A 55112-nucleotide genomic window follows, 5' to 3' on the forward strand; every position below is an offset into this window, starting at 1 on the left:
CGCGGTGCCGGCTGGCACCGCGCCTCCCGTCCGTCCATGGTCACCGACCGATGGTGGAGACCGCACCCGTGTCGTCCGGCTGCTCCGCGTGGGGCGGGGTGAAGACGCCGTCGTACAGGCGGACGGCGCTCCACCCGGCGACGAGCCCGGCCGCCCCGAGCACCGCGGCGACCCACGGCACCACCGCCCACCGGTCCCAGAGCGACGGGACGGCCAGCCACGTCAGGAAGTTCCCCGCGAGGCTGCCCGTCGCCCCGAGCAGGACCGCGGTCCGTCGATCGAGACTGGACAGCGCGAGGGCGATCGTCGTGGCGGCGACCGCGGCCAGGGCGTTGACGAGGTCGAGCACCGCTGTCGCTCCTACTCGCCGGTCCCGACCGCCAGCTGCTCGCGCCCACCGCCCGTGGTGACGGCGATCTTGCGGGGCTTCGCCGACTCCTTGACCGGGATGGTGACGCTCAGCACACCGTTGTCGTACCCGGCCGTGATGCGCTCGGCGTCGAGCCCGTCGCCGAGTGTCAGCTGCCGGACGTACGTGCCGGGCTGACGCTCGCGCGTGAGCCACTGCGAGCCCTCCGGAGCGCCGAGGGTCCGCTCGGCGCGGATGGTCAGGACGGACCCGTCAACGTCGATGTCGACCGAGCCCGGGTCGATGCCCGGCAGGTCGACGTCGAGGACGTAGTGGTCGCCCGTGCGGTACAGGTCCATCGGCATCGAGCGCGGCCCCGTGGTGCCGAGCAGGGAGCCGGCGAGACGGTCCAGCTCGCGGAACGGGTCGAAGTTCATCGTCATCGGAATCAACTCCTTCGTGTCTGCTGTTGAGTCCCCTCGACTCAACTGCGACATGTTCTAGCACTCAACCCTGACGAGTGCCAAAAGAACGCTCGGAGTCCGCTCGGAACTGCGGATCCGCGGGGTCACGCGAGCAGCGGCTCGAGCCGCGCCACCGCACCCCGCAGCAGCGTCAGCGCCTCGCCGGGCGCCTCGATCCGGGACACGGGCGCCGACAGGGTCAGCCCCGCGACGAGCTGCCCGCCCTCCCCGAGCACCGGCAGCGCCAGGCACCCGAACCCCTTCGCGAAGGCCCCGGTCTGGTGCACGGGTCCCCGGCCGCCGACAGCGTGCAGGCGCCCCATCGCGCTCGCGCCCGGCGTCGCTCGGAGCGCGGCCTCGTCCAGCAGGGGGAAGTCCGGGTCGACGTCGAGGTCCCGGATGCCGGAGGCGTCGTAGCGGGCGAGGTGCACCCCGGCACGGACGGCCGAGCGGACGTCGGCGAGCACCGACCGCACGGCGCGGGGCAGCGGAGCGGGTGCCGGCTGGCGGGTCATCCCGGCCAGCTCGGCGACCTTGTGCCCGAGGGCGAAGCCGCGCAGGTCGGGCAGGCGCACGAGGTACTCGTCCTCGACGAGCAGGGTGATGAGCCGGTAGGTCGTCGCCCGCGGCATCCCGAGGACGTCGGAGAGCTGCTGCGCGGTGATGCCCGGGCCGGCGTGCGCGACGGCTTCCAGCACCGCGAGGGCGTTCTGGACCGCCTTCGGCTGCCGTGCGCGCAGACCGGGTTCGCTCACCGCACCCCCGTCCCGTGGTCGGGTCCGTCGGCGGGTCGGGAGGCGCGGAGCAGGTCCGCCTCGACCGGCACGTCGTACACGGCACGGCTCGCGGCCCGTCGCCACGGCCGACGGCGGGTCACCACCAGGAACACGACGACGACCCCGACGACGGTCCCGACCGCGAGGACGACGGCGGGACGGTGCGCGGACGCGGCCTCGACGCCGAGGTAGGTGACCAGGACAGCGGTGAGCAGTACCCCGGTGGCCGTCGCGACGATCGCGACACCCGTGGTCAGCTCACCGATCCGGCGGAGGAACACCGGGGCCGCGAAGCAGGTCAGGGCGTAGGCGGCCAGGTACCCGAGTGCGGCGACGACGAGCTCGGCCTCCATCAGGGACCAGGTCGGGATCCCGCTCGCGAGCCCGGCGACCGGGAGCGCGGTGAGCACCGTGCACGCGAGGACGCCGGCGACGAAGGGCGTCCGGAAGCGCGGGGACGCCCGTCCGAGCACCCGGGGGAGGACCCCCTCGCGGCCCATCGCGAACAGGACGCGCACGAGTGCGGTGGTCGAGGCGATCGCGCAGGCGGCGAACGAGGCGGCGATGCCGAGGTCGAGGACCCAGCCGATCCACTGCGCGCCGGAGGCGTTCGCGAGCTCGTTCACGGGCGAGGCACTGTCGGCGAGGTCGGCGTCCATCGCAGCGAACCCGAGTTGCTGCGCCGCCGCACTCGCGAGGTAGAGGGCGCCGGCGACGAGGACCGTCCACGAGATCGCGCGGGGGATCGTGGCGAAGGGTCGACGCGCCTCCACACCGAGGACCGAGGCGCTCTCGAAGCCGACGAACGCGGTCACGGCGAGGGCGGTCCCCACGGCGAACGGCGCCGGCGCGGTCGGGCCGAGCGCCACCGCCGAGGCGTCCACGGGGTGCAGCCGGGCGACCAGCGCCACGATGAGCACGACGATGACCGCGACCGACAACGTCTCGACGAGCAGGGTCAGCCGTGTCGACACCCGGACGCCGAGGGCGATCACGGCGAACACGGCCGCCCCCGTCACCACGATGACGATGACGGTGACGAGGGCGCTCCCGGCCGCGGACGGGACGAACCGGGACAGCAGGTAGTCGAGGTAGTAGCCGCTCCCCGTCAGGGAGAACATCGCGATGAACCCGTAGCCGAGCAGCAGTCCTGCCCCGGCGACGACGCCCGCGACCGGCCCGAGGCCGAGCGAGACGTACGTGTAGAGCGACCCGGTGCCGGCGACGCGTCGGACGAACTGGTTCACCGTGCGGCCGACGAGGAACGACAGCGCCATCGCGGCGAGCAGCGACCACGTGGCACCCTGTCCGGCGACGGTCGCGACGAGCACCGGGATCGTGGTCGCCGCGGCGGACGGGGCGACCGCGGAGACCGACTGCGCGAGGACGTCGACGGGCCCGACGCTGCGGCGCGAGAGGCCGTCGACGGGGGAACGTGTGCCGACGCCGGGCACCCGTGGCGGGTCGGCGATGGCACGGTCGAGCGCGGTCATGCGGCAACCGTACGGCGATGGCGTTGCCCCGGTGTGCCGACCGTGTTTCGCGGGCGTCTCGTGCAAACGAGACATCGTGCTCAGGGTCGTCCCATTCGGGTGCGAGCGGGTTTCACGCGGGCGGAACGGGGCCGCAACGGTGGCGCGGGACGGTGGTCGCACGCCACCCGGCACCCCCTCCCACCCGAACCGGAAGGTCACGATGTCCAGCATCACGAAGGACCCCGCGTCACTCGGAGCCGTCCCCGCGCCGCAGCGGACGATGCGCGGCTCGCTCGGCGTCACCGCGATCGTGTTCATGGTCGTCGCGGCCGCCGCCCCGCTCACCGTCGTCGGGGGCGCCGCCCCGCTCGGCATGCTCCTCGGCAACGGCGTGGGCTTCCCGTCGCTGTACGCGATCTCGGCCGTCGTCCTGCTGCTGTTCTCGGTCGGCCTCGCCGCGATGACGCGGCACGTGCCACGGCCGGGTGCGTTCTTCACGTTCGTCGGCCACGGCCTCGGACGTCCGGCCGGTGCCGGTGCGGCGACCTTGGCGCTGCTGACGTACACGACGATCCAGGTCAGCGTGCACGGGTACATCGGGTACCTGCTGGGCGTGACGGTCACGGGCCTCGGCGGGCCGGACATCCCCTGGTACGTCTGGTCGCTCGTCGTGGTGGCGCTCGTCGGGGTCCTCGGCTACCGGCACATCGACCTGTCGAGCAAGGTCCTCGGCGTCCTGCTCGTCGGCGAGGTCGGCATCGTGCTCGTCCTCGTCGCCGCCGTGGTGGTCCGCGGTGGTGCGGACGGACTCTCCCTCGCCCCCTTCGAGCCGACGCAGATCGTGTCCGGGTCGCCCGGAGTCGGCCTGATGTTCGCGATCGCGGCCTTCATCGGGTTCGAGGCGACGGCGATCTTCCGCGACGAGGCGAAGGACCCGGAGCGCACGATCCCGCGGGCGACCTACACGGCCGTGATCGGCATCGGGGTGTTCTACACGCTCGCGTCCTGGGGACTCGTGATGGCCTGGGGTCCCGACGGTGTCCTCGCCGAGGCCGCGAAGGACCCGGGATCGCTCATCCTCACCACCGCGGCTCGGTACATCGGCACCGCCGGCGAAGCCGTGCTCAACGTGCTGCTGCTGACGAGCATGTTCGCCTGCGTCCTCTCCTTCCACAACGTCATCACGCGGTACCAGCACTCGATGGCGAACGCGTCGCTGCTCCCGGGCCGCCTCGGCGACGTGCACCGACGGCACGCGTCCCCGCACACCTCGAGCGTCGTGCAGACCGTGACCGCGGCCGTCCTCATGGTCCTGTTCGCGGTGCTCGGACTCGACCCGGTGCTGCAGGTGTTCAGCTGGTTCGCCGGCGTCGCCACCCTCGGTGTCGCGGTCCTGATGGCCGCGACGAGCCTGGCGGTCATCGTGTACTTCCGCCGCAACCGGGCCGACCGACGCATCTGGAACACGGTGGTCGCGCCGAGCCTCGGGTTCGTCGGACTCATCGCCTCGGCCGTCCTCATCTGGGTGAACTTCCCGACGCTCGTCGGTGACGTCGACGCCTCCGGGGCGAGCGTCTTCGGCGTGGTGAGCATCGTCCTCACCGGCCTCGTCGTGGTGGTCCCTGCCATCGGCGTGGTGCAGGCGGTGGTGCTGCGCCGCCGCAGCCGCGTGCGCTACGAGCAGATGCTCGACCGCCTCGCCACCGAGAGCTGACCGGACCGACCCGACCCGCGCCTCCAGGCCCACCGACCCGACCCACGCACGACGCACCGCGCAAGGAGCACGACGCACATGACCATCACCGACCCGACCACCGACACCCGGACCACCGCCCACCCGCTCGGCAGCCTGACGGCCGACGAGTTCACCGCGGTCCGCGACCTCGTCACCGCACAGCCGGACTGGACCGACACCACGCGCTTCGCCTACGTCGGCCTCGAGGAGCCGCACAAGCAGGAGGTCCTGGCGTGGCAGGCCGGGGACGGCCCCCTGCCCGACCGCACGGCACGCGTGATGCTCCTCGACATGGCGACCGGCCGCTCGACCGACCGCGTCGTGTCGATCACCACGGGGGCGGTCCTGCGCACCGACGTGCTGGACGGATCCCGTGGGCAGCTGCCCGTCCTCATCGAGGAGTTCGACGCGGTCGGCGAGATCGCGAACGCGGACGAGCGCTGGGTCGCCGCCCTGGCGAAGCGCGGCCTGTCCGCCGACGAGGTCAAGTGCGTCCCGCTGTCCGCCGGGTACTACGACTACCCGGAGGAGGTGGGGCGCCGCATCCTGCGCGTCCTCGCCTTCAAGCAGGACCACCCGGCCGACCACGTGTGGGCGCACCCCGTCGACGGGCTGTCGGCCTACGTCGACGCGGCCAACCGGACCGTGACGCGGATCGTCGACGTGGCGGACATGCCCGTCCCGACGACCTCCGGCAACTTCGACGACCCGGCGGTGCAGGGCGAACCGCTCGACCTCAAGCCGATCGTCATCACCCAGCCCGAGGGGCCGTCGTTCCGCGTCGACGGCGAGTTCGTCGAGTGGGCGAACTGGCGGTTCCAGGTCGGCTTCGACGCCCGCGAGGGGCTCGTCCTGCGCCAGCTGTCGTGGCAGGACGGCGAGCGGTTGCGGCCCGTCGTCTACCGGGCGTCGATCGACGAGATGCTCGTGCCGTACGGCGACCCGTCGCCCGTGCGGTTCTGGCAGAACTACTTCGACACCGGCGAGTACCTGTTCGGACGGTTCACGAACTCGCTCGAGCTCGGCTGCGACTGCGTCGGCGAGATCAGGTACTTCGACGCCGTGCTGGCCGACGAACTCGGCAACCCGCAGACGATCCGCAACGGCATCTGCATGCACGAGGAGGACTTCGGCACGCTCTGGAAGCACGGTGACATCTACACCGGCTCGCAGGAGGTCCGTCGATCCCGCCGCCTGGTGATCTCCTTCTTCACCACCGTCGGCAACTACGACTACGGCTTCTACTGGTACCTGTACCTCGACGGCACGATCGAGTGCGAGGCGAAGCTCACCGGCGTGCTCTTCACGTCGTCGTACCCGGGTCGCTCCGCCGACGGTGCGGACTACCCGTACGCGTCGGAGGTCGCTCCCGGCCTCGGTGCCCCGTACCACCAGCACCTGTTCTCGGCACGGCTGGACATGATGGTCGACGGGTTGTCGAACGCCGTGGACGAGGTCGACGCGGTCCGCGTGCCGGTCGGGCCGGGCAACGAGCACGGCAACGCGTTCACCAAGTCCGTCACCCGGATCGCGTCGGAGTCGACGTCCGGGCGGCTGGCCGACGCCTCGAAGGCGCGCACGTGGTTCATCTCGAACACCGAGGAGCGCAACCACCTCGACCGCCCCACCGGCTACGTGCTCTACCCGCAGGACGCCCCGGTGCTGCTCGCCGACGACTCGTCCTCGGTCGCGTCCCGTGCGGAGTTCGCCCGCAAGCACCTGTACGTCACGCAGTACGACCCGGCGGAGCGCTTCGCCGCGGGCGACTTCGTGCACCAGAACCCCGGGGGCGACGGTGTCGCCCGGTACGTGCAGGACGACCGGTCGCTCGACGGCGAGGACATCGTGCTCTGGCACACCTTCGGCCCGACGCACTTCCCGCGGCCCGAGGACTGGCCCGTCATGCCGGTCGACTACGCCAAGTTCACGCTCAAGCCCTACGGGTTCTTCCCGCGCAACCCTGCCCTGAACGTGCCGGCCGCCATCGGCTCGACGGCCGCGTCGCACTGCTCGCACCACGCCTCCGGTGGGGTCGAGGCGGCGCACGAGGCAACCGAGCACCAGCACGACCACGCCCACGGGCACGGACACTGACGTGACCGACGTGCTCGGCCTCGCCGCCATCGTGCCGGCGTCGGCCGGAGCCTGCTGCACGGTCGGGGCCTGGCGCCCCGGCCGTGCGGTCGACGTGCTCGCTGCGGTCGCGATGGTCGCGGCGATGCTGGACGGGACCTTCGGGCCCCGGGTCCTCCCCGGCGTGGTCTGGTTCGTGGTGCTCGCGCTGCTCGCGGTCGCGGTGGCCGCCGTGCACCGGTTCCAGTCGGGAGGGGCCGGGAGGCGCGGCTCGACCCCGGCGGACCGGCGCGCGTCGGTGCACGGCAGGTTCGGACGACTGCACGCGGCGCTCGGTCTGCTCGCGATGGGCGCGCTGGGAATGGGCGGGATGGGGGACACCGCGGGGCACGGTGCCGGGACGGTCGGCACGCACCAGCACCTCGGGGCCGTCGCGGCCACCTGGCACCTCGTGCTGGTGGCGCTCGCCGTCGGTCACCTGGTCCTGACGGCCCGGATGCTGCGCGACGGCGTGCGGCACCGGGCTCCCGCGCTCGGACTCGTCGAGACGCTGGCGATGGGGGTCGCCGTCGCCGTGATGGCGGTGGCGATGCTGTGAAGCCCGAGTCCTGCCTGTGAAACGGTGACGCGGACCGCCGAGCAGGAGGGAACCTCGACGGGCAGCACTCACCACGCTCGCCCACCGGATCAGGAACCGAGGTCGCACCGTGCAGCACCTCCGCACCCAGCACCGCGCCCTGGCGCTCGCCGCGTCCCTCGTCGTCGCCCTCGGAGTCGTCGCGCTCGCTCCGACCGGGTCGGCCGGAGCGCAGGACTCCGACGTCTTCCCCGGCGGGATCGCCCGCCCGGCCGACACGACCGCGTCCCGACAGGCGTCGGCGCTCGCCGCTGCCGGCCGCGCATCGGACGCCTCGGTCGCCCGCACCATCGCGGCACGGCCCTCCAGCGTCTGGCTCGGCGACTGGCTCTCGTCCGCCTCGCTCCGGACGACGGTCGACCGCCACCTCGCTGCCGCTCGGGCGCAGGGGGCCACCCCGGTGTTCGTGACCTACGCGATCCCCGAGCGGGACTGCGGGAGCTACTCGGCCGGCGGACTGACACCGAGCGCCTACGGCAGCTGGAACCGCGTGCTCGCCGACACCCTCGCGGGGCACCGGGCCGCGGTGATCGTCGAGCCGGACGCCCTCGCCCAGTCCGTCTCCTGCCCCGGGGCCGATCGGTCCACTCGACTGCGGCTCATCCGGACGGCCGTGCACGACCTGTCCGCCGCGGGTGCCGCCGTGTACATCGACGCCGGGCACGAAGCCTGGATCGCCCCGGCGACGATGGCGGGACTGCTCCGCGACGCCGGGATCGCCGACGCGCGCGGCTTCTCGCTGAACGTCTCGAACCACTACGCGACGTCCGGCGAGCGGGCCTACGCCGAACAGCTGCGCGCGCGTGCCGGCGGCCACTACGTCATCGACGTGTCCCGCAACGGCCGCGGCGCCACGGGGGAGTGGTGCAACGCCACACGCGCCGGGCTCGGGCAGGACCCGACGATCGTGCAGGACGGCACCGGGTTGGACGCGCTGCTCTGGGTCAAGCTTCCGGGCGAGAGCGACGGGACGTGCAACGGCGGCCCGACAGCGGGGACGTGGTTCCCGGCGGGCGCTGCGGCCCTCGTCCGAACCGCCCGTGAATGACAACCATGTAGTTCGACTGGACTGACTGTTCGCTGCGCGAACCGTACAGAAACCGAATTGTTCGTTTGGCACATCGTTCACGTTGTGAAAGACTTTCGGTGTCCGCAGGGGACAGCAAGGACGCAGAAGGGCGGGATCGCAATGCACAGCACGTACACCGGGATGCCGCGACAGGCACGGCTCGGCGGCACCCACACGCGCGTCGGCCTGACCGACCCCGCCGTCATCGACGCCTACGTCGAGCGGCGCATCCAGGACCCGTCGCTCCTGTCGGGTCGCTCCGAACCGTCGTACGCCGACTTCTTCACGGTGCCCGCCGCGTAGCATCCCGCTCAACCGATCCGAACCAGGCAGAGAGAACACCCGACCAGATGCCGTTGACCGTCGTCCGCCGTGAGCACATGCACCTCTACGCACGGGAGCCCCGGTCGCGGGCCGCGAAGGGGGCGGTGGACTCGCTCCTCCGCCTGCAGCACGCCGAGGAGCAGCAGCTCGAGCAGGCACGGTCGGAGAGCGGCCTCACCAAGAACGAGTTCCTCGCGGTCCGGTACATGCTCCAGGCGCACCGCGACGGCCGGACGATGGGGCCCAAGGACCTCGCCGTGATGCTCAACGTGTCGAACGCATCGGTGACGAAGATCGTCGACGGACTCGTCGGGTCGGGCGACCTGCTCCGCGCCCCGCACCCCACCGACCGTCGGGCGCAGGTGCTCGAACCCACGGACCAGGCAGCCGAGAAGATCGACGCGTCCTACGCACGCTTCCACGAGGCCGTGGTCGAGGTGATGGACCACCTGTCCTCCGAGGAGAACGAGGTCCTCGCCCGCTGCCTCGACCAGATCACCGAGGCGCTCGTCGGCGGAGCACCGGCGCCCGTCGACGAGTACACGGTCGACGCGCAACTGCACCGACGCTGAACCGGACGGTTCCCGACGGGGCCGACCCGCGCCTCCCGGAAAAAACCTTCCAGCGGTAAGTTGGGGGCATGACGCACCCCGCCGACGACGACGCGGTCCCGCCGCGACGCGGCTACCGCAAGGGAGCCGAGCGGCGGACGCAGATCCTCGACGAGATGATCCGGATGGTCGCCGACCAGGGGGTCGACGCCTCCTCGTTGCGCTCCGTCGCCGAGGCCCTCGGGATCACCCACGCGGCGCTGCGCCACTACTTCCCGAGCCGCGACGAGCTGCTGCTCGCCGTCTACCGCGAGCACGAGGTCCGCGAGCAGGGCGCGCCGGACCGGATGAAGTCGGCGATCGGGGACATGCGGGAGAGCGCCTCGCGGAACCGGGCGGTGCCCGGGCTGGTGCAGCTCTACACGACCCTGGCCGCCGACGCCGTGCAGGAGGGGCACCCGGCGACGCGGGACTTCATGCGGGAGCGCTTCACCCGACTGCGGGCGGACCTGTCGGCGCTGATCGAGGCGGACCAGGCCACGGGGCGGATCCGTGCGGACCTGGACCCCGTCGACCTGGCGTCGTTGAGCATCGCGGCGTCGGACGGGCTGCAGGTGCAGTGGTTGCTCGACCCGGAGGCGGTCGACGGGGAGCGGGTGTTGCGCCTGCTCGAGCAGATCGTGCCGCCGGCGACCGGGTCCGATCAGCCGTAGCCCTCGTCGGTCAGGCGCCAGCCGGCCGGTGTGTGGACGAAGCAGAACTGCCAGCCGGGGAGCGCTCCGGGTTCGGCACCGGACATGTTCGTCTCGGTGACGTCGACGGGGATGCACTCCTCCGGCGACCTGCCCGTCTCCTTCGCGCTCAGTCGGGAGACCGTCCCGATGTTGCGGTAGCCGAGCAGGTCGGGGTGGTCGTCGAACCACGACGCCGGGCTCCGGCCGCCACACCAGGCGGTGTCCCGTCCTCCGTTCTTGGTGGTGAGCGCTTCCGTGACGCCGCAGTCGTGCGCCTTCGCGGCGCGGAGGTAGACGCGGAGGACCTGCTCGGAGGACGCGCTCGCGGGTGGGAGCCGGGTGGCCACGGCGTGCGCGTGCGTCATCGACACCGCGGTCACTGCGCCGGCGGCCGCGAGGACGGCGGCGAGGACCCCGACGAGCACCGTCCGTCGTCTCCCCACGGGGGTCAGCCTGGCAGGGTTCGGACATGCCCTTCGCGGGGAGCAGCTGCGAGTCGATGAGGGCGCGCTCAGCTGCGGGGGAGCCCGGCGACGTACACGCCCGACCTCACGCGCCGATGGAGCGGCCGGCCCGGGTCAGGCCCCAGACCTGCTTGTCGTGGAAGGTACCGCCGTTGAGCCAGGCGCCACGGAGCGTCCCCTCGAGGCGCATACCGACCCGGCGTGCAACGGCTGCGCTCCGGACGTTGTCGGCACGGCACCGCCACTCGACGCGGTTGAGTCCGCGTTGCCCGAGGGCGTACTCGATGAGCACGTTCGTCGCAGCGGTGACGAGACCGTGCCCCTCACCCGCCGGTTCGAGCCAGCAGCCGATCTCGCACTGGCCAGCCGGTGCGCTGAACGTGACGAACATGACCCCGCCGACGAGGCGCCCACGGAGCCAGATGCCGAACAGCCGGGCGCCGTCGTCGGCCTCGGCCAGGGCGTAGCGGTGGAGCGTCGCCCGGGCGCCCTCGACCGTGTCCGTCACGAAGCTCGGACCCACCCAGGGCCTGATGTGCTCGCGGGCTCGGTCCGGGTGCTCGGCGAACTCGGCGTCGCGCCAGAGCTCCAGCGGCCGGAGTTCGGCGTCGGGTGTGAGCGTTCTCGTGAACACGGCTGGTCCTTCCGTCAGCGGCTGTCGGCGTCGTCCTGACCGTAGTGCCGGTTGCTCCGGACCGGTGGAACACAGCCGACGGTGTGGGTGTTGCGTCCCGCGTGGAGGAGACCCGATCGAACATCGTCGCCGTGTTGGCACGCATCCCGGTGGCGAGCATCGAGGCGGCGCTGCCGTTCTACCAGCGCTTGGCGGCGACGGACGAGGTGCGAGCGTTCGCGTTCGGGAGCGTCCGGCTGGCATGGGTCGGTCCGTTCCTCCTGCTCGAGAGCACCGACAGTGTCGTTCCGCCGCGCTCCGCGACGATCATCGTCCGGGACGTCACGCTCGTCGTCGCCCTCGTGTTGGCAGACGGCGGGGAGCTGGTGGAAGGACCGATGCCCGGACCGAACGGGCGACGCTTGATCGCCCGCCACCCGGACGGGAACGTCCTCGAGTACATCGAGCAGGATCGCCAGGCCGGGTGAACGCCTCGGGGAGTGGTGGTTCAGTCGAGGGCCGCCGCACCGGCTGACGATGCTTCGACCTCGCCCATGTGCTCCTCCGCCCACCGCTTGAGCTCCGCCAGCGTCGGGACCAGGGTGGAGCCCAGCGGCGTGAGTGCGTAGTACACGGCGGGGGGACTGGCGACCGCGTCCACGCGGCGGACGACCAGGCCGTCGTGTTCGAGGTGCCTGAGTGTCTGGGAGAGCATCTTCTGCGACACCCCGGGCATCCCTCGGCGGAGGACCGAGAACCGGACCTCGTCCGCTTCCGCGAGGAGGAGCACGACCATCACCGTCCACTTCGACCCCACCCGGTCGAGGAGGTGCCGAGTCGGGCACGCCGCGTCGAACAGGTCTCCCTGGCGTCGGGGCCCCACCAGAGGGTGACCAGGTTTCGTCGAAGTGCCTTCTTGTCCCGCCATCACTGGTCTCCTACCGTTGCCTGGTCACCGATGGTAACCCGAGGAGGAGCCATGACGACCACAGTGCAGCGCGACGAGACCGTGCACCTGGCGGAGCTCGACGTCAGCGTCCGGCGAGCGGGCACCGGTCGACCGATCCTGCTCCTGCACGGCTTCCCGCACACCAAGGACGTCTGGCAGGCCGTCACTCCCGTGCTGGTCGCGGCGGGCTACCAGGTGCTCGCCCCGGACCTCCGCGGCGTCGGGGCCACCGGGGTCACTGCCGGCGGGTACGACGCAGCCACCCTCGCCGAGGACCAGACACAGCTGCTCGACGCACTCGGGCTGCCCGCCGCGCACGTCGTCGGGTTCGACTTCGGAGCTGCGCCGGCGTTCGCCATGGCCACGGGACACCCCGACCGCGTCCTGAGCCTCACGATCGTCGAAGCGGTGGTCAACGGCCTCGCCGGTGCCGAGGCGTTCCTGGCGAGCGGCGGTCCCTGGTGGTTCGGGTTCCACCAGGCGCCCGGCGGCCTCGCCGAGGACGTCGTGGCGGCGAGCGCGGAGCGGTACGTCCGGTTCTTCCTCGACATCGGATCACGAGCCGGCGTCCCCGAGGACCTCGCCGCACGGATCGTCGCTGCCTACACCGGGCGTGACCGTCTCCGAGCGGCGTTCGAGCACTACCGGGCGATGCCGACGAACGCCGCGGCGAACCGCGCGTGGGCCGAGCACGGATCCTTCCACATGCCGGTCACGGCGGTGGGGGCAGGGGTCGTCGGCGACGCCGTGGCCCGTCAGCTCGAACGGGTCGCGGCGGACTTCGACTCGGTTCTCCTGCCGGACGCCGGGCACATCGTCCCCGTCGATGCACCGGGGCTCCTGGCGGACGCGATCATCGCGACCGTCGCACGCTGATCGGGTCGGGAGGAGCTCGAGAACGTCAGTCGACCGTCGGCTGCGCCTGTCGCAACCCGGTGACGAGCAGCGTCACGCTCGTCCTCACGTCGTAGTCCGGATCCTGCGGGCTCCACGCGACCAGGTCCCCGACGGCACGGAGCAGCTGGTACGCCGACACCGACGCAGCCACCTCGCCCGACGCGCGAGCATCGTCGAGCATCCGGCTCAGGACCGGCACGAGCTCGTCGACGAACAGCGCGTGCAGCGCGGTGAAACCGTCGGCGTCGCCCTCCCACACCCGCGCCAGGCCGTGCTTCGTGCCGAGGAAGTCGACGAACTGGTGCACCCAGCGCAGGATCGCGTCGAACGCGGTCGGCGCCGAGGTGAGCAGCACGGGGCCGGCCTCTGCGAGGGCCTCGATCTGGGATCGGTACACGGCGACCACCAGGTCCGAGCGGGTCGGGAAGTGCCGGTAGAGCGTGCCCACCCCCACTCCAGCGGCCGCAGCGACCTCGCGCACCGGCGCGCCGACGCCCGACACGGCGAAGACACCGGCGGCCGCATCGAGGATCGTCCGCTCGTTCCGTTCGACGTCGCGTCGGCGCCGGGGTGCGTCGGTTCCGTTCGTCGGCGTGCGCATCCTCCGATCTTCGCACGGGCTGGCCTGGATCGGAACGCTGATCCGTTTCGCTTGCGATCCGGATCAACGTTCCGTATCGTTCCGGAACAGTGCTCCGTTTCGAGCCGCCATCTCTCCCGGAAGGACTCCCGTGCCAGCAACGCCAGCACGCGCGCAGGTCATCAGCGTGCGCCCCGCCACCCTCCCTGCACCGTCGCGCGGTCACGACCTCGAAGTCCGGGTCACCGCGCCGATCACGGGCACGGAGCTGCCCGTGATCGTCTTCGCCCACGGCTTCGGGCAGTCGATGACCGGCGGTGACCCGCTCGTCGACCACTGGACCGCCAACGGGTTCGTCGTCGTCCAGCCCACGTTCCTCGACTCGACGCAGTACGGCCTGACGCTCGACGACCCGCGCTACTCGACGATCTGGCAGACGCGGGTCGACGATCTCGAGCGGGTCATCGACGACCTCGACGTCCTCGTCGCCGCCGTCCCCGGGCTCGTCGGACGTGTCGACCCGGCGAAGCTCGCGGTCGCCGGGCACTCGTGGGGCGGCCAGTCCGTCGGCATGCTCCTCGGCGCCCGGGTGATCGGGCCGAACGGGCAACCGGGCGAGGACCGCACCGACCACCGCGTGCAAGCCGGAGTCCTCCTCTCGACGACCGGCATCGCCCGCGGGGACCTGACGCCCTTCGCCCAGGAGCACTTCGCGTTCATGAGCCCGGACTTCAGCGAGCTGCGCACCCCGTCCCTCGTCGTCGCCGGTGACCACGACCAGTCCCAGCTCTCCACGCGGGGCCCGGACTGGTTCACCGACGTCTACCACCACAGTCCCGGAGCCCGGCACCTGGTGACCGTGCACGGGGGCGAGCACCTGCTCGGCGGCATCCAGGACTACGCGTCCACCGCCACGACGGACGAGAGCCCGGAACGCGTGGACCTGGTCCGGCGCACCACGACCGCGTTCCTCCGGACGGCGCTCGGTCTCGACGTCGATGCGTGGTCGGCAGTGGCCGAGAGCATCGCCCGACCCGCTGCCCCCGCCGGCGCCATCGGCCACATCGACTCGAAGGAGGACCACTCGTGATCACCGACCAGCATCCGCTCCCGACCCCCTTCACCGCGGCGTCCACCGCCGCCGACGTGCTCCACGGCGTCGACCTGAGCGGCCGGAACATCGTCATCACCGGCGGACACGGCCGCCTCGGCCGCGAGGCCAGCCGCGCGCTCGCCGCCGCAGGCGCCGCCGTCACGGTCGCCTCCCGCGACACCGACCGCGCGAACGCAGCCGTCGCCGGTGTCCCGGGCGCCCGGGTCGAGCAGCTCGACCTGACCGATCCGGCGTCGATCGACGCCTTCGCGGCACGCTGGACCGCCTCGGGCCGTCCCCTCCATTCCCTGGTGAACAACGCTGCGATGCTCTTCACCCCGGATCGACGGCTCGACGCCCGCGGCAACGAGCTGTCGTTCTCGACGGCCCACCTCGGGCACTTCCGGCTCACGCGCGCACTCCTCCCGGCCCTCCTGGAGGCCCGTGGTGCGCGGGTCCTCACCGTCACGTCCGGTGCGGCACGGGTCGGGCAGATCCGGTGGGACGACCTGGCGTTCGCCGACGGCTACGATGCCGGTGCCGCCTACGGGCAGTCCAAGCGGGCGAACGTGCTGTTCACGGTCGAACTCGACCGCCGCTCCGCCGACCAGGGCATCCGCGCGTTCGCCGCGCACCCCGGCGTCGTCATCGGCCCCGGCCCCCACGACGAGTCGCGGATCGCCGCCTACCGCGAGCAGGGACTGGTCGACGAGTACGGATCCACCGTGATCGACCCGGCGACGGGCAAGAAGACCATCGAGCAGGGGGCGGCGACGATCGTGTTCGGAGCCGCGAGCCCGCTGCTGGACGGCGTCGGCGGTGTCTACCTGAAGGACAGCGACGTCGCGGTGGTCGACGACGAGGTCCGCCCACTCACCGCGGACAGCATCCCCTCGGACGCGAACTCGGCGATGCTCGACGTCGATGACGCCCGGCGACTGTGGGAGGTCAGCGAGCAGCTCGCCTGACGAGGAGCCCGGAGAACGCAGGACGGCCGGCCCCTGTCGGAGCCGGCCGTCCTGCGGGGGGCAGGTGCGACGCGGTGGGCACCGCAGCCGACGGATCGAAGTCCTCCGGCAGCGGCGGGACCCGGTCCACCGTCGACGTGATGTCGACGGCCGAGCCCGAGGCCGCCGCGTCGCGGATGCCGAGCAGCACGTCGAGGACGTGCAGCGCGACCGCACCCGAGGCGCGCTCCGGGCGGTCCTCGGCGATCGCGCGGGCGAGCTCGACGACCCCGGTGCCACGGCCCCAGGTGGAGCCGATCGCATCGAGGGTCTCGGGCTCTTCCTGGCCGTAGCGCCAGAGCTGCGACGACCCCTCGAACGTGTTCGGGTCGGGCAGCGAGATCGTGCCGAGCGTGCCGTTGATCTCGACGAAGCCCATGCGCGGCAGCGCGTGCTGGAACGAGAACGTCGACTGGGCGGACTGCCCACCGGCGAACTCGATCAGGGCGGCGTGGTGCGTGGGGACCTCGACCGGGAACGTCTCGCCGGCGCGCGGGCCGGACGCGATCGTGCGACGGTCGAGGGACTTCGAGGACACGGCCTGCACGCGGCTGGCGGTGCCGAACGCGTGCACGAGGGTCGTCACGTAGTACGGGCCCATGTCGAACAGGGGGCCGGCGCCCTCGGCGAACAGGAAGTCCGGGTTCGGGTGCCACGCCTCGGGTCCGGGGACGTGGAACAGCGTCGTCGCGGTCAGCGGCTCGCCGATGTCACCGCGGGCGATGGCACGCAGCGCCGTCTGGATTCCCGCGCCGAGGACGGTGTCCGGGGCGGTCGCGACGCGCAGCCCCTTCTCCTTCGCGGACGCGAGGACCTCGGCGGCCGACTCGTGGTCGGTCGCGATCGGCTTCTCGCTCCAGACGTGCTTGCCGGCGTCGATGATCTGCTGGTCGACCTCGGCGTGGGCGGCCGGGATCGTCAGGTTGATCACGATGCTGATGTCGTCGCGGGCGAGGAGCTCCTCGACCGATCCCGACGCGCCGACCCCGTACTCCGCTGCCTGTGCCGCTGCGCGGTCGAGCAGCACGTCGGCGACGAAGCGGACCTCGACGTCGGCGAACTTCGTCAGGTTCTCCAGGTACTGCGTGGAGATGTTGCCGGCACCGATGATGCCGATCCCGACACGGGTCACTTGTCGTTGTCCTTCAGCCAGGCGAGGGACTCGGTGATGCCCTCGAAGACGTCGCCGGAGTACGCGTCGAACTCGACGACGCGGATGGCCTGCGGCGCGGCGGCGAGGATGCCCGCCACGTCGACGTCGCCCTGCCCGGCGGGGGTCTGGTTCTCGAAGGCGCGCTGCAGCGCCTCGGGGACGATGAGGGCGCTCTCGGACGAGGGCAGGGCGGTGAGGATGTCGCCGTCGACCTTGCCGTCCTTGACGTGGATCGCGACGACGCGGTCGCCGAGCGACCTCAGGACGGCGGCGGCGTCGGCGCCACCGACGGTCGCCCAGAACGTGTCGAGCTCGAGCACCGTCTCCGGGCTGATCTGCGAGACGAAGAGGTCGTAGACCGTGCGGCCGTCGACCTTGTTCGTGAACTCCCACTGGTGGTTGTGGTAGCCGAACTGCAGGCCGCGCGAGGCTGCCTCGGCCGTGAGGACGTTGACGCGCTCGGCGATCTTCGCGACGTCGTCGGCGGTCTGCCAGCGGTCGGTCGGGATGAACGGGTCGATGACGGTCCGGATGCCGAGACGTTCCGCGGCGTCCCAGATCGGGGCGGTGTCCTCGGCGTCGATCACGGCGACGTGACCGGACGGAGCCGTGAGGCCGGTGGCGGCGAAGGCCTTCTCGAGGTCGGCGGCGCGCTCGACGAACGCGTACGGCTCGACGTTCTCGTACCCGATCTCGGCGACACGGGCGATCGCCTTGTCGAGGTCTTCCGCGATGGCGTCGCGCAGCGAGTACAGCTGCACAGAGGTGGTGGGCATTGCAGAGGGCTCCTTCGGTCCTGACTGGGTGTCGCGGCACCCAGGTGACGCAGCACCGGGTGTCGCCGTCCGTCGAGGAGCGATGCTCCACGGCGAGATCGATGACGACGCTACCCGAAAAACCACCCGGTGTGTAGTTTTTGCCTCGCCACACTCCCGCGCACCGCGCTGCGCGGCGCCACCGGCGTCTGGCGGAACGACCGAGCCCGTGACGTCGACATCGACGTCACGGGCTCGGTCACCGCGTCACTTGCCGGTGCAGGTGTAGCTCGTCGACCCGGCCGAGATCCACTGCTGCCGGCCCACGTCCAGCGTGTACATCTCGCCGCGGTAGCTCCAGCGGTACTTGCCGGACGAGATCTTCTTCCGGTCGTTCTTGTAGAACCAGGTGTTCATGGTCAGGCCGGTGGTCTTGATCTGGACCGCATTGCGGTTGCTGCAGTCGGGCATGAGGCCGATCGGCCCGGCGTGCGCCGGTGTCGCGGTTGCCGACATGCCGATCCCCGCGAGCAGTGCGGCACCGAGCACCAGTGCGATCCGTCGAGTGGACCCCATCCCTCGACGCTTGGTGGTCATCGTTCCTTCGTTGGACACGAGACGTCCCCCTTCAGTTGTGAATTGATACAGCATCACTTTTTCGCACTCGACGACACGTGTCAACCGGGCGCCCTTGCGCCCGTCCGGTCGGAACGATTCGATTGCGGGATGCACCAGCACGGGGTCGTCGAGGACCGCAGACAGCTCGCCGGGTGGCGGAACGCCGTCGTCATCGCCTTCGCGATCGGCGGCGTGAGTCTCGCTGCGTGGGGTCCGCGGCTCCCCGAGCTCCGGCTCGAGCTCGGCGTGGACATCGGCACGATCGGGCTCATGCTCGGCGGCGTCACGATCGGTTCGATCGGCGGGCTGCTCGGCGCGGCACCGCTGCTCCGTCGGCTCGGCGGGCTCACCGCGGTGGTCGTGCTGGTGCCCGCGGCGATCGCCGTGATCGGGACGGCAGCCGCGGTGCACTCCGTCCCGCTGGCAGCGGTCGGGTTCGTGGTCGCCGGCGCGGGCATCGGCTCACTGGACGTGATGGCCAACGTCGAGGGCACGGCGATCGAGGCGCTCGCCGGCCGCACGCTGCTCCCGCTGATGCACGCGGCCTGGTCGGGAGGCGCGGCCCTCGGCGCCGGGATCGCCCGCCCTCTGCGCGTGGCTCGGCATCACCCCGTCGGCGCAGCTCCTCGGTGAGGCCGTCGTCATCCTCGTGGTCGGTGTGCTCGCGTTGCGGGGCATCCCGGACGGGACCCGTGCGGAGGAACACGACACCACGCTCACACCCTGGCAGCGACTCCGGCAGTGGGCACGAGGGTGGGCGGACGTCCGGTTGCTCCTCATCGGGCTCGTCATGCTCGGCGTCGAACTCGGCGAGGGATCGGCGAACAACTGGCTCGCCCTGGCCACGACCGACGGCCACGGGCAGACCGCGGCCGTCGGTGCGCTGTTCTTCACCGTGTTCGCGGTGTCGGAAGCCGCCACCCGCGTGTTCGCCGGGCCGGTCGTGGATCGGCTCGGCCGCGTCCGGACGGTGCGGTGGACGACGGCGCTCGGCATCGTCGGCGCCGTGCTCTTCATCGTCGGCGGGAGCTGGTGGCTCACCCTGATCGGCGTCGTGCTCTGGGCGGTCGGGGTGTCGATGGGCTTCCCGCTCGGGATGTCGGCGGCGGCGCAGAGCGGCCCGAACCCGGCAGCGCGCGTCAGCGTCGTCGCCTCGATCGGGTACTTCGCGAACTTCGCGGGGCCGCCCGTCATCGGTGCGATCGCCGAACACGTGGGCGCGCTCAGCGCGCTCTGGCTCGTGGCCTTGCTCTTCATCGCCGCGTTCGCCGCGTCGGGATCCCTGCGTCCGGTGGTCGGCCGCGACTGACGGTGGCCTGGAGGCGCGGGTCGGGCCCGCACCGTCCCTCCAGTCACGGCCGTCACCCCGCTGGCGCGGTGCGCCGGAACCGGCTGGTGGGGCCCACCTCCAGTCACGGCCGTCACCCCGCTGGCGCGGTGCGCCGGAACCGGCTGGTGGGGCCCACCTCCAGGCCGTCCCCTGGTCACGCTGGATAGCGTGGCCGGATGTTCGACGCAGCCTCGCCGACCTGGGACCCGCCCGCCGGACGCATCACCGGCTCGGTGGACGGGAGCGTCGCCCGGGCCCTCGGCATCCCGTACGCACGCGCCGAGCGCTTCGCCGTCCCCGAGCCGATGCCGCCCTTCGGCGAGCCGTTCTCGGCGACCACTCCGTCGCCGGTCGCCCCGCAACCGCAGGCGACCTTCGTCGACCAGCTGCTGCACCCGGTGGAGGGGCTCGAGGCCGACGAGCACTGCCAGCGGCTGTCGATCACGGCGCCGGCCGACGTGGAGCCGGGCGAGCAGCTGCCCGTGATCGTCTGGATCCACGGCGGGTCCTACGTCATCGGCGGCGGTGACCTGCCGATCTACGATGCGCGCGACCTCGTCACGGAGCAGCGGGTCGTCTTCGTCTCCGTGACGTTCCGGCTCGGCGTGCTCGGGTTCCTCGGTGACGGGGAGACGGTGCCGGCGAACCTCGGGCTGCTCGACCTCGTCGAGGCGCTGCGATGGGTGCAGGCGAACATCGCGGCGTTCGGCGGGGACCCGGACCTCGTCACCGTGGCAGGCCAGTCCGCCGGGGGTGATGCGGCCGCACACCTCATGATCAGCGACGGAGCGGCCGGCCTCTTCCGGCGGGTGATCGTCCAGAGCGCCCCGCTCGGGCTGTCCCGCGGCCGGGCACGGATGAACCGGGCGATGGTCCGGGCCGTCGGGACCGTTCTCCCGGACACCCCGCTCGACGAGGTGCTCGAACGGCAGCTCCTCGGCAGCCGCGCCGCCGCGCCCTTCGGGTTGGCCGGGGGCATGCCCTACGGCACGCAGTACGGGTTCGCACCGCTGCCCGCCGAGCGTGACACCGGGCGGGCGTGGAGCGACGTGGCTCCGGACGTCGACGTCCTGATCGGCTCCGGCGCGGACGAGACCGCGATGTACGTGCCGCTGGTCCCCGGACTGCGATCACTCGCTCGCCTCCGGGCCGCGCGCCCGCTGCTGCGCTGGCTGCTCGTGCGTCCGCTCTCCGAGGTCATCTACGGGCGGGACGTCCGGCGGTTCGCCGCGCGGCACCGGGCGGCCGGCGGCCGGGCGACCTCGTACCGGCTGCACCGTGGTGTCACCGTGCAGCCGACCGGGGCCGTGCACATGAGCGACCTGCCGCTCCTGCTCGGCGGTCGGGAAGCCTGGGCCGGCTCACGCTTCGTGCCGGAGCGGGACTGGCCCGAGGTCGAGCGTCGCGGGCAGGCCTTCCGGGCGATCTGGGCGGAGTTCGCGCGGACCGGCAGGGTCACCGCGGCCGACGACGAGACGCTGACGTTCGACCGCGGGTGACGCCCGCCGGGTGCCAGCGCGCCGGGCGTGATCGCGCGTCATAGGGCAGGGTCGGGCGGTTCGGCCACGCACCGGGTACCACCCCTGAACTGGCGACTCGCGGGGGCGCCGGGTGGCCCGGAGAATCGACGGCATGCCCGAGTCCGACGCCGACCTGCGCGCCCGCATCGTCACGGGCGCGATCGAGGCGTACCGCGCGTCCGACTTCCACACCGTCGGTCCCGCGGAGGTCGCCGCCCACGCCGAGGTCCCCGAAGCCGAGGTCCGACGGGTGTACCCGCTGTGGGAGCTCCTCGTCGTCGCCGTCATGGACCGGTGGAACAACGGAAGCCGCCGTGCACTGTGGGTCGTGGCGGAGCGATCCGGCGCGGTCGCGTACCTCCGCGCGCGACTCGAGGTCGGCCGGGACGACCCCGCGCTGGTCCGTCTCCGGGTCGCCCTGCTCAGCGCTGCCTCGAGCCCCGACCATCCTGCGGCCGGGTGGTTCCGCGGGCAGTACACGCGTTCGTTCGAGGACGTGACGCTCGCGCTCGTGCGGGACGTCGTCGCCGGACGGGAGCCGCGCGGCACCTCGCCCCGGCACGCCGCCGAGCAGCTCGTCGCCCTCTACGAGGGGCTGCAGCTCCAGTCGCTCCTGCGCGACGACGCCGATCCCCTCGGCGGGTTCGACCGTGCGGTGGCGCGGATGCGGGTCGGCTGGGCGTCCGCCGCCGCGACCGTCTGAGCGGTCGCCGGTCCGTTACGGGCTGCTCCGGCCCGACGCGGGTCCGGCCCGGTCGTCAGGAGTCCTTCCGGTAGACCCAGCGGCGCGGCTGGGCGAGGTCGCCGCGTGCACCTGGCATGGTCGGCTGATGGAGTACACGGACTACGACACGCGGCTCGCCGCCTACGGCGTGATCACCGACGGTGACCGGGTGCTCCTCGCGAAGCTCCGAATCCCCGAGGCCGGGACGTGGACGCTCCCCGGCGGCGGTGTGGAGTTCGACGAGAGCGTCGAGCAGGCCGTCGTGCGGGAGATCCACGAGGAGACCGGGTACGACGCGTCCGTCGGGGAACTGCTCGGGGTCCGCCACCACATCGTCCCCGCCGAGCGCCGCATCCACGCGAACGGCCGGGCGATGAAGGCCGTGCAGGTCGTCTTCCGGGCGTCGATCACCGGCGGTACGCTCCGTTCCGAGGAGGACGGATCGACCGACGAGGCCGCGTGGATCCCCATCGCGGACCTGCCGCACCGTCGGCACGGGCTCGTCGTGCCGATCGCCCTCGGCTGGGCCGGCATCCTGCCCCGCTGACCCGTCCTCGCCCGGGAACGGATCGGTCCGTCAGCCGGCCACCAGGCTCACGAACGGAGCTGGCACGTCGTCGCGGACCGGAGACCGGACCTGCCACCCGAGCCCGCGGAGGGCGGTTGCCGTCTCGGCGGAGAACCGGCGGGCGGTGGCGGCGGCTTCGTCTCGTCGCCAGTGCTTCCGGTACTCGTGGACGGCGTGTTCCCAGTGTGGGAGAGCGTCGACGCCGCACTCCGTCACCACGAACTCGACGATGTCCGCGAGGCTCGGCCGGAAGTGGGTGTCGCCGAGCGGGAAGTGCAGCGACGAGAGGCGTGCCGGATCACGACGCCCGGCCCCGTGGTCGCGGGTTCGGGACAGGAGCGCGCTGAGCGAGCCGCGCTCCGCGTGGAGGTGCCAGTGTGACGGGGCGTGTTGGTGCGGGCGTCCTGGAACTCGAAACGGACGAGCGGCTGCCGATCTGTCGTGAGGAAGAGCGTGAAGCGACTCTCCTCGACTGCCAGCGCAGCGTGGTGCGCCTGCCAGCGGTACCTGACGGATACTCGGAGCCGCGCAACGTGCTCGCCGCCTGCGTACAGCAGTGCCGTAGCGCCGCGCTCGGCGCCGGTTCCGAGCATGATCGAATTGCTCGGTTGCTCGTGGATGACGCTCAGCACGGCGCCGTGATGCGGCAGGGCCGCATCCAGCAGTACCTGAGCGCGATCGATCTGCAGCGTCGCCGCATCGACGAACTCGTGGTTCATCGGTCGCCCAACACGAACGAGATGTCAGCAAGGGCCTCTCGGGCGCAGTACTCGTCTTCGTCGAGGTCGCGCCAGGCCTCGATCGGTGCGAACTCACGCTCGTCCAGTTCCCACTTCCGGTACAGCTCCTCGCGCTCGGCGCGCAGTTCGTCACGGTCGATGATCCAGATCTCCACGGCTCTCTCCTTCGTCGGGAGAGCGAGCGTAGGTGGACCGATCTCAAGCGCGCGAGCTTTCTGCATACAGAATGTCGCCCGATTCCCGCTACTGCTCGATGACGCTCATCACGTTGCCCGACGGGTCGGTGAACCAGGCGATGAGCGGACCGCCCTTGCGGTTCACCCCCTTCTCGTCGGTCATCCCCTCGTAGTGCAGGAAGGTCACGCCCTTCGCCGCGAGCTCGTCCACGGCATCGTCGACCGACGAGACCGGGAAGTTCAGCACCGTGAAGGACGCCGGCTCGTGTGCGGGACCCTTGGGGTAGACGAGCACGCCGTGTCCGTCGCCGAGCTGCAGGAAGAGCATGCCGTGGTCCTCGGTGACCTCGACTCCCAGGACGTCCTCGTAGAACGCCTTCGCCTCGGGCACGTCGCGCACCGAGAACCCGCTGAACGCCTTCGTCGCATCGACCATGCGGCAAGTGAACCACCGGGGGCCGGTGTCGGCGCGCTCTGCCAGGATGAAGCCGTGCTCCCGCCCGAGATGTCCGTCGACGACGCGGTCGACCGCGCGGTCCGGCTCGCCGCGGACGGCCCGCGCACCGTGCTCGGCATCGCCGGTGCCCCCGGTGCCGGCAAGTCGACGCTGGCTCGTCGGATCGTGGCCGAGGTGGACGCGGTCCACGGCACCGGGACCGCGGTGCAGGTCCCGATGGACGGGTTCCACCTGGCGAACGCGGCGCTGGACGCTCTCGGACGCCACGACCGCAAGGGCGCGATCGACACGTTCGACGGCGACGGCTACGTCGCGCTCGTCCGACGGCTGGTCGCCGGGGACGACACCGTGGTCTGGGCACCGGACTTCGACCGACGCGTCGACGAGCCCGTCGCGGGCAGCATCGCCGTCCCGCGGCGCACCCGGCTCGTGGTGTCCGAGGGGAACTACCTGCTCGACGACGGTGAGCCCTGGGCGGCGCTCGCGGACCTCTTCACCGAGACGTGGTTCTGCGCCGTGGACGACACGGTGCGTCTCGATCGTCTGGTGGGCCGGCACATGCGACACGGTCGCGACCACGAGGCGGCCCGCACCTGGGCGGTCGAGGTCGACGGCGTGAACGCGGCGAGGGTCGCACCCACGGTGATCCGCGCCTCCAGGACCGTGCGGACCTGACCACGAGACCACGGCGACGACCACGACAGGAGCGACCATGACCATCGCACTCACCGGCGCGACCGGCAAGATCGGCGGCGCCGTGGCGCGCGCCCTGGCGGACGACGGGGTGCCGTTCCGGATGATCGTGCGGGACGCCTCCCGGGCGCCGGAACTCCCCGGAGCCGAGGTCGCGGTCGCGTCGTTCGGTGACGCCGAAGCGAGTCGCGCGGCGCTCGAGGGCGTCGACCTGCTGCTCATGGTCTCCGGCGCCGAGGCGGTGGACCGTCTCGCCCAGCACCGCACGTTCGTCTCCGCTGCCGCGACGGCCGGCGTCCGGCACGTGGTCTACACGTCGTTCGTGGGCGCGGCGGCGGACGCGACCTTCACGCTCGGCCGCGACCACTGGGCGACCGAGGAGGCGATCCGCGCGACCTCGATGGCACACACGTTCCTGCGCGACTCGTTCTACCTGGACTTCGTCGAGGACCTGGTCGGCGAGGACGGCGTGATCCGGGGACCGGCGGGCGACGGTGCCATGGCGGCGGTCGCCCGGGCCGACGTGGCGCGGGTCGCGACCGAGGTCCTGCGGAACCCGGCGGCACACCTCGACCGCACCTACGAGCTGACCGGACCGTCCGCGATCACCCTCGCCGAGGCCGCGGCCACCGTCTCCGAGGTCCGTGGGCGCGAGGTCTCGTACCACCCGGAGACGCTCGCAGAGGCGTACGCCTCACGCGCCAAGTGGGACCCCGAGCCGTGGCAGGCGGACGCGTGGGTGAGCACCTACACGGCGATCGCCGAAGGAGCGCTCGCGCGGGTGTCGGGCGACGTCGAGCGCGTCACGGGGCGCCCACCGATGTCGCTGCGCGAGGTGCTGCTCGTCGGCTGACCCACCCACCGTCGACGAAGCGGTCGCCAGCGCGCTCGTCGGAGCGGTCGCTGAAGCGCTCGTCGGAGCGGTCGCCGAAGCGTGGGCGGCGCGGCACGACCGGCCCGCCCAGCCGGTCCACGGACCGGCCCGGCAGCCCGCACCGCCACACCGTCCACCCGACGTCCGTCACCGCCCACGGATGCGCCGGCACCCTGGCCCCCGGGTCGACGTCGGCGACTGCCCGGCACCCGCCCGCCAGCGCCGCACGCAACACCGGATCGGTCCGGGGCGCGCCGGCCTGCACCACGAGCACGCGGAGCCCGCCGGCGATCCGCTGCCGCACCTGCTGCGCCGTGAACACCGGCACCGTCCCCGAGAAGCCGCCGTCGGTCAGCACCGGCAGCCCCGTCGCGTCGATCAGGGGCGACGAGATGCGCCAGGTGTCGGTGAGGAACAGCGGCACCGAGTCGCGGTACCCGTCGAGGCGCCGTGCCGTCCGTACGAGGTGCCGGAACACGACCGGGTACGGCGCGGAGGAACCGCCCCACGGGTCCGGCCGTGAGACGCGGAAGGCCTCGGCCCGACCGTCCGGACTCCGCCAACGCGGGATCCACGAGCCGACGGAGGCGTCGCTCCCGCTCCCGTCACGAGCGGCGTCGAGCGCCTGCAGCGAGAAGGCCGCGGGACCGGCGACGAGGGCGAGTCCGGCCGCGAGGGCGATCGCGGTCCGGGAGGCGCGGTGCCGGCCCGGCCCGCGCGTCCCCTCCCAGCGCGGTCGCCACAGGAGCGCGACCACCGTCGCGAGCACGGCTGCGGCACCGACGGCGACGGCCAGCGTCGCGAGGACCGCCGGCATCGCAGCACCACGGGCCAGGAACGCCCACCACGCGAGCTGTGCGGCTGCGAGGAGCACGGGCACCGCGCGCAGCCACGCCGACTGTGCCCGGACGAGCCCCACCGCGCCCCGCCATCCCAGCGCTGCGAGGACGGCGAGCTGCACGCCGACCGCCGCGACGTAGGCGGTGTGCGGCACCTTCGCCACCGAGAGGACGACGGCGGCCGTGACGAGCCACACCGTGACGACGAGGAGCGTGGCCGACCCGGCTCGCGTGTCGAACGCCCGACCGGTGACGCTGCCGACGCGTGCACCGGACCGGCGGACGAGGAGCAGGACGATCGCGAGCACGACGGCGAACACCGCTGCGGGGAGGAGCCAGGCGACCTGTGACGCGAGGTGCGGCTCGAGGAGCTTCGTCACGCCCCCCGGGCCACCGAGGCGTGTCGGGCGGCCAGCGGGACCCTCGGTCGTGCTGACGGAGCCGGGTACCGCTCCCGGGAGGAACCGGTCGATGCCGTTGTAGCCGAACACCATCGCGAACGGGCTGTCGTCGGTCGAGCCGTCGATCCACGGACGAGCACCGGACGGGGTGAGTGCCAGCCCGACCACCCACGCGAGCGACGCTGCCACCGACACCGCACCGAGGACGACGACGCGACGGACCCGGACAACGACGCCGAGCCGGGCACCGTCCCGCCCGGCCGTGGCGACGAGGGTGCCGAGCAGCAGCGCCGGCAACACGAACCACGCCTGGAGCATCTTCGCCTGGAACCCGACGCCCACCGCGAGCCCGGCGGCGACGAGTGGCCACCACCGGCCCGTGATCGCCGCGTGCTGCCAGCAGAGCAGGGCGACCGCCAGGGCCGCCGTGACCATGCCGTCCTCCATCGGGTGGGCGAACATCGACACGAAGATCGGCGTCGTGGCTGCTGCACCCGCGGCGACGAGCCCCGTCCCGACCCCGGCCCACCGCAGTCCGACGAGCGAGCAGGCCCACAGCGTGACCAGGCCCTCGACGACCTGGGGGAGGGCGAGTGCCGCGGTGGAGTCGCCGAACAACCGGATGCTGAGCGCCTGGGGGACGGCGAACCCGCTGAGCTTGTCGAGGGTCACGGTCGCGGAGGGGTCGAACGCGCCGGAGAAGAGCGCCGGCCACGACTCGGACATCGACCGGGCGGACGCCTCGTAGAAGCCGGAGTCACCGCCTCGCGCCAGGTTCCACCCGAGCAGCACCGTCATGCCGGCTGCGATCAGGAGCAGGGCGCAGCGTGCGGCGAGGGGCTGGTCCCGCCACCGTGCGGGTCGTCGAGTGTCCACCCTCCGGACCCTGGCCGCCCGGGATGACGGTGGACCGGGACCGTGCCACCAGCTCGCTCGGAAGTCACCAGCGGCGCTGAGACGACGTGCGGGCGCGACCGGGCGTCACCAGGCGTTCCCCGGTCGAACCGGAACGCGGTCTCAGGGCGGTGCCCGGGTTCAGGCGACCCGGCGGGCCGCGAACGTCCCCACGACCCCGAGGGTCAGCACCGCGACGAGCACGACGAGCAACGGAGCCGTCCAGTCGCCGGTGACCCCGTGCAACGAACCGGCGACGAGCGGTCCGGCGGAACCGAGCAGGTACCCGCCGCCCTGCACGAACGCGGACATCCGCCGGGCATCGGCGTCGCTCGACACGATCCGGACGATGACGATGAAGATGACCGTGATGCCGCCGCCCTGCGCTGCTCCGCCGAGGACGGACCAGAGCAGCCAGAGCTGCGGGGCGAACAGCAGCCCGAGCGGCATGGCGAGCCAGAGGAACGCGACGAGGGCGATGATCGCCCGGGGACGCCACCGCGCCGCGAGCACCGGGACACCCAGCGCCCCGACGACCGCGAGGATCTGGAACACCGACGAGCTCGCGCCCGAGGACGCCTTCGAGAAGCCGATCTCGTCGTGCAGCAGGGTCGGGATCCAGGCCGTGAGCGCGTAGTACGAGAACGCCTGCCCGCCGAACGCGAGCGTCAGCCCCCAGGTGATGAGCCGTCGAGCCGGGCGCACGGGAGCGGGTGCCGCACCGCCGTCGACCGTGCGGATCGCACCCGTGCCGAGCACCTGGTCGATCGGTCCCGTCTCGGCGACCGGCTCGGACGCCGCCGGGCGGAGCCACGCCGCACGGGGGCCGACGGCGTACGTCCAGGCCAGACCGGCCACCACGGCGAACACGGCCCAGATCGCGATCGCGACCGGCCAGCCCCAGCTCGCGGCGATCGGCGCCGTGCCGAGCGAGGTGATCATCGACCCGACGTTGAGCGCGGACGTGTACACGCCGGTGACCAGACCGACCCGCTCGGGCGAGGTGTCCCGACGGATCACGACCGGGATCACCACGTTGCCGATCGTGATGCCGATGCCGATCACCGCGGTGCCGACGAGCAGGGCCGTGGACGAGGGCAGCGAGCGAACGACGGTGCCGACGAGGACGACGACGAGCGAGAGCGACACCGCACGCTCGGGGTCGGCCTTCGCGATGACCCAGCTGGCGAACGGCGTCGCGAGCGCGAAGCAGAGGACCGGGATCGTCGTCAGCAGGCCGGCGACCGTGGCGGTCAGGCCGAGGTCGGCGCGGACGTCGCCGATGACCGGCGCCGTGGCGACGATCGGACCGCGGAAGTTCAGTGCGATGAGGACGATGGCCGCCGGCAGCAGCCAGGCGGCACCACGCAGTCCCGCCGCGGTCCGGCCGCCCGCACGGCCGTGCCCGCCCGCCCCGGTCGTCACGAGGACGGCAACAGGATCGGGAGCAGGTCCAGCGGCGTCGCAGCCTGGGCGATGGTGCCATCGGCCTCGGCGGGGGAGCCGTAGCCCCACTCGGCGAAGATCGCCGGCACCCCGTGCACGGCCGCCCCCTGGACGTCGTGCAGGCGGTCCCCGATCAGTACCGGTCGGCTGGTGTCGAACCCGCGGGCGTCGAGGCGGCGCAGCGCTTCCTCGACCACGTCGGCCTTCGAGGAGCGGACCTCGTCGTCGCTCGCGCCCGTGATGACGTCGATGTCGCCGGTGAGGCCGTAGTGCTCGAGGATGTACGTCGCCGGCGTCTCGGGCTTGCTCGTCGCCGTCGAGATCGGCAGCCCGGCGTCGTGCAGGGTGCGCAGGACGACGTCGATCCCGGGGAACATCGCCGAGTCGAGGGCACCGTGCGACAGGTAGTGCTCGCGGTAGACGGCGAGCGTGTGTTCGGCCTGCGCCTCGTCCATGCCCATCGCGTCGCGGAAGGTGTCGAGGATCGGCGGACCGACGAACGACATGAGCGTCGCGTGGTCCGGCACGGGGACGCCGACGACGCGGAACGTGTGCGTCATGCTCTCGAGGATGCCGGGAGCGGAGTCGCTGATGGTGCCGTCGAGGTCGAAGAGGATGGCGGAGAACGGGCGCGTCATGACCGTCCCAGCCTAGTCGGGCGGTCGACGCGACCACCCGGCGGGCGCGAGGTCCCCGCCGGACGCGACCCGCGCCTCCTGGAAGGCCGCTCAGAAGAGGCGGGTGTGCCCGCCCTCGATGCCCCGCATCGCGTCGTAGTCGAGGACGAGGACCCGGATGCCGCGGTCCTCGGCGAGGGTGCGCGCCTGCGGTGCCACCGTCTGCGCCGCGAGCACGCCCTGCACCGGACGGAGCAGCGGATCGCGGTTCATGAGCTCGAGGTACCGGGTGAGCTGCTCGACCGCGTCGATGTTCGCGTTCCGCTTCATCTCGACGGCGACGCTCGCTCCGGCGTCGTCGCGGGCGAGGATGTCCACCGGTCCGATCGCCGTCATGTACTCGCGGCGGACCAGCGTGTGGCCGTCGCCGAGGAGCTCGATCTGCTCCGCGAGGAGCTGTTGCAGGTGCGCCTCGACCCCGTCCTTGACGAGCCCCGGATCGACGCCGAGGTCGTGGGTCTGGTCCGCGATGACCTCGTGGATCGACACGATGAGGCGGTCCTGGGTCTTCTTCTGCGTGACCGTCCAGACCTGGGTGATGCCACCCAGGCTCTGCTCCTCGTCCGGCTCGGTGATCTCGATCGAGCACGGCGGGCTCATCCAGTTGAGCGGCTTGTAGCTGCCGCCGTCGGAGTGGACGAGCAGCGATCCGTCGGCCTTCAGCATGAGCAGACGGGTCGCGAGCGGCAGGTGGGCGGAGAGCCGGCCCGCGTAGTCGACGGAGCAGCGGGCGATGACGAGACGCACCCGGAGAGCCTAACCGGACTGCTGGCCCTGGAGGCGCGGCTCGCCCCCGCCGTCCACGTCACCACCCCGACGGGTCGGCCGGGCGGCGGCGCCGCGCTCACGGGCGGCACCGGACGCCAGCCCCGCCGCGATGATGAACACGAAGACCACCAGGAGCGCGCCGAGCAGCCCCACGTGCTCGCCGAGGAACCCGATGAGCGGCGGTCCCGCGAGGAACGCCACGTACCCGATCGTCGCGACGGCGCTGACCCGGGCGGCGGCGGTCCGGGGGTCGTCCGCCGCGGCGGACATGCCCATCGGGAAGCCGAGGCTCGCTCCGAGACCCCAGAGCACGACGCCGACGATCGCGAGCGGCACGTCGTCGATGAAGATGAGCATGCCGAGGCCGACGACCGCGACGGCCGCGCTGGTGCGGAGGACGGGCACCCGCCCGAACCGGTCGATGAGCGGGCTGCCGGCCACTCGGCCGACCGTCATCGCGGCGAGGAACACCGTGAGGACGGCGGCGCCGGCGGCGTTGTCGAGGCCGTGCCCGTCGATCATCGCCAGCGGCAGCCAGTCGTTCGCCGATCCCTCGGCCAGTGCCATTCCGAGGACGATCACGCCGATGAGCAGGGTGGACGGCTGGGCCCAGACCTGCCAGCGACCCACCGGCGTCGGCACCGGGCTGGTGTCGGTGGCGACGTGCTCCTCGAAGCGGTGCTCGTCCTGGAAGCGCGTCACGGCGACGAGCATCGCGGCGCTCGTGACGACGACGAGGACGACGAAGTGCCACGCGACGGGGATCCCGAGCGCTTCGGCGAGGGCACCGAGCCCGGCGCCGGCGAGGGTGCCGAGGCTGAACGCGGCGTGGAACAGCGGCATGATCGTCCGGCCGCCGGCCTTCTCGGCCGCGGCGCCGGACACGTTCATGGACACGTCGCACAGGCCGTTGCCGAAGCCGAACGCGATGAGCGCGATCCAGATGGCGGCGAAGCCCCACCCGAGGGAGACCGCGACGCCCGCGAACACCATCCCGACGGCGAGGCACGCGGCGGCGACCTGGACACCACGGCGGGCCCCGAGCTTCGCCACGATGTGCCCGGCGAAGGTCAGCCCGCCGATCGAGCCGACCGCCATGCCGAGCACGAGCAGTCCCATCTCGAAGGTGCTCGCTCCGAGGGAGTCGCGGACGCTCGGGATCCGGCCGAGCCAGGTCGCGATGTCGAGGCCGGACAGGGTGAACACGACGAAGACCGCGGTGACCCAGGCCCGTGTCGAGGGGGTGGTGCGGGCGGACGTCGTCGTCATGGTGGTCCCATCGTGCTTCGCTGCGGTGCTGCCGTGCGTGTCGCGGCCCGGTCGAATCGATTCGACCGCCGTTTCCGGCTACGCTAACGGGCGATGGACGAACCGGCAACAGGACCCGGCGCGTCGCGGACGGAGCACCACCGCGAGGACGCCGCCGATGCGGTCGCGGCCGGTCGCACTCCGGTGCGACCCCGTCGCCCCACCCTGTCCGCGGTGGCGCGTGCTGCCGGTGTCGCGCCCTCGACCGCCTCGCTCGCGTTCAGCGGCAGCGGCCCGGTCTCCGAGGAAGCGAAGGCCCGTGTGCTCGCGGCCGCTGCCGAGCTCGGGTACGGCGGCCCCGACCCTCGTGCCCGTTCCCTGCGCCGTGGTCGGTCCGGTGTCATCGGGGTCGTCATGGACGAGCGGCTGAGCGACGCGTTCCGCGACCCGGTCAACGTCCTGACGCTCGACGGCATCGCCGAGGTGGCCGGTGCCGCCGGTGCCTCGCTGCTGCTCGTCCGGAGTCCGCTCGACGACGAACAGGGTGCCGTCCCGCTCGTCGACGCCCCGATGGACGCCGTCGTCCTCGTCGGGTGCAACGTGCGGATCGACCCCGCGGTCGCCGTGCTCCGGCGGCGGCAGATCCCCGTCGTCGCGATCGAGGCGGACGACATCGAGGGTGCGGTGCCGATCCAGCTCGACAACCGCGAGGCCTCGCGTCGCGCGGCCGCCTTCCTGCGCGACCTCGGGCACGAGGCCGTCACGATCGTCTCGCTGCCCCTCGACGGCTCGCGTCGTCGCGGCCCGATCGACGCCGAGCGCGAGGCCGAGGGGATCGCGTTCACGTCCCTCGAGCGGCTGCGCGGGGTCCGGGGGGTCTTCCCGGACGCGGTCGCGCTCGAGGCGGCCGGCAGCTCCGTGGAAGAGGGCCGGATCGCCGGCACCGCGCTCTTCGCGGTCGACGGACCCCGGCCGACCGCGGTCGTCGCGCAGAGCGACGTCCTCGCCGTCGGGGTGATCTCGGCCGCGCTCGACGCCGGGCTCCGCGTGCCCGAGGACGTCAGCGTCGTCGGGTTCGACGGCATCACCGTGGACGACAGCCTCTTCCACCGCACCCGCATCCGGCAGCTGACCACGCTCGTGCAGCCGTTCGTGCAGAAGGGGCAGGCCGCAGCCCGTGCCGCCCTGGCGATGCTCGAGGGCGCCGAGCCCCAGCCGGCGGCGTTCCGCTCGGAGCTCCGCATCGGGGACACGACCGGACCCCCGCGGGCGTAGCGGGCCGGCACCGGGCGGCGTCACCCCAGACGGCGGGTGGGCCACCGCGCGAGGTCGTCCTCCCAGACGGCCGGGTCCCGGGGCGGAGCCACCTCGTCGAGGATCTCGAGCGCCGTGATCCGCTCGATGCGGAAGCCGCGGACAGCGTCGCGGAGCCGACACCACCCGGCCAGCAGCCACGCGTCACCGGCCCGGAGCAGCCCCATCGTCTCGACGTCCCGCACGGTGCTGGTGGTCGGGTCCGGCCGGCCGGCCGCGTCCTCGCCGAGGTACCGCAGCCGCACGACACGGCGGGCGGCGATCGCGTCGGACAGGATGCCGAGCGGCACGGTGTCCGTGTCCGATGGTGCGACGGCGTCGATCACGCGGATCATCCCGAGCGCCTCGAGCACCGGGGTGCGGTGTTCGTCGAGCATCACCGCGTGGATCTTCGACGATGCGCGCAGGGCGGCAGCCTGGTACGGCGAGGACTCGAGCAGGCCGAGCCCGGCCAGCACGGCGAGGGACTCGGCCGCGGTCAGGTTCAGCGGTGGGAGCGAGTACTCGCGGAGGATCGAGTACCCGCCGGCGGCGCCGTGGTCGGCGTAGACCGGCACTCCGGCGGCCTGGAGCGCGGCGACGTCGCGCTCGATCGTCCGTTGCGACACCTCGAAGTGGGCGGCGAGCCGAGCGGCTGACCACGGTCGGCGCGCCCCGCGGAGCAGGTCGACGAGTGCGTAGTGCCGCTCGGCTCGCTTCATGGTCCGATCCTCACAGACGCCGGTGTCGATCGGTCGGCTCAGCTCCGCATGCTCCGCTGTCCGCCCGCCGACCAGACGCGCCGGACACGTCCTGCCTCGTCGAAGTCGAACACGTCGACGCCGCCCACGTGGACGTCCCCGGCGTCCATGTCCCAGATCAGCCGACCGTGGTCGCCGTCGAGCGCGTCACTGACGGCGGTGAAGACCGCGTCAGGGTGCTGCCCGTGCCACCAGTCGAGGTACGCGGCGAAGTCGTCGGCGGTGCGGATGTCGTCCGCCGGGGTCGAACCGTCGGGCTCGGTGACGGCGAACCGGATGCGGAAGTCGTCGGCGCAGAGGTGTCGGGCGAGGTCGCCGTCGGCGTTCCACATCACCAGCCACTGGTCGAGGGCGGTGCGGGCCTGGTCCGTACGGGTGTCGTTGTCGGTCATGCGTCCACCCTCGGACCGCTGCGCGACAACGGTGTGTCGGTGTTCCCCCGCCGGACCGGGACTGACGGCGCGCGAGCCGTCAGTCCTGCGCCGTCGGTCGGATGACGACCTCGCCGACGTCCACCCCCGCCGGCTGCGCGATCGCGTACGCCACGGCTGCGGCGACGGCGTCGGCGGGCATGGCGATCGCGTCGCGACGAGCTTCCAGCGCCGCGCGCTGCTCGGGGTCGTCGGTCTTCGTCACGCCTTCCGTCGCGGTGAAGCCCGGGGAGACGACGGTGACGCGCAGCCCGGGACCGGCCTCCTGCCGCAGCGCCTCGCTGAGCACCCGCACCGCAGTCTTCGTCGCCGCGTAGACGCCCTGGGCGGGGACGATGCGGTGCGCCGACGTCGATGCCGTGTGCACGAAGTGTCCGGACCCCTGCTCGCGGAACACCGGCAGGGCGGCGGCGATCCCGTTGAGGACGCCGACCAGGTTCACGTCGACCATCTGCTGCCAGCCGTCGACGTCGAGGGCGTCGAACGGCGACACGGCCATGCTGCCGGCGTTCTGGTGCAGGACGTCGAGGCGACCGAAGCGTGACCGGGCCGACGCGACCAACGTGTGCAGCGCCTCCCGGCTGCGTACGTCGGTCTCGACCGCGATCGCCTCACCGCCTGCGTCCGTGATCCGTGCGACGATGTCCGCCAGCCGCTCCACGCGTCGCGCCCCCAGGACGACCTTCGCGCCCCGTGCCGCGAGGTGCTGCGCCGTCGCTTCGCCGATGCCGCTCGACGCGCCGGTGATCGCCACGACCTTCCCTGCGATGCCGTCCATCCGCTCGCCTCCTGTACGCTGAAACGGACACTCGTCCGATTCATCGAGGAGGCTAACGGACACATGTCCGTTTCGCAATCGCCCCGCCGCGCGGATGCCGAACGCAACCGCGCGCGTCTGGTCGACGTGGCGCGAGATGCGTTGCGGGCCGACGCCGCGACGACCATGCAGTCGCTGGCCCGACTCGCGGGCGTCGGCCAGGGGACGCTGTACCGGCACTTCCCCACCCGCGGGGCCCTGCTCGCCGAGGTCTACCGAGCCGACTTCCAGGGGCTGGTCGCGTCGGCGCGCGCACTGGCCGACCGGCCGTCGCAGGACGGCGCACTCCGGTCGTGGCTCGACGAGCTCGCCGCCTTCGGCTCCCAGAAGCACGCGCTCGCGGACGTCCTGGACGCCGCGACCCGACAGCAGCTGCACGATGAACAGTACGACGAGATCGCCGATGCGATCGGCGTCCTGCTGCAGGCCGGAGCGCGAGCCGGCGTCCTGCGTCCCGACGTCGGACCGGCGGACCTGCTGGCGCTCGTCGCGTTCCTCTGGCGACTGGGGCCGTCGGCGGCGGACCGGGTGCCGTACCTGCTCGACCTCGTCGTGGACGGACTCCGTCCCCGGACAGCGGACGGCGCCTGACCCCGGACCGCGGTCGTCGTCACCGCGGCTCAGGACCGCCGCGTGTGCCCGAGCGTCTCCGAGGGCAGCTCCCCGAACCGGTCGGCGTACGCGGCGGCGAACCGGCTGACGTGCAGGAACCCCCAGCGGGCCGCGACCTCGGTCACCCGGACGCGCTCGGGCCCGACGGCGAGGAGGTCCTCGCGTGCTCGTTCCAGTCGGAGCCGGCGCAGGTAGGCCGTCGGCGTGGTGTCCAGGCTCCGTCGGAAGCCCTCCTGGAGGCTGCGGACACTCGTGAACACCGCGGACGCCAGGTCGCCGACCGTCCACGGCCGCGCCGGATCCTCGCGGAGCAGCTCGACGGCCCGCGCGACGGCTCGCGAACCCGCTCCGCGGTGCGGCGAGTGCAGCGCCGCCGAGTGGTTGTGCGGCTGTCCGAGCAGCAGGCTGTGCAGGAACACCTGCTCGAGGCTGCGGACCGCGAGCGGGTGGGCGAGCGGGCCGTGCGCCTGCCGTGACCCCTCGTCCACGAGTCGGAGCGCCTGCGACACGGCCCGTCCGCCGGGGGTCTCGAGGTCGAAGGCCGCGTCGAACTCGACCGGCACCGACACGGGCGCGTCCAGCAACCGCTCGAGCTCGGTGTGCACGTCGCGGCGCGGGATCATGACCGAGACCTGCGCGAACCGGTCGCCGCAGTCGAGGTCGACCGTCCGTCCGGGCATGAAGACCCCGGCGGTCCGTGCCGTGCCCCGGACCGTCGTGCTCCCGGCCGCGCGCGCGGTCATCCGGGAGCGCACCGGGATGTCGAGGTGGTAGTCGACGGGCTCTGCCGTGCGGATCCGGACGGGCTCGCGGAAGCGCATGTACCCGAACGTGGTCCGACCGAGCGTGAGGGCGTTGAGGTGCATGTGTGCGTCGGGAGCACCGTCGGCGGTGGAGATCTCCAGCGGGAGGAACACCTCGCTGAGCACCGCGGCCGCTTCGTCGGCGTTCGTGCTGGTGGCGACCGGGTGCGCCCCGAACATCTCCGCAGTGGCCCCGGTCACGGCGCGACTCTACCGGCCTCGCTCGTTCCGGCCGTCGCGCAGATCCGCGTTGCGCGACGGCGCCCCCGCGCCCAGCGGATGGTGGCCGGTGCGCGTGCTGCGTACCGTCGAACCGGCCGGTGTCCTGCGCCGGCGCGGAAGCGGTGGCCTTTCCCTTCGGGTGGGGAAGGCCACCGTGACGCTGGCTCAGCGCGCCAGGGCCTGCTCGACCCACCCACGCCGGTGCGCCCGCACCCCGAGCGTCACGGCGCGCACCCCGATGTAGCCGAGCGCGAAGGCGGCCCAGAGTCCCGCGAGGGTCCCACCCGCCCACCACAGCAGCGGCAGGTACACGACGAGGTTCACCCCGCCCGCGATCGCCAGGTACCGGGCGTCCCCGGCGCCGATCAACACCCCGTCGAGCACGAACACGTACCCCGCGACGGGCATCCCCACCGCGATGAGCACGAGCACGACCGGGAGCGCACCCCGCACGGCGGACGAGTCGGAGAACACCGGCCCGAGCACCCCGCTCGCGGCGAGCGTCAGCACCCCGAGCAGCACTCCGCCCGCGATCCCGAGCACGACGAGCCGCCGCGTCACCAGCCGCACCCGCTCCGGGTCGCGCGCACCCAGTCCGTGTCCGACGAGCGCCTGTCCGGCGATCGCGAGGGCGTCGAGCGCGAACGCCAGGGTCGAGAACACCGTCAGCCCGACCTGGGTGGTCGCGAGCCCGGTCGTCCCGAGCCCCGCGGCGGTGGCGACGGTCGCGAGCATCGCCACGCGCAGCGACGCCGTCCGCAGGAAGAGCCAGGCTCCGGACCGGAGCGCGCGAGCGACCCCCGAGGCGCCCGGACGCAACGGTGCACCCGAGGCGCGGGCGGCGCGCACGGCGATGCGGACGTACACGATCGCCATCGCCCACTGCACGATGACGGTGCCGGCCGCCGACCCCTCGACGCCCCACCCCGCGCCGTAGATGAGGACGGCGTTCAGCAGTCCGTTCGCGACGAACCCGACGGTGGCGACGACGAGCGGCGTCCTCGTGTCCTGCAGTCCGCGGAGCAGCCCGGTCGAGGCGGTCACGACCAGGATCCCGGGCAACCCGATGAGCGACACCGTCAGGTAGGCGGTCGCTGCCGCGGACACCTCGGCCGAGGCCCCGAACAGGTCGACGAGCGGACCCGCGAGCGGCCACCCGACGAGCGCGAGGACCACCCCCAGCACCAGCGCGAGCCACATCCCGTCGATGCCGGCGTGCACGGCACCGCGTCGATCGCCGCCGCCGAGCGCACGGGCCACGGCGGGGGTCGTCGAGTACGCGAGGAAGACGAGTAGCCCGGTGACGGTCTGCAGTACGGCCCCCGCCAGGCCGACGGCGGCGAGCGGCGTCGCACCGAGGTGGCCGACGAGCGCGGTGTCGGTGAGCAGGAACAGCGGCTCGACGACGAGCGCACCGAGCGCGGGGACCGCGAGGCGGACGATGTCACGGTCGACCGCACGCCGCTCGGCGGTCACTGCGGGTCGCGTCGGTCCGGGCACCGGACCATTCTGGCGGCGATGCGGACCACGCGTCGTGCGCGCACGGCCGGATCGGTGACGGGTCGGACGGGAGGCGCGGGTCGGCGTCGACCCGCGCCTCCTGTCAGGAGGTACACGCGTCAGTCGGTGCGCGGTTCGGCGGGGACGCCGCCGGTGGCCGCGTGGGCCGCGTCCGGCACCTCGGGCGTCGCATCGTCGGTCCCGCGGGCACGGCCCACGAGGTCCATCACGTGGTAGACCACGATCGCCGCGACGGTGCCGAGGATGATGCCACCGAAGCTCGCCTGCCCGAACGCGAACGTGAAGTCCGCGATGCCGATGATGAGGGCGATGCCCGCGGTCAACTGGTTCTTCGGCTTCGCGAAGTCCACGCGGTTCTCGACCCAGATGCGGATGCCGATGACGCCGATGAGCCCGTAGAGCGCGGTGGTCGCTCCGCCGAGGACCCCCGGCGGGACGGACGAGATGACGGCACCCACCTTGGGGGAGAGGCCGAGCAGGACGGCCACGATCGCGGCCACCCAGTACGCCGCGGTGGAGAAGACCCGGGTCGCGGCCATCACGCCGATGTTCTCGCCGTAGGTGGTCGTCGCCGAGCCGCCGCCGATGCCCGCGAGGACGGTCGAGACGCCGTCGGCGAAGAGTGCTCGTCCGGTGAGCGGTGTGAGGTCACGACCGGTGAGCTGTCCGACGCCCTTCACGTGGCCGACGTTCTCGGCGACGAGCGCGAGGACGACCGGCACGAACGCGAGGTAGATCGCGAGCTGCGACGGGTCGAAGGCGGGCGCGGTGAACTCCGGCAGCCCGACCCAGGCGGCCTTGCCGACGGCGTCGAACGAGACCTCGCCGGCGACCAGGGCCGCCACGTAGCCGACGACGACCCCGATGACGATCGACAGGCGTCCGATGAGCCCCTTGAAGAGCACGGTGACGAGGATGATGACGGCGAGGGTGACGAGCGCCACGACCGGCGCCTCGGTGAAGTTCTTGCGGGCCGACGGGGCGAGGTTGAACCCGATGAGCGCCACGATCGCGCCGGACACGACGGGTGGCATGAGCCGGTCGATCCAACCGGACCCGGCCAGGTGCACCACGGCGCCGACGACCGCGAGGAGCACCCCGACCACGATGATCCCGGACAGGGCCAGCGGGATGCCGCCGATCTTCGTCGCGGCGCCGATCGGGGCGATGAACGCGAAGGACGACCCGAGGTAGCTCGGCAGCCGGTTGCCCGTGATGAGCAGGAACAGGATCGTGCCGATGCCGCTGAAGAGCAGCGTCGTCGCCGGTGGGAAGCCGGTGAGCAGGGGCACGAGGAAGGTCGCACCGAACATCGCCACCACGTGCTGCACGCCGAGGCCGATCGTCCGACCCCAGGTGAGGCGCTCGTCCGGCGCGACGATCGTCGTCGCGGAGACGGTCGCGCCGTCTCCGTGCAGCTTCCACGGAAGTCCCATGCGACGACCGTACCGGCAGCGGTCCACAGGTGACGGCACCCGTCCTGCTCGATCAGGGTGACGGTGGCTATCGTGGACCGCATGACCGACGTCGCAAGCACCTCCGGGATCCACACCGACGAGCTGGACGCCACGGTCCGCCCGCAGGACGACCTGTACCGCCACGTGAACGGGTCGTGGATCGCATCGACGCCGATCCCCGACGACAAGGCGCGGTACGGCTCGTTCACGGTGCTGGCCGAGGCTGCCGAGATCGCCGTGCGGGACATCATCGAGCGTTCCCAGCAGGCCGCTCCGGGCACCGAGGAGCGCAAGGTCGGCGACCTGTACGCCTCCTTCACCGACGAAGAGCGGCTCGAGGCGCTCGGCACCGCACCGATCGAACCGCTGCTGGCCGAGATCGCCGCACTCGACTCGGTCGACGACGTCATCCGCACGGTCGGCCGCTTCGAGCGCCTCGGGCTGCCGAGCTTCCTGCAGCTGTTCGTCGACAACGACCCGGGGGACCCCGAGTCCTACGTCGTCTTCCTCGAGCAGTCCGGCCTCGGGCTGCCCGACGAGTCCTACTACCGCGAAGACCGCTTCGCCGACATCCGGACGAAGTACCGCGAGTTCGTCGCAGCGATGTTCCCGCTCGCCGGGTTCGAGGACGGCGGCGACCGTACCGAGCACGTCATCGCCCTCGAGACCGCACTGGCGTCGAAGCACTGGGACAACGTCACCACCCGCGACAGCCAGAAGACCTACAACAAGCTGCCCTGGGCCGAGGTCCAGGCGCTCGCGGACGGCATCGACCTCCGCCTCTGGTGGGAAGCGATCGACGCACCGGCCGGCGCCTTCGAGACCGTCGTCGTCCGCGAACCGTCGTACGTGACCGGTCTGGCGGAACTGCTCCGCGGCCAGCCGCTGGACGTCTGGAAGGACTGGCTCCGCTGGCAGGTGATCCGCGCCTCCGCGGCCTACCTGACGAGCGCCTTCTCGGCGACCAACTTCTCGTTCTACGGCACCGCGCTCACCGGTGCGCCGAAGCAGCGCGAGCGCTGGAAGCGCGGCGTCTCGCTGGTCGAGGGCGCCATGGGTGAGGCCGTCGGCCGCATCTACGTGCAGGAGCACTTCGACGAGACCTCGAAGGCGACGATGGACGAGCTCGTCGCCAACCTGGTCGAAGCCTACCGGCAGAGCATCACCGCCCTCGACTGGATGACCGACGAGACCCGTGCGCGGGCGCTCGACAAGCTCGACAAGTTCACGCCGAAGATCGGGTACCCGGTGAAGTGGCGCGACTACTCCGCGCTGCCGGTGTCCGCCGACGACCTCATCGGCAACGTCCGCGCCGTCGCGAGCTTCCAGGTCGACCGCGAGCTCGGCAAGATCGGCAAGCCGATCGACCGCGACGAGTGGTTCATGACGCCGCAGACGATCAACGCCTACTACAACCCGGGCTTCAACGAGATCGTCTTCCCGGCGGCCATCCTGCAGTTCCCGTTCTTCGACGCCGCCCGTGACGCGAGCGCGAACTACGGCGCGATCGGCGCCGTCATCGGGCACGAGATCGGGCACGGTTTCGACGACCAGGGCTCCCAGTACGACGGCGACGGCCGGCTCGAGAACTGGTGGACCGAGGCCGACCGCACCGCGTTCGAGGAGCGCACGAAGGCCCTCATCGCCCAGTACGACGCGCTCGTCCCGACCGAGGTCCCGGACGGCCACGTGAACGGCGCCCTGACGATCGGCGAGAACATCGGCGACCTCGGCGGTCTGTCGATCGCGTGGAAGGCGTACCTGCTCTCCCTCGACGGCCAGGAGCCGCCCGTCATCGACGGCCTCACCGGTGCCGAGCGCTTCTTCCTCAGCTGGGCGCAGGCCTGGCGGATGGCGATCCGTCCGGAGGAAGCAGCTCGTCTGCTGAGCATCGACCCGCACTCGCCGACGGAGTTCCGCTGCAACCAGGTGGTCCGCAACATCGACGTCTACTACGACACCTTCGGCGTGACCGAGCGGGACGCGATGTACCTCGACCCGGCCGAGCGCGTCTCGATCTGGTGATGGCCGAGCCGGACGCGGCTGGGTCGCCGGAGCCCGGAGCGGCTCGTCGGTCGCGTCGACGACAGCACGCCGGCGGACCCGACGGGCGTGCGCGCGGGCGGCACCGTGGTGGTGCCGACGAGCGGTTCGCGGCGACGCTGCAGGCGCTCGGATCCCTCGCCCGCGACGGCGCGTCCGTCAGCGCCTCGGTGATCGACACCTCGACGGGGAAGGCCCTGCTGGCGGTGGACGACACGCTCGTCCAGCCGGTGGCCAGCCTCGGCCGCGTCTTGCTCCTCGTCGAGGTCGCCGCCCGGCTCGAGGACGGCGGGCTGCACGGCGACCGGCTGCAGCGGATGGCGCGCGACACCGCGACCGGGGCCGGGCTCTGGCAGTTCCTGCAGGAGCCGACCATGCAGGTGTCCGACCTGGCGACCCTCGTCGGGGCCGGTGCGGACGCCTGGGCGATGAACGCCCTGCTCTCCACCGTCGGGATCGACGCCGTCCGCGAGCGAGCCGAGTCGCTCGGGATCGAACGCACCGCCCTCATCGACCGGGTCCGGGACCGCCGTGGCCCGGACGACGCACCGGACGCCTCGGTCGCGCCGACCGGCGAGCTCGCCTGGCTCATGCGTGGCCTGGCGCTCGGCGAGGTCGTGGACGAGGCGGTGTCGAACCGGGTGCTCGGGTGGCTGTCCCTCGCGTCCGACCTCAGCCTCGTCGCGGGGTCCTTCGGGCTGGACCCGCTCGCGCACCGGGCGCTGGACCACGGGTTGCAGGTCGTCTCGGTGACCGGGTCGAGCACGGGGGTACGCGCCGAGGCCGGGATCCTGCGCGGGCCCGGGTCGTCGGTGAGCTACGCCGTGACGGTGACCTTCGACGACGCGTCGCTCCAGCGCCGCCTGGCGGTGATCGACGCGCTGCGGACGATGGGGACCGAGGTCCTCGAGGCGGTGCACGAACCCGCGACGCGATGAGCGGACCGACCTGCGGACCGCGGGGAGCGGCCCCGGTCAGCGGAGCAGGACGAACGACCGGAGCGGGGCCGGTCGGACGTCGTGCACCTCGACGAAGCCCCGCGACTCGTAGAACGCGCGCTGCACCGGCTCGGTGTCGGTCGTCAGCACGGTCTGGCGGACGTACGCGTACCGCTCGAGGACGGCGTCGAGCAGCGCGCCGCCGATGCCGGACCGGTGGTGGTCCGGCGCGACGAGCACGTCCTGCACGTACACGATCGTCGCGCCGTCCGACACGGTCCGGACCAGCCCGACGAGCGACCCCTGCGCGTCCCGGGCGGTCAGCACGAGGTGTGAACCGAGGACCGCGGCGACGAGGGTCTCCGGCTCCCGCGTGTACGCGGTCCAGCCGACATCGCGGTACAGCGCGAGGAGTTCGTCCCCGCCGGGTCGTTCCTCCGCGATCACCACCACGGTCCCATCGTGGCAGACTCAGTCGGCGGCCTGCCCCGCGGGGACGAAGGCCTGCACGTCCAGCTCCGTCACCTTCGTCGACCGGCACGCGGCGAACTCGGTGTAGGCGATGAAGAGGGACTGCTTCGACCCGGGCGGGTACACCCGGAAGCCGTCGGGCGAGGTGGGGTCGCACGTCGACTCCGGGTAGTTCTCCGAGTTGGTGACCTCGAGCGGTGCCACGGCCTCCTCGCCGGACGCCAGCGTGACGGTCGGGTGCGGGGCCGCCCGGTCCAGCGTCGCGGCGTTGCCGATCTGCGTGCCGTTCGTGTCGCCGACGAAGGAGACCCCGGGCCAGCCCTGCAGCGTGCAGGTCGACGAGCCGGTGTTGCGCAGGACGAGGTGCACGATCGTGCTCCCGGCGGCGCCGCCGCTGCCGGCCTCGATGCTGCCGGCGAGCGAGGACGTCGCGCAGGCCGAGGACCCGGCGGCCGAGGACCCGCCCGAGGACCCGCCCGTCGATCCGCCCGTCGATCCGCCCGTCGCACCGTCGGACGGGCTCGGCGTCGACGCGGAGCCGGACGGCGCGGACGAGGCCGCCGACGACGGGGTCGCCGTGACGGTCTCCGTCGTCGTGGCCGACGGGGTCGTGGTGCCGCCCGAGGAGCAGCCGGCGAGCAGACCGACGGCGACGATGCCGACGGCGACGAGGAGCGGGGAACCTGCGCGACGTTGCATGAGCCAACGGAACCACCGTCCCGGGGTACACGTCTCGGGTGGCGCTCAGCCACCCCGAGCACACTCCAGGACACGCGCCAGCGCACGAGCAACGGAGGTCGACATGGCAGGGAAGCACGAACAGGCACGCGGCGACGAGGGTCGTTCGGACGGTGTCGAGCCCCGCGCCGGGGCCTTCACCGACAGCGAGATACCGGGCGAGACCCCGGTGGTGTCGAACGAGCCGGCGGGCGAGTTCGTCTCGAGTGACATCCCCGGCGAGACCCGTCCAGAGGGCGGCGACGGCGAGGGCGAGTACGTCGAGTCGGACATCCCCGGCGAGGCCGAGCCCACCCCGGACGGCGAGGTCGGTCACTACGTCGACCGCGACCAGGCCTGACCTAGTCGATCAGACCCGCCGCCACGAGGCGGCGGAGCGTCTCCACGCCCGCCGGCGGGCACCGGTCTGCGTCCGCAGAGGTGACCCACTCGACCTCGTCCACCTCGGCTGAGGCGACCGGCGTGGCGGTGTCGAGCGCGCCTCCTGGACGGACGAGGAACAGTGCCATCGCGACCATCGTGCCGGGGGCCTGGCCGTGCGCTGGCTCGGTGACGGTGCCGAAGGCCTCGACGTCGTCGACGGTCAGCCGCAGGCCGGTCTCCTCGAGGGCCTCACGCAGGACCGCCTCGACGTCGGTCTCGTGCGGTTCCGCCTTGCCGCCGGGGAGGTAGAGGACGTCGCGCATCCGCGCGCGCACCATCAGGAGGCGGCGGTCGCGCACCAGCAGCAGCGCACTGACGCGCAGGGTCGCGGGGTGGCCCTGGAGGCTCAGCTCGCGTCCGCCTCGTCGGTGCGGTCGTGCTCGATCCGCTCGGGCGCGGTGCGCTCCGCGAGCGGCACCACCGGCGAGGGCAGCTCCGCCTCGGGCACGGGACGGACGCCGAAGAGGGCGTCGAGCGCCCCGACGAACTCCTCGCCGCGGCCGGCGCGACCGAGCTCACGGGCACGCACCGAGGGACGGTGGAGCAGGACGCCGACGAGGTGCCGGAGGGCGCGCTCGGTCTGCTCGGCCGAGGCGTCGTCGCCGTCCGCGCGGCGCTTCGCGCGGTCGATCTCGTCGTCGAGGATGTCGAAGACGTGCTTGCGGAAGGCCACGAGCGCCGGCGTCGTCGACTGTTCGAGGGCCTGGGCGCGGAAGCGGGACACGGCGTCGTCGACCATCGCGCGGGCCTCGGACTCGGCGTTCAGCTCGGCGATCGGGGCGTGGATGCTGATCGTCTCGAGGTCGAGCAGCTCGACACCCTCGACACCGGCCGCGTCGGGGTCGACGTTGCGGGGGAGCCCGAGGTCGATGACGATGCGTCGGACGCCGTCGTCGAGGTCGGCCGGCTCGACGACCGGGACCTCGCTCGAGGTGCAGGTGATCACGACGTCGCTCTCGCCGATGGCCTGGCGCAGGTCGCGGGCGGCGACGAGGTCGTGCTTGGCGGCGAACCACGGCGCCCGCCCCGACGGCGAGAACACCTGGATGTTCGTGGCGCCGCGATCGCGCAGGGCGGCGATGGTCGTGGCCGCGTAGCTGCCGGTGCCGACCAGCAGCACGCGGGTCCGGCCCCAGTCGGTGACACGTGACGACGCGAGCTCGAGGCCGAGTCGCACGAGCGAACGACCGGCGGCGCCGATGCGGGTGCGGGTCTTGACGCCGCGGGAGGTGTGCGCGGCTTCCTGGAAGAGGCGCTCGAGGTCCGAGGTGGTGGTGCCGTTCGAGCGGGCGTCCTCGAGCGAGCGGCGGACCTGCCCGGAGATCTCGGTCTCGCCGACCACGACGGACTCGAGGCCGCTCGAGACGGCGAAGAGGTGCTGCACGACGTCCTTGCCACCGAGCACGTTCACGGACTCGAGGACCTCGGCGGGGTCGAGGTCGCTCGCGGTGGCGACGGCGTCGACGGTGGCCGAGACGGCGGAGTCGCGGTCGTCCCCCGCGATGTCGAGGTAGGCCTCGAAGCGGTTGCAGGTGGCGAGGACGACGGCCCCGTCGAGCACGTCGGAGTCCGTCACGAGACGGCTCGCGGCGGTCGGTGCGCCGATGCTCAGTCGCTCCAGGAGATCGAAGCTGGCGTTGCGATGCGACGCCGTGAGACAGATGAGCACGTCATCCATGGTAACTCGCGTTGCGCCCGGCTCCCGTTCGGGTCCTGCGTGCTCGGGATACACCCCGTTCGCCGATGGGAGAATCGTCCGGTGACCGACGCATCCACGACCGCTCTGCCCGCCTCGCACCCGCTCGTCTCCGGGCGGACGGCGGGCTCGTCCCTCGTCCGGGCGCTCCGCGGCGACCGGCCGGAGACCCTGCCGGTGTGGTTCATGCGCCAGGCCGGTCGGTCGCTGCCGGAGTACCGCGAACTGCGGGTCGGCACGGCCATGCTCGACGCCTGCCTCGACCCGGCGATGGCGTCGGAGATCACGCTGCAGCCGGTCCGTCGGCACGGGGTCGGCGCGGGCATCTTCTTCAGCGACATCGTCGTGCCGATCAAGCTCGCGGGTGTGGACGTCGAGATCGTCCCGGGCCGTGGTCCGGTCCTGGCGTCCCCGGTCCGCACGGCGGCCGACGTCGACGCTCTGGGAGCGCTCGAGCCGAGTGCCCTCGCCCCGATCACCGAGGCCGTGGCGCGCACGGTCGAGCAGCTCGGCGACACCCCGCTCATCGGGTTCGCCGGCGCACCCTTCACGCTCGCCGCGTACCTGGTCGAGGGCGGACCGTCGAAGGACCACATCCGCGCCCGGACGCTCATGCACTCCGACCCGGAGACGTGGTCGCGGCTGCTCGCCTGGGCGGCCGGGGTCTCGGGGGCGTTCCTCCGGGCCCAGGTGCTCGCGGGAGCCTCCGCCGCACAGCTCTTCGACTCGTGGGTCGGCTCGCTCTCCCGCGAGGACTACGTCTCCCGCGTGGCACCGCACTCGGCCGCGGCACTCGACCACGTGACCGACCTCGGCGTCCCGCGCATCCACTTCGGTGTCGGCAGCGGCGAGGTCCTGCGCGACATGACGACCTTCGGCACCGACCGGGTCGGCGTCGACGCCGTCGGCGTGGACTGGCGGCTGCCGCTCGACGAGGCCGTGCGCCGGGTCGGCACCGAGGTCACCGTGCAGGGCAACATCGACCCGGCGATGCTCGCGGCCCCGTGGGACGTGCTCGAGGCCCACGTCCGCGACGTCGTCCGCCGTGGTGGTGCCGCTCGGGCGCACGTCGTCAACCTCGGGCACGGTGTCCCGCCGGAGACCGACCCGACCGTGCTCACCCGCATCGTCTCCCTCGTCCACGAGCTCGGGGACGGGACGGACGTGTCGACCGGAGCGCACGCGTGACCGACGTCGTCGTGGTCGGCGGCGGGGTCGCCGGCCTCGTCGCCGCGCGGGACCTGGCGAAGGGCGGTGCCCACGTCGTCCTCGTCGAGGGCTCCGGCGTGCTCGGCGGGATGGTCCGGCGGCACACCGTCGCGGGACTCGACCTCGACATGGCGGCGGACTCGTTCGCGACCCGCAACGACGCCGTCGGCCGGCTGGCGATCGAACTCGGCCTGGGCAACGAGATCACCACGCCGGACCCGCGCGGTGCGTGGCTGATGACCAGGGACGGCCGGACGGCCCCGATCCCGCAGACCGGCCTGCTCGGGATCCCGGGGAGCCCGATGGCGGCCGACGTGCTCGCGGTGGTCGGGCAGAAGGCTGCGCTCCGGGCGCAGATGGACTCGCTGCTGCCGTCCCTGGTCGGGTCGAGGGCACCGTCGCTCGGCGAGCTGGTCCGGAAGCGCATGGGCGAGCAGGTCCTCGACGACCTCGTGGTCCCGATCGTCGCCGGTGTGCACTCGACGCACCCGGACGACCTCGACCCGGAGCGGGTCGCGCCCGGACTGCGGGCGGCGCTCCTGCGTGAGGGCTCCTTGGCCCGGGCGGTCCTCGCCCTCCGCGCCCGTGCGACGGCCGGGTCCGCCGTGCAGGGCATCCGCGGTGGGATCGTGCGGCTCGTGGACGAGCTCGTGGCAGACATGGAGACCTACCGGGTCGACGTGCGACTGCACACCCGGGCCACCGCGATCGAGGAGCACGCGGTGGACGTCCGCACCGACGACGGCGAGACGGAGCGGCTGGTGGCCGAGCACGTGCTCGCGTCGACGGCCGACCCCGCGCGCACGGCCCGACCCGTCCGCACGGGCATCGAGCTCGTGACGCTCGTCGTCGACCAGCACGAGCTCGACGCGGCACCGCGCGGCACCGGGATGCTCGTGCACCCCGACGCACCCGGTGTCCGGGCGAAGGCGATCACGCACGCGACGGTGAAGTGGCCGTGGCTGGCCGAGGCCGCGGGCGGACGACACGTCCTGCGGTTGAGCTACGCGACGTCGGACGCGGCTGCGACGTGGGGTGCCATCGCGACGTCGGACGCGACCGCGACGTCGGACGCGACCGCGGCGGTGGACGCGACCGCCTCGGGGACCGCAGCCGGAGCCGTCGAGACCGGGAGGAGCCTCCCGGTCGACCCGGACGACGCCGTCGGGACCCGCGCCGCCCAGGACGCCGCCGCGCTGCTCGGGGTGCCGGTCCCGGCGTCCGCCGTGGTCGGTGCCGCGCGTGTCCGGTGGCACGGACCGGACACGACCGCGGCCGGCCTCGCCGACGGTGTGGTCGGGATCGGCGAGGCGTCCACCGGCCGGGGACTCGCCGGGATCGTCGGGGCCGCACGGACCGCCGCTGAGCGCATCCTGGGTTCCTGAGCGGACCGCACACGGTCGGAGGGCTACTGTTGCGGTGAACGCCGGATGTATTCCGTTCGGCGCATGACCACGCACACTGACCCAACGGAGGATTCGCACATGCGAGGCAAGCTCCTGTTCGTCGCCGGCGCCGCTCTCGGGTACGTCCTGGGATCGCGAGCCGGACGGGCGCGGTACGAGCAGATCAAGACCGTCAGCGGCAAGATCTGGAACAGCAACGGCGTCCAGAAGGGCGTCCACGTCGCCGAGGACTTCATCGCCGACAAGACCCCGGACGTCGCCGAGTTCGTCGGTGAGCAGACGAAGAAGGTCGTCCGCAAGGTCGGGCAGAAGAAGGACAGCCAGACCTCATGACCGACACCCGCGACCGCAAGCCGCGTTCGCTGTTCGGCCTGGTCGGCGACGTCCCCAAGCTCGTCAAGGAGCTGGTGACGGGTGAGCTGAACCTGCTCAAGGCCGAGATGCTGACGAAGGCGAAGATCTTCGGCCTCGCAGCGGGTCTGCTCGTGGGTGCGCTCGTGATCGTCCTCTACGCGATCGGCGTCCTGCTGACCGCGGCCGTCATGGGTCTCGCGACCGTGATGCCGGCGTGGCTCGCAGCCCTCGTCATCGCCGTCGTGATGCTCATCGTCGCCGGCATCCTCGGCCTGCTCGGCTGGAAGCGCCTGAAGAAGGGGCTCCCGATCACGCCGAAGCGCACCATCGACAGCGTGAAGAACGACGTCAACGCGGTGAAGGGCCTCGGCAAGAAGCCGACCCCGCCGACGCAGTACGGCACCCGCAAGCCCGACGTCGGCGGCCGCTTCTAGCGACGCACCGCCCCGTCCACCACCCCCACACCCCGGAGGACCCACGTGACCGATCAGCACGACGACCTGGCCGACCGCGTCGCGGCGACCCGCGCCCAGCTGTTCGACACCCTCGACGCGATCGAGGACAAGCTCAACGTCCCGAAGCAGATCGGGATCGCCGCGTCGAAGGTCAAGCGCGGGATCGACGAGAAGCCGGTGCCGTACCTGGCCGGGCTCGCAGCGGGCGTGGCAGTGGTCGGGGGTATCGTCGTAGCGGTGCTCCGACGGCGGTAGCGCTCGCCGTCGAAAGGGGAGCGGCGTCACCTTTGTGACCGATAGGACAATGGACACATGAGTTCCACCGTGCCCACGCACGACGCACACGAGACCTCCCCCGACGGCATCGACCCCAACCTGCTGACGGCGTACGCCCTGTGGGCCGTGTTCCGCCGTCCGCTCGGCCCGATCCACACGGTCGGCGACGACGCGGTGGCCGAGCTCGACGCCGTCGTCGCCGCAGCCGCCGAGCGCGGCGTGACGGTCCGTGGCTTCTACGACGTGTCCGGCTTCCGCGCCGACGCCGACGTGATGATCTGGCTGCACGGCGACGACGCGCAGGCGATCCAGGCGGTGCTGCGCGAGATCCGCCGCACGGCGCTCTTCCAGGACGCCGAGCCGGTGTGGCACGCGATGGCGATGCACCGCGAAGCCGAGTTCAACAAGCGCCACACGCCCGCCTTCCTGCGCGGCAAGGAACCCGAGGCCTGGATCACGGTCTACCCGTTCGTCCGGTCCTACGAGTGGTACCTCCTGCCCGAGGAAGAGCGCTCGACGATGCTGCGCGACCACGGCATCGCCGGCGCGAAGTACCGTCGCGTGCTGACGAACACGATCGCCACGTTCGCGCTGAGCGACTACGAGTGGATCCTGCCGCTCGAGAGCCCCGACCTCGTCGACCTGGTCGACCTCATGCGCGACCTGCGCTACACCGAGGCCCGCATGCACGTGCGGGAAGAGGTGCCCTTCTTCACCGGTCGTCGCGTGACGACCACCGAGCTGCCGGAGGTGCTGTCGTGACCGACACCAGCATGATCACCAACGGACAGGCCGTCCTCGCCGCGACCCCCGCGGCGGCCGACGGTCCCGAGCACGTCGAGGTCCCGGTCGCGTACGACGCGATCCTGCTCGCGGGCTTCGGCGGACCCGAGGGCCAGGACGACGTCATCCCGTTCCTGCGCAACGTCACCCGGGGCCGTGGGATCCCGGACGAACGCCTCGAAGAGGTCGCGCACCACTACCGGCACTTCGGTGGCGTCAGCCCGATCAACGCGCAGAACCGCGCGCTCAAGGCCGCGCTCGAGGCCGAGCTGGCCTCGCGCGGCATCGACATGCCGGTGCTCTGGGGCAACCGCAACTGGGAGCCGTACCTCGAAGAGGCCTTCACCGAGGCAGCCGACAACGGCTACACCAAGCTCATCGCGATCGCCACGAGCGCCTACTCATCGTTCTCCAGCTGCCGCCAGTACCGCGAGGACTACGCCCGCGTCCTGACCGAGACCGGACTGATCGACACCATCCAGGTCGACAAGGTCCGCCAGTTCTTCGACCACCCGGGCTTCGTCCGCCCCTTCGTCGACGGCGTCCGTGACGGCATGGCCCGTGCGATCGCCGAGAACGACGGGCTCGACGTCGCGACCGAGCTGCACGTGCTGTTCTCGACGCACTCGATCCCCTCGACCGACGCCGCGAAGTCCGGCCCCGACTACGGCGGCTTCGACGAGCACGGCGCGTACGAGGCCCAGCACCTCGCCGTGGCGCAGGTCGTCCTCGACCAGGCGTGGGCCGAGCTGCTCGAGCAGCCCGAGCACGCCTCGCTCCGCGGCACCAGCACGCCGCCGTGGAAGCTCGTCTACCAGTCGCGCTCGGGCCCCCCGACCCAGCCGTGGCTCGAGCCCGACATCAACGACTACATGAACGAGGAGCTCAAGGGCGGCCCGACCCGCGCCGTGCTCATCGTCCCGCTCGGCTTCGTGAGCGACCACATGGAGGTCATGTGGGACCTCGACGAAGAGGCCACCGAGACCGCCCAGGAGCTCGGATTCTGGTCGGTGCGCACGCAGACCCCGGGCGTCGACCCGGCCTACGTGTCGGGCCTGGTGGACCTCGTGCTCGAGCGTGTCAACGGCACCCCGACGAGCGAGCGGCCCCACCTGACCGACCTCGGCCCCTGGTACGACGTCTGCCGTCCGGGGTGCTGCGAGAACGTGCGCGCCGGGTTCAAGCCGGCCGCGGCCGGGCTCGCCCCGTGACCGACGCGTCCGCCCCCACCGGCAGCCCCGACGGCCCTGCCCCGATCCGGCTCGGCACCCGAGCCAGCCGGCTCGCGGTCGCCCAGTCGCAGGACGTCGCCGACCGGTTGGCGAAGGCGTCCGGCCGACCGGTCGAGCTCGTCACGGTGACGAGCGAGGGCGACACGAACCGCGCCTCCCTGGCGAGCCTCGGCGGTACGGGCGTCTTCGCCAGCGCACTGCGCGAAGCGCTCGTCGCGGGCGAGGTCGATGTCCTCGTGCACTCCCTCAAGGACCTGCCCACGGCGCCGTACCCCGGGCTCACGATCGCGGCGGTGCCGAAGCGCGCCGATGCCCGTGACGTCCTCGTCGCCCGGAACGCCGCGACCGTCGAGACCCTCCCCGAGGGCGCGAAGGTCGGCACGGGTTCGCCCCGCCGCGTCGCGCAGCTCAAGGCCAAGCGGCCGGACCTCGACGTGGTGGACATCCGCGGCAACATCGACACCCGCCTCGGGCGCGTGGACGACGACCTCGACGCGGTGGTCCTCGCGGCCGCCGGCCTGACGCGCATCGATCGGCTCGACGCCGCGACCGAACTGCTCGACCTCGGCTTCTGGCCGAGCGCCCCGGGCCAGGGAGCGCTCGCGATCGAGATCCGTGCGGACGAGACCGACCGGAACCTCCTCGCAGCCCTGCGGAAGATCGAGCACGCGCCGACCCGCCTGACGGTCTCGGCCGAGCGCGAGGTCCTCGCCGAGCTCGAGGCCGGGTGCTCCGCTCCGATCGGTGCCACCGCGATCGTCGACGCCGAGATGCTGCTCGTCTCGGCCACGGTGTACCGGCCCGACGGGTCCGAGTACCGCACGGCGTCGCACGCCGCCGTGCTCGACGGGTCCGCACAGGACCGCCTCACCGAGGCCCTCGAGCTCGGTGGCCGGGTCGCCGCCGAGCTGCTCGAGAACGGCGCGGCCGACCTGGCGGACCTCGCGACCTCGGTCGCCGAGGACACCACGGACGGTCCGCACACCGCTGGCCCGGGCCTCGCGACCCCGGCGGAGTAGGCGGTCGCCACGCACCCCGACGTCGACCCCGCGGGCGCGGCACGACTCCCGGTCGTGCTCGTCCCGCGCGGCGGTGCGTGGGGCGAGCGGGTCTCCGCGGCTGCTCGCGAGCGTGGTCTCGACCCGGTCGTCGTCCCGCTGATCGCGGCTGCGGCACCCGATGACCAGTCAGCCCTCGAGGCTGCGGTCGACCGGTTGGTCGCGTCCGGCGGGTCCAGGAGGCGCGACGCACCTCCGCCGGACGGGTCCCGTCGGCAGTCGTCGCCGTCACCGTCGCCGTCGTCACCGAGCGGGCAGGATCGTGCCCGCTCGGGACCCGCGACGGACAAGGTGGCCGCAACCCACCCGACGGGACCCGTCACCCACCGGACCGACGTGACCGACGCGTCCGGGTACGCCTGGATGGTGGTGACCAGTGCGACGGCCGTGAGCGTGGTCGCGGAACGGGTGGCGTGCCTCCCGTCCGACCTGCGTGTCGCTGCGGTCGGTGAGCCGACCGCCCGTGCCGCGCGTGCTGCGGGCTGGGTCGTCGACCTCGTGCCGTCGGAGTCCTCGGGTGCCGCGCTCGCCCGCGAGCTCCCGGACACCTCCGGGACCGTCCTGTTCCCGCGCTCGGACCTCGCGGCCCCGACCGTCGTCGACGCCCTGCGCGCCCGGGGGATCGACGTGGACGACGTGGTCGCGTACCGTACCGTGGGGACCGGCGACGAGCCGGTCGTCCTCGACTCCCCGCCCGCCGCCGTGCTCGTGACGAGCGGCAGCGTCGCTCGCGAGATCGCCGGGCGCCTGAGCCCGCTCGATCCCCGCACCGCGGTCGTGTGCATCGGCCCCGGGACCGCTGCCGAAGCCCGTGCTGCCGGACTGTCCGTGCACGCGGTCGCACGGAGCCGATCCGCAGAAGCCCTGCTCGACGCCGTCGTCGAGACCCTCACCCCCACCGCCCCCGAACAGGAAGGCACACCGTGACCGGCCGTTTCCCCCAGGTCCGCCCCCGTCGACTCCGCGCCACGCCCGCGATGCGTCGGCTCGTCGCCGAGACCCGGCTCCACCCCGCCGAGCTCGTGCTGCCGATGTTCATCCGCGAGGGGGCGTCCGAGGCGATCGACATCACGAGCATGCCGGGCGTCCAGCAGCACTCGCTCGACTCGTTCCGACGTGCCCTGGTGTCGGCGGCGGAGGTCGGGATCGGGGGCGTGAACCTGTTCGGCGTGCCGACGACGAAGGATGCGCAGGGGTCCGGTGCGACCGACCCGGACGGCATCCTCAACGTCGCGATCCGCGTCGCTCGTGAAGAGGTCGGCGACGCCCTCGTCGTGCAGTCCGACCTGTGCCTCGACGAGTTCACCGACCACGGGCACTGCGGCGTCCTGGCCACCGACGGCTCGGTCGACAACGACGCGACGCTGGAGCGGTACCGGGACATGGCGGTCGTGCAGGCCGAGGCCGGTGCCGAGCTGGTCTGCATGAGCGGAATGATGGACGGCCAGATCGCCGCCGCACGGGACGCGCTCGACACGGCCGGGCACAGCGGCACGGCACTGCTGGCGTACGCGGCGAAGTACGCGAGCGCGTTCTACGGGCCGTTCCGCGAGGCCGTGGACTCCTCGCTCGTCGGTGACCGTCGCACGTACCAGATCGACGCCGCGAACGGTCGGCAGGGCCTCCGCGAGGTCGAGCAGGACATCGCCGAGGGCGCCGACATCGTCATGGTGAAGCCGGCCATGAGCTACCTCGACGTCCTCGCAGAGACCGCGCGTACCTCGCCGGTGCCGGTCTGGGCGTACCAGATCTCCGGGGAGTACGCGATGATCACGGCAGCCGCCCAGAACGGCTGGATCGACCGTGACGCAGCCGCGATGGAGGCACTCGTCGGCATCAAGCGCGCCGGTGCCGACGCGATCCTGACCTACTTCGCCGTCGACGTCGCTCGGAAGCTCAACGAGGAGGCGGGCCTCCGCACCGCCGGCAGCACCGCAGCCGTGGACGGCATCGCCTCGACCGGGAAGGCCCCAGAATGACCACGAACGACCAGCTCTTCGGCCGCGCCAAGAACAGCATCCCCGGCGGGGTCAACTCCCCGGTCCGGGCCTACGGCTCCGTCGGCGGGACACCGCGCTTCCTGACGAGCGCGAAGGGGGCGTACGTCACCGACGCCGAGGGTCGCGAGTACGTCGACCTCGTCGCGTCCTGGGGTCCGGCGATCCTCGGGCACGCCCACCCGGCGACGGTCGAGGCCGTGCAGCAGGCGGCGTCGCGCGGGCTGAGCTTCGGGGCGTCGACCCCGGGGGAGACCGAACTCGCCGAGCTCGTGAAGCAGCGGGTGTCGGTGGACGGCGACGGCCCGATCGAGAAGCTCCGCATGGTGTCCACGGGTACCGAGGCCACCATGACCGCGATCCGGCTCGCCCGCGGGTACACCGGTCGCGACCTGCTCGTGAAGTTCGCCGGCCACTACCACGGGCACTCGGACTCGCTGCTGGC

General features: G+C 72.4%; 64 protein-coding genes (1 of these 64 running past the window's edge). 34 read left to right on the forward strand and 30 right to left on the reverse strand.

The genetic code is table 11. The features are described from left to right. Positions 1–40 precede the first annotated feature (40 nt). The 4 genes from Q7F20_RS03710 to Q7F20_RS03725 form a co-directional block, all read right to left on the reverse strand. Entirely contained in the window at positions 41–349 is a 309-nt protein-coding gene (locus Q7F20_RS03710) for a hypothetical protein (protein WP_305738765.1), read from the reverse strand. Positions 350–360: 11 nt separating this feature from the next. Next, positions 361–792, reverse strand: coding sequence for an Hsp20/alpha crystallin family protein (locus tag Q7F20_RS03715; protein ID WP_305738766.1), 432 nt, complete (start codon positions 790–792; stop codon positions 361–363). 125 nt (positions 793–917) lie between these two features. Next, positions 918–1568: a helix-turn-helix domain-containing protein gene (locus tag Q7F20_RS03720; protein ID WP_305738767.1), complete on the reverse strand. Its 651-nt coding sequence runs from the start codon at positions 1566–1568 to the stop codon at positions 918–920. Beyond that, a complete protein-coding gene (locus Q7F20_RS03725) occupies positions 1565–3082 on the reverse strand; it encodes an APC family permease (protein WP_305738768.1) in 1518 nt (505 codons plus the stop codon). Before Q7F20_RS03725 ends, Q7F20_RS03720 begins: the two co-directional genes overlap by 4 nt. A gap of 202 nt (positions 3083–3284) precedes the next feature. Between Q7F20_RS03725 and Q7F20_RS03730 the strand changes: the two genes are divergently transcribed. The 7 genes from Q7F20_RS03730 (at position 3285) to Q7F20_RS03760 (ending at position 10166) form a co-directional block, all read left to right on the forward strand. Then, a complete protein-coding gene (locus Q7F20_RS03730; RefSeq protein WP_305738769.1) occupies positions 3285–4778 on the forward strand; it encodes an APC family permease in 1494 nt (497 codons plus the stop codon). A 78-nt stretch (positions 4779–4856) separates the two neighbouring features. Then, the gene (locus Q7F20_RS03735; protein ID WP_305738770.1) at positions 4857–6893 is read left to right on the forward strand and encodes a primary-amine oxidase; all 2037 of its coding nucleotides are present in this window, start codon (positions 4857–4859) and stop codon (positions 6891–6893) included. 1 nt (position 6894) lies between these two features. Beyond that, the gene (locus tag Q7F20_RS03740) at positions 6895–7470 is read left to right on the forward strand and encodes a hypothetical protein (protein WP_305738771.1); all 576 of its coding nucleotides are present in this window, start codon (positions 6895–6897) and stop codon (positions 7468–7470) included. A gap of 109 nt (positions 7471–7579) precedes the next feature. Beyond that, complete coding sequence (locus Q7F20_RS03745) at positions 7580–8557, forward strand: glycoside hydrolase family 6 protein (protein ID WP_305738772.1); 978 nt, start codon at positions 7580–7582, stop codon at positions 8555–8557. Between the two features lie 141 nt (positions 8558–8698). Then, a complete protein-coding gene (locus Q7F20_RS03750; protein WP_305738773.1) occupies positions 8699–8881 on the forward strand; it encodes a hypothetical protein in 183 nt (60 codons plus the stop codon). A gap of 47 nt (positions 8882–8928) precedes the next feature. After that, entirely contained in the window at positions 8929–9474 is a 546-nt protein-coding gene (locus Q7F20_RS03755; RefSeq protein WP_305738774.1) for a MarR family winged helix-turn-helix transcriptional regulator, read from the forward strand. A 68-nt stretch (positions 9475–9542) separates the two neighbouring features. Next, complete coding sequence (locus Q7F20_RS03760; RefSeq protein WP_305738775.1) at positions 9543–10166, forward strand: TetR/AcrR family transcriptional regulator; 624 nt, start codon at positions 9543–9545, stop codon at positions 10164–10166. Here Q7F20_RS03760 and Q7F20_RS03765 read toward each other — a convergent pair. Further along, on the reverse strand, positions 10157–10630 hold the full coding sequence (locus tag Q7F20_RS03765) for a hypothetical protein (RefSeq protein WP_305738776.1): 474 nt from the start codon (positions 10628–10630) through the stop codon (positions 10157–10159). The two genes, Q7F20_RS03760 and Q7F20_RS03765, sit on opposite strands and share 10 nt — an antisense overlap. A 106-nt stretch (positions 10631–10736) precedes the next feature. Continuing rightward, positions 10737–11285: a GNAT family N-acetyltransferase gene (locus Q7F20_RS03770; RefSeq protein ID WP_305738777.1), complete on the reverse strand. Its 549-nt coding sequence runs from the start codon at positions 11283–11285 to the stop codon at positions 10737–10739. Positions 11286–11386: 101 nt separating this feature from the next. Between Q7F20_RS03770 and Q7F20_RS03775 the strand changes: the two genes are divergently transcribed. Then, positions 11387–11752: a VOC family protein gene (locus tag Q7F20_RS03775; RefSeq protein ID WP_305738778.1), complete on the forward strand. Its 366-nt coding sequence runs from the start codon at positions 11387–11389 to the stop codon at positions 11750–11752. A gap of 20 nt (positions 11753–11772) precedes the next feature. On the opposite strand, the gene Q7F20_RS03780 is transcribed toward Q7F20_RS03775, so the two are convergent. Then, entirely contained in the window at positions 11773–12081 is a 309-nt protein-coding gene (locus tag Q7F20_RS03780) for a winged helix-turn-helix transcriptional regulator (protein WP_370871611.1), read from the reverse strand. A 162-nt stretch (positions 12082–12243) separates the two neighbouring features. Between Q7F20_RS03780 and Q7F20_RS03785 the strand changes: the two genes are divergently transcribed. Then, a complete protein-coding gene (locus tag Q7F20_RS03785; protein ID WP_305738780.1) occupies positions 12244–13089 on the forward strand; it encodes an alpha/beta fold hydrolase in 846 nt (281 codons plus the stop codon). Between the two features lie 25 nt (positions 13090–13114). On the opposite strand, the gene Q7F20_RS03790 is transcribed toward Q7F20_RS03785, so the two are convergent. Then, positions 13115–13711 carry a TetR/AcrR family transcriptional regulator gene (locus tag Q7F20_RS03790; protein ID WP_305738781.1) on the reverse strand — a complete coding sequence of 199 codons (597 nt, stop codon included), beginning with the start codon at positions 13709–13711 and terminating at the stop codon, positions 13115–13117. 130 nt (positions 13712–13841) lie between these two features. On the opposite strand from Q7F20_RS03790, the gene Q7F20_RS03795 reads away from it, so the two are divergent. Together Q7F20_RS03795 and Q7F20_RS03800 are read left to right on the forward strand one after the other, a co-directional pair. Then, positions 13842–14780, forward strand: a complete 939-nt coding sequence (locus Q7F20_RS03795; protein ID WP_305738782.1) for a chlorophyllase — start codon at positions 13842–13844, stop codon at positions 14778–14780. Then, complete coding sequence (locus Q7F20_RS03800) at positions 14777–15751, forward strand: SDR family NAD(P)-dependent oxidoreductase (protein WP_305738783.1); 975 nt, start codon at positions 14777–14779, stop codon at positions 15749–15751. Before Q7F20_RS03795 ends, Q7F20_RS03800 begins: the two co-directional genes overlap by 4 nt. Here the strand turns inward: Q7F20_RS03800 and Q7F20_RS03805 are convergent. From Q7F20_RS03805 to Q7F20_RS03815, 3 genes are all read right to left on the reverse strand, one after another. Beyond that, positions 15732–16922, reverse strand: a complete 1191-nt coding sequence (locus Q7F20_RS03805; protein ID WP_305738784.1) for a Gfo/Idh/MocA family protein — start codon at positions 16920–16922, stop codon at positions 15732–15734. The genes Q7F20_RS03800 and Q7F20_RS03805 overlap by 20 nt on opposite strands. Continuing rightward, positions 16919–17719 (reverse strand): sugar phosphate isomerase/epimerase, encoded by an 801-nt coding sequence (locus Q7F20_RS03810; RefSeq protein WP_305738785.1) that lies wholly within the window; start codon positions 17717–17719, stop codon positions 16919–16921. The genes Q7F20_RS03805 and Q7F20_RS03810 overlap by 4 nt, the downstream gene beginning before the upstream one ends. Before the next feature lie 246 nt (positions 17720–17965). After that, on the reverse strand, positions 17966–18295 hold the full coding sequence (locus Q7F20_RS03815) for a hypothetical protein (RefSeq protein ID WP_305738786.1): 330 nt from the start codon (positions 18293–18295) through the stop codon (positions 17966–17968). Between the two features lie 129 nt (positions 18296–18424). Here Q7F20_RS03815 and Q7F20_RS03820 point away from each other — a divergent pair, with 129 nt between their 5' ends. The 5 genes from Q7F20_RS03820 (at position 18425) to Q7F20_RS03840 (ending at position 22437) form a co-directional block, all read left to right on the forward strand. Then, complete coding sequence (locus Q7F20_RS03820) at positions 18425–18949, forward strand: hypothetical protein (RefSeq protein ID WP_305738787.1); 525 nt, start codon at positions 18425–18427, stop codon at positions 18947–18949. A 25-nt stretch (positions 18950–18974) separates the two neighbouring features. Then, on the forward strand, positions 18975–19625 hold the full coding sequence (locus tag Q7F20_RS03825) for a sugar MFS transporter (protein ID WP_305738788.1): 651 nt from the start codon (positions 18975–18977) through the stop codon (positions 19623–19625). Positions 19626–19822: 197 nt separating this feature from the next. After that, the gene (locus Q7F20_RS03830) at positions 19823–21145 is read left to right on the forward strand and encodes a carboxylesterase family protein (RefSeq protein WP_305738789.1); all 1323 of its coding nucleotides are present in this window, start codon (positions 19823–19825) and stop codon (positions 21143–21145) included. Positions 21146–21278: 133 nt separating this feature from the next. Next, positions 21279–21869: a TetR/AcrR family transcriptional regulator gene (locus Q7F20_RS03835; protein ID WP_305738790.1), complete on the forward strand. Its 591-nt coding sequence runs from the start codon at positions 21279–21281 to the stop codon at positions 21867–21869. 127 nt (positions 21870–21996) lie between these two features. Continuing rightward, complete coding sequence (locus Q7F20_RS03840) at positions 21997–22437, forward strand: NUDIX hydrolase (RefSeq protein ID WP_305738791.1); 441 nt, start codon at positions 21997–21999, stop codon at positions 22435–22437. A 30-nt stretch (positions 22438–22467) separates the two neighbouring features. Here the strand turns inward: Q7F20_RS03840 and Q7F20_RS03845 are convergent, their stop codons facing one another. The 4 genes from Q7F20_RS03845 to Q7F20_RS03860 form a co-directional block, all read right to left on the reverse strand. Then, positions 22468–22677: a hypothetical protein gene (locus Q7F20_RS03845; RefSeq protein ID WP_305738792.1), complete on the reverse strand. Its 210-nt coding sequence runs from the start codon at positions 22675–22677 to the stop codon at positions 22468–22470. Next, complete coding sequence (locus tag Q7F20_RS03850) at positions 22671–23177, reverse strand: hypothetical protein (RefSeq protein WP_305738793.1); 507 nt, start codon at positions 23175–23177, stop codon at positions 22671–22673. The genes Q7F20_RS03845 and Q7F20_RS03850 overlap by 7 nt, the downstream gene beginning before the upstream one ends. Further along, the gene (locus Q7F20_RS03855) at positions 23174–23353 is read right to left on the reverse strand and encodes a hypothetical protein (protein WP_305738794.1); all 180 of its coding nucleotides are present in this window, start codon (positions 23351–23353) and stop codon (positions 23174–23176) included. Before Q7F20_RS03855 ends, Q7F20_RS03850 begins: the two co-directional genes overlap by 4 nt. 88 nt (positions 23354–23441) lie before the next feature. Then, positions 23442–23810: a VOC family protein gene (locus Q7F20_RS03860; RefSeq protein ID WP_305738795.1), complete on the reverse strand. Its 369-nt coding sequence runs from the start codon at positions 23808–23810 to the stop codon at positions 23442–23444. A gap of 69 nt (positions 23811–23879) precedes the next feature. Between Q7F20_RS03860 and Q7F20_RS03865 the strand changes: the two genes are divergently transcribed. Both Q7F20_RS03865 and Q7F20_RS03870 read left to right on the forward strand, forming a co-directional pair. Next, positions 23880–24506: a nucleoside/nucleotide kinase family protein gene (locus Q7F20_RS03865; protein ID WP_305738821.1), complete on the forward strand. Its 627-nt coding sequence runs from the start codon at positions 23880–23882 to the stop codon at positions 24504–24506. Positions 24507–24543: 37 nt separating this feature from the next. After that, entirely contained in the window at positions 24544–25377 is an 834-nt protein-coding gene (locus Q7F20_RS03870) for an SDR family oxidoreductase (protein WP_305738796.1), read from the forward strand. Here Q7F20_RS03870 and Q7F20_RS03875 read toward each other — a convergent pair. The 5 genes from Q7F20_RS03875 to Q7F20_RS03895 form a co-directional block, all read right to left on the reverse strand. Further along, the gene (locus Q7F20_RS03875) at positions 25328–27514 is read right to left on the reverse strand and encodes a glycosyltransferase family 39 protein (protein ID WP_305738797.1); all 2187 of its coding nucleotides are present in this window, start codon (positions 27512–27514) and stop codon (positions 25328–25330) included. The genes Q7F20_RS03870 and Q7F20_RS03875 overlap by 50 nt on opposite strands. Positions 27515–27673: 159 nt before the next feature. After that, complete coding sequence (locus Q7F20_RS03880; RefSeq protein ID WP_305738798.1) at positions 27674–28957, reverse strand: CynX/NimT family MFS transporter; 1284 nt, start codon at positions 28955–28957, stop codon at positions 27674–27676. Beyond that, positions 28954–29616 (reverse strand): HAD hydrolase-like protein, encoded by a 663-nt coding sequence (locus Q7F20_RS03885; protein WP_305738799.1) that lies wholly within the window; start codon positions 29614–29616, stop codon positions 28954–28956. The genes Q7F20_RS03880 and Q7F20_RS03885 overlap by 4 nt, the downstream gene beginning before the upstream one ends. A 90-nt stretch (positions 29617–29706) precedes the next feature. Further along, positions 29707–30402 carry an endonuclease NucS gene (gene nucS / locus Q7F20_RS03890; protein ID WP_305738800.1) on the reverse strand — a complete coding sequence of 232 codons (696 nt, stop codon included), beginning with the start codon at positions 30400–30402 and terminating at the stop codon, positions 29707–29709. Between the two features lie 9 nt (positions 30403–30411). Next, complete coding sequence (locus Q7F20_RS03895; protein ID WP_305738801.1) at positions 30412–31692, reverse strand: MFS transporter; 1281 nt, start codon at positions 31690–31692, stop codon at positions 30412–30414. 93 nt (positions 31693–31785) lie between these two features. Here Q7F20_RS03895 and Q7F20_RS03900 point away from each other — a divergent pair, with 93 nt between their 5' ends. Continuing rightward, the gene (locus Q7F20_RS03900; protein WP_305738802.1) at positions 31786–32946 is read left to right on the forward strand and encodes a LacI family DNA-binding transcriptional regulator; all 1161 of its coding nucleotides are present in this window, start codon (positions 31786–31788) and stop codon (positions 32944–32946) included. 20 nt (positions 32947–32966) lie between these two features. Here the strand turns inward: Q7F20_RS03900 and Q7F20_RS03905 are convergent, their stop codons facing one another. The 3 genes from Q7F20_RS03905 to Q7F20_RS03915 form a co-directional block, all read right to left on the reverse strand. Further along, positions 32967–33686 (reverse strand): YafY family protein, encoded by a 720-nt coding sequence (locus Q7F20_RS03905; protein ID WP_305738803.1) that lies wholly within the window; start codon positions 33684–33686, stop codon positions 32967–32969. A 38-nt stretch (positions 33687–33724) separates the two neighbouring features. Then, positions 33725–34117: a nuclear transport factor 2 family protein gene (locus tag Q7F20_RS03910; protein ID WP_305738804.1), complete on the reverse strand. Its 393-nt coding sequence runs from the start codon at positions 34115–34117 to the stop codon at positions 33725–33727. A gap of 79 nt (positions 34118–34196) precedes the next feature. Then, positions 34197–34934, reverse strand: a complete 738-nt coding sequence (locus Q7F20_RS03915) for an SDR family oxidoreductase (RefSeq protein ID WP_305738805.1) — start codon at positions 34932–34934, stop codon at positions 34197–34199. A 63-nt stretch (positions 34935–34997) separates the two neighbouring features. Here Q7F20_RS03915 and Q7F20_RS03920 point away from each other — a divergent pair, with 63 nt between their 5' ends. Beyond that, positions 34998–35564 carry a TetR/AcrR family transcriptional regulator gene (locus Q7F20_RS03920; RefSeq protein WP_305738806.1) on the forward strand — a complete coding sequence of 189 codons (567 nt, stop codon included), beginning with the start codon at positions 34998–35000 and terminating at the stop codon, positions 35562–35564. Positions 35565–35593: 29 nt separating this feature from the next. Here the strand turns inward: Q7F20_RS03920 and Q7F20_RS03925 are convergent, their stop codons facing one another. The 3 genes from Q7F20_RS03925 to Q7F20_RS03935 form a co-directional block, all read right to left on the reverse strand. Next, positions 35594–36589: an AraC family transcriptional regulator gene (locus tag Q7F20_RS03925; RefSeq protein ID WP_305738807.1), complete on the reverse strand. Its 996-nt coding sequence runs from the start codon at positions 36587–36589 to the stop codon at positions 35594–35596. Positions 36590–36775: 186 nt separating this feature from the next. After that, entirely contained in the window at positions 36776–38086 is a 1311-nt protein-coding gene (locus Q7F20_RS03930) for an MATE family efflux transporter (RefSeq protein ID WP_305738822.1), read from the reverse strand. Between the two features lie 143 nt (positions 38087–38229). Continuing rightward, complete coding sequence (locus tag Q7F20_RS03935; RefSeq protein WP_305738808.1) at positions 38230–39567, reverse strand: uracil-xanthine permease family protein; 1338 nt, start codon at positions 39565–39567, stop codon at positions 38230–38232. Positions 39568–39648: 81 nt separating this feature from the next. On the opposite strand from Q7F20_RS03935, the gene Q7F20_RS03940 reads away from it, so the two are divergent. Together Q7F20_RS03940 and Q7F20_RS03945 are read left to right on the forward strand one after the other, a co-directional pair. After that, a complete protein-coding gene (locus Q7F20_RS03940) occupies positions 39649–41613 on the forward strand; it encodes a M13 family metallopeptidase (RefSeq protein WP_305738809.1) in 1965 nt (654 codons plus the stop codon). Then, positions 41613–42569, forward strand: a complete 957-nt coding sequence (locus Q7F20_RS03945; RefSeq protein WP_305738810.1) for a serine hydrolase — start codon at positions 41613–41615, stop codon at positions 42567–42569. The genes Q7F20_RS03940 and Q7F20_RS03945 overlap by 1 nt, the downstream gene beginning before the upstream one ends. A 36-nt stretch (positions 42570–42605) precedes the next feature. Here Q7F20_RS03945 and Q7F20_RS03950 read toward each other — a convergent pair whose 3' ends face one another. Both Q7F20_RS03950 and Q7F20_RS03955 read right to left on the reverse strand, forming a co-directional pair. Further along, positions 42606–43022, reverse strand: a complete 417-nt coding sequence (locus Q7F20_RS03950) for a GNAT family N-acetyltransferase (RefSeq protein WP_305738811.1) — start codon at positions 43020–43022, stop codon at positions 42606–42608. Positions 43023–43040: 18 nt separating this feature from the next. Continuing rightward, positions 43041–43739 carry a DUF4232 domain-containing protein gene (locus Q7F20_RS03955; RefSeq protein ID WP_305738812.1) on the reverse strand — a complete coding sequence of 233 codons (699 nt, stop codon included), beginning with the start codon at positions 43737–43739 and terminating at the stop codon, positions 43041–43043. A 103-nt stretch (positions 43740–43842) separates the two neighbouring features. On the opposite strand from Q7F20_RS03955, the gene Q7F20_RS03960 reads away from it, so the two are divergent. Beyond that, positions 43843–44118, forward strand: coding sequence for a hypothetical protein (locus Q7F20_RS03960; RefSeq protein ID WP_305738813.1), 276 nt, complete (start codon positions 43843–43845; stop codon positions 44116–44118). Between the two features lies 1 nt (position 44119). Here the strand turns inward: Q7F20_RS03960 and Q7F20_RS03965 are convergent, their stop codons facing one another. Together Q7F20_RS03965 and Q7F20_RS03970 are read right to left on the reverse strand one after the other, a co-directional pair. Next, a complete protein-coding gene (locus tag Q7F20_RS03965) occupies positions 44120–44500 on the reverse strand; it encodes an NUDIX domain-containing protein (protein ID WP_370871612.1) in 381 nt (126 codons plus the stop codon). Positions 44501–44547: 47 nt separating this feature from the next. Then, entirely contained in the window at positions 44548–45870 is a 1323-nt protein-coding gene (locus Q7F20_RS03970; RefSeq protein WP_305738814.1) for a glutamyl-tRNA reductase, read from the reverse strand. Positions 45871–45960: 90 nt separating this feature from the next. Here Q7F20_RS03970 and hemE point away from each other — a divergent pair, with 90 nt between their 5' ends. The 11 genes from hemE to hemL form a co-directional block, all read left to right on the forward strand. Beyond that, complete coding sequence (gene hemE / locus Q7F20_RS03975; RefSeq protein WP_305738815.1) at positions 45961–47085, forward strand: uroporphyrinogen decarboxylase; 1125 nt, start codon at positions 45961–45963, stop codon at positions 47083–47085. Then, positions 47082–48491 carry an NAD(P)/FAD-dependent oxidoreductase gene (locus Q7F20_RS03980; protein WP_305738816.1) on the forward strand — a complete coding sequence of 470 codons (1410 nt, stop codon included), beginning with the start codon at positions 47082–47084 and terminating at the stop codon, positions 48489–48491. The genes hemE and Q7F20_RS03980 overlap by 4 nt, the downstream gene beginning before the upstream one ends. 99 nt (positions 48492–48590) lie before the next feature. After that, positions 48591–48845 carry a hypothetical protein gene (locus Q7F20_RS03985; RefSeq protein ID WP_144711824.1) on the forward strand — a complete coding sequence of 85 codons (255 nt, stop codon included), beginning with the start codon at positions 48591–48593 and terminating at the stop codon, positions 48843–48845. Beyond that, positions 48842–49300, forward strand: a complete 459-nt coding sequence (locus Q7F20_RS03990) for a phage holin family protein (RefSeq protein WP_071294325.1) — start codon at positions 48842–48844, stop codon at positions 49298–49300. Before Q7F20_RS03985 ends, Q7F20_RS03990 begins: the two co-directional genes overlap by 4 nt. Positions 49301–49345: 45 nt before the next feature. After that, positions 49346–49576: a DUF3618 domain-containing protein gene (locus Q7F20_RS03995; RefSeq protein ID WP_022906123.1), complete on the forward strand. Its 231-nt coding sequence runs from the start codon at positions 49346–49348 to the stop codon at positions 49574–49576. A gap of 57 nt (positions 49577–49633) precedes the next feature. Beyond that, positions 49634–50359 carry a hydrogen peroxide-dependent heme synthase gene (gene hemQ, locus Q7F20_RS04000; RefSeq protein WP_305738817.1) on the forward strand — a complete coding sequence of 242 codons (726 nt, stop codon included), beginning with the start codon at positions 49634–49636 and terminating at the stop codon, positions 50357–50359. 11 nt (positions 50360–50370) lie between these two features. After that, the gene (locus Q7F20_RS04005; RefSeq protein ID WP_305738824.1) at positions 50371–51591 is read left to right on the forward strand and encodes a ferrochelatase; all 1221 of its coding nucleotides are present in this window, start codon (positions 50371–50373) and stop codon (positions 51589–51591) included. Then, positions 51588–52631 carry a hydroxymethylbilane synthase gene (gene hemC, locus Q7F20_RS04010; RefSeq protein WP_305738818.1) on the forward strand — a complete coding sequence of 348 codons (1044 nt, stop codon included), beginning with the start codon at positions 51588–51590 and terminating at the stop codon, positions 52629–52631. The genes Q7F20_RS04005 and hemC overlap by 4 nt, the downstream gene beginning before the upstream one ends. 375 nt (positions 52632–53006) lie before the next feature. Next, positions 53007–53597 (forward strand): uroporphyrinogen-III synthase, encoded by a 591-nt coding sequence (locus tag Q7F20_RS04015; protein ID WP_370871613.1) that lies wholly within the window; start codon positions 53007–53009, stop codon positions 53595–53597. Beyond that, entirely contained in the window at positions 53594–54649 is a 1056-nt protein-coding gene (gene hemB / locus Q7F20_RS04020; protein ID WP_305738819.1) for a porphobilinogen synthase, read from the forward strand. The genes Q7F20_RS04015 and hemB overlap by 4 nt, the downstream gene beginning before the upstream one ends. Further along, on the forward strand, positions 54646–55112 hold the 5' portion of the coding sequence (hemL, locus tag Q7F20_RS04025) for a glutamate-1-semialdehyde 2,1-aminomutase (RefSeq protein WP_305738820.1). 865 nt of this gene lie beyond the right edge of the window; only the first 467 of its 1332 coding nucleotides appear in the window; its start codon is at positions 54646–54648; its stop codon lies beyond the right edge, outside the window. Before hemB ends, hemL begins: the two co-directional genes overlap by 4 nt.

This window comes from Curtobacterium sp. A7_M15, from assembly GCF_030705415.1.
Classification (GTDB): Bacteria; Actinomycetota; Actinomycetes; order Actinomycetales; family Microbacteriaceae; genus Curtobacterium.

Excerpts from the sequence above, each read along its gene's own strand:
- Q7F20_RS03715 (WP_305738766.1), bottom strand. The coding sequence starts at position 792 with ATGACGATGAACTTCGACCCGTTCCGCGAGCTGGACCGTCTCGCCGGC.
- Q7F20_RS03725 (WP_305738768.1), bottom strand. The coding sequence starts at position 3,082 with ATGACCGCGCTCGACCGTGCCATCGCCGACCCGCCACGGGTGCCCGGC.
- Q7F20_RS03730 (WP_305738769.1), top strand. The coding sequence starts at position 3,285 with ATGTCCAGCATCACGAAGGACCCCGCGTCACTCGGAGCCGTCCCCGCG.
- Q7F20_RS03735 (WP_305738770.1), top strand. The coding sequence starts at position 4,857 with ATGACCATCACCGACCCGACCACCGACACCCGGACCACCGCCCACCCG.
- Q7F20_RS03750 (WP_305738773.1), top strand. The coding sequence starts at position 8,699 with ATGCACAGCACGTACACCGGGATGCCGCGACAGGCACGGCTCGGCGGC.
- Q7F20_RS03755 (WP_305738774.1), top strand. The coding sequence starts at position 8,929 with ATGCCGTTGACCGTCGTCCGCCGTGAGCACATGCACCTCTACGCACGG.
- Q7F20_RS03760 (WP_305738775.1), top strand. The coding sequence starts at position 9,543 with ATGACGCACCCCGCCGACGACGACGCGGTCCCGCCGCGACGCGGCTAC.
- Q7F20_RS03785 (WP_305738780.1), top strand. The coding sequence starts at position 12,244 with ATGACGACCACAGTGCAGCGCGACGAGACCGTGCACCTGGCGGAGCTC.
- Q7F20_RS03790 (WP_305738781.1), bottom strand. The coding sequence starts at position 13,711 with ATGCGCACGCCGACGAACGGAACCGACGCACCCCGGCGCCGACGCGAC.
- Q7F20_RS03810 (WP_305738785.1), bottom strand. The coding sequence starts at position 17,719 with ATGCCCACCACCTCTGTGCAGCTGTACTCGCTGCGCGACGCCATCGCG.
- Q7F20_RS03815 (WP_305738786.1), bottom strand. The coding sequence starts at position 18,295 with ATGACCACCAAGCGTCGAGGGATGGGGTCCACTCGACGGATCGCACTG.
- Q7F20_RS03820 (WP_305738787.1), top strand. The coding sequence starts at position 18,425 with ATGCACCAGCACGGGGTCGTCGAGGACCGCAGACAGCTCGCCGGGTGG.
- Q7F20_RS03830 (WP_305738789.1), top strand. The coding sequence starts at position 19,823 with ATGTTCGACGCAGCCTCGCCGACCTGGGACCCGCCCGCCGGACGCATC.
- Q7F20_RS03835 (WP_305738790.1), top strand. The coding sequence starts at position 21,279 with ATGCCCGAGTCCGACGCCGACCTGCGCGCCCGCATCGTCACGGGCGCG.
- Q7F20_RS03840 (WP_305738791.1), top strand. The coding sequence starts at position 21,997 with ATGGAGTACACGGACTACGACACGCGGCTCGCCGCCTACGGCGTGATC.
- Q7F20_RS03850 (WP_305738793.1), bottom strand. The coding sequence starts at position 23,177 with ATGAACCACGAGTTCGTCGATGCGGCGACGCTGCAGATCGATCGCGCT.
- Q7F20_RS03860 (WP_305738795.1), bottom strand. The coding sequence starts at position 23,810 with ATGGTCGATGCGACGAAGGCGTTCAGCGGGTTCTCGGTGCGCGACGTG.
- Q7F20_RS03865 (WP_305738821.1), top strand. The coding sequence starts at position 23,880 with ATGTCCGTCGACGACGCGGTCGACCGCGCGGTCCGGCTCGCCGCGGAC.
- Q7F20_RS03870 (WP_305738796.1), top strand. The coding sequence starts at position 24,544 with ATGACCATCGCACTCACCGGCGCGACCGGCAAGATCGGCGGCGCCGTG.
- Q7F20_RS03885 (WP_305738799.1), bottom strand. The coding sequence starts at position 29,616 with ATGACGCGCCCGTTCTCCGCCATCCTCTTCGACCTCGACGGCACCATC.
- Q7F20_RS03895 (WP_305738801.1), bottom strand. The coding sequence starts at position 31,692 with ATGACGACGACGTCCGCCCGCACCACCCCCTCGACACGGGCCTGGGTC.
- Q7F20_RS03900 (WP_305738802.1), top strand. The coding sequence starts at position 31,786 with ATGGACGAACCGGCAACAGGACCCGGCGCGTCGCGGACGGAGCACCAC.
- Q7F20_RS03905 (WP_305738803.1), bottom strand. The coding sequence starts at position 33,686 with ATGAAGCGAGCCGAGCGGCACTACGCACTCGTCGACCTGCTCCGCGGG.
- Q7F20_RS03910 (WP_305738804.1), bottom strand. The coding sequence starts at position 34,117 with ATGACCGACAACGACACCCGTACGGACCAGGCCCGCACCGCCCTCGAC.
- Q7F20_RS03915 (WP_305738805.1), bottom strand. The coding sequence starts at position 34,934 with ATGGACGGCATCGCAGGGAAGGTCGTGGCGATCACCGGCGCGTCGAGC.
- Q7F20_RS03920 (WP_305738806.1), top strand. The coding sequence starts at position 34,998 with ATGTCCGTTTCGCAATCGCCCCGCCGCGCGGATGCCGAACGCAACCGC.
- Q7F20_RS03935 (WP_305738808.1), bottom strand. The coding sequence starts at position 39,567 with ATGGGACTTCCGTGGAAGCTGCACGGAGACGGCGCGACCGTCTCCGCG.
- Q7F20_RS03940 (WP_305738809.1), top strand. The coding sequence starts at position 39,649 with ATGACCGACGTCGCAAGCACCTCCGGGATCCACACCGACGAGCTGGAC.
- Q7F20_RS03945 (WP_305738810.1), top strand. The coding sequence starts at position 41,613 with ATGGCCGAGCCGGACGCGGCTGGGTCGCCGGAGCCCGGAGCGGCTCGT.
- Q7F20_RS03955 (WP_305738812.1), bottom strand. The coding sequence starts at position 43,739 with ATGCAACGTCGCGCAGGTTCCCCGCTCCTCGTCGCCGTCGGCATCGTC.
- Q7F20_RS03960 (WP_305738813.1), top strand. The coding sequence starts at position 43,843 with ATGGCAGGGAAGCACGAACAGGCACGCGGCGACGAGGGTCGTTCGGAC.
- Q7F20_RS03985 (WP_144711824.1), top strand. The coding sequence starts at position 48,591 with ATGCGAGGCAAGCTCCTGTTCGTCGCCGGCGCCGCTCTCGGGTACGTC.
- Q7F20_RS03990 (WP_071294325.1), top strand. The coding sequence starts at position 48,842 with ATGACCGACACCCGCGACCGCAAGCCGCGTTCGCTGTTCGGCCTGGTC.
- hemQ (WP_305738817.1), top strand. The coding sequence starts at position 49,634 with ATGAGTTCCACCGTGCCCACGCACGACGCACACGAGACCTCCCCCGAC.
- Q7F20_RS04005 (WP_305738824.1), top strand. The coding sequence starts at position 50,371 with ATGATCACCAACGGACAGGCCGTCCTCGCCGCGACCCCCGCGGCGGCC.